This is a genomic window from Kitasatospora sp. NPDC048298 (assembly GCF_043201465.1).
Lineage (GTDB): Bacteria > Actinomycetota > Actinomycetes > Streptomycetales > Streptomycetaceae > Kitasatospora.
In genome coordinates, this window is the sequence record NZ_JBICYZ010000046.1 from 1 (window position 1) to 55,875 (window position 55,875).

Sequence of the window (55,875 nt, forward strand, 5' to 3'; positions counted from 1 at the left end):
GGCGGTGTTGACCGGCCCCGCGCCCCCCCTCCCCCCCGGGGCCCACTCCCCCCCCCGGCCCCCCCCCCCGCCGCGGGGCGGGGGCCGTCCCCGCCCCCCCCCCCCCGCCCCTCCGTCGTGTCCGGAGCGGCGGGCACCCGGCCCGGCCGGGGCCGGTGTCGGCCTCAGCCCCGCCGGTGCCGGCCGTTGCCGACCTGGACCTGGCTCTCGCCGGCGGCCTCGGCACCGCCGGCCCGCTTCTTCTTCCGCTCGCGCATGACCTCGACCAGGATCGGCGAGATCGACAGCAGGATGATCAGCAGCACCGCCGGGATCAGGTACTTGTCGATCACCGGGGCGAGCGCGTCACCGAAGAAGTAGCCGATCAGCAGCATGGACTCGGTCCACAGCACGCCGCCGATCACGTTCCAGACGAAGAAGGTCCGGGCGGGCATCTCCAGGGTGCCGGCGACCGGGTTCAGGAAGGTCCGGATGATCGGCATGAAGCGGGCCAGCACCACGGCCTTGCCGGAGCCGAACTTGTTGAAGTACTCCTCCGCCTTCACCACGTACTCGCGGCGGAAGATCTTCGAATCGGGCTTGTCGAACATCTTCGGCCCGACCTTGGCACCGATCAGGTGCCCGAGCTGGGCGCCGGCGATCGCCGCGATCGGGCAGCCGATCAGCAGCACGGCGATCGGCAGCTTGGCGCCGTCGCCGAGCACCGAGGAGGCGGCGTTCGAGGCGGCGACACCCGCGAGGATGAGCAGCGAGTCGCCCGGGAAGAAGAAGCCGACCAGCAGGCCGGTCTCCGCGAAGATGATCGCGATCAGCCCGATGGCGCCGAGGGACGAGATCAGGGATTTGGCGTCGAGCAGGTTGACGGCCAGCTGGTTGTAGTCCACGGGCGCAGGATAGCGGGCGCACCTTGCCGGCGAAGCGGGCGTACCGCGCCTGCGCTGCCCGGCCGGAAGCGCTCCCGGCCCCCGCCGGGGCCGCCCGGAGCCCGCCGTGCGCCCGTGTCGTGCGCCGTTCCGCATGCCGGGCTCCTGCTGACCTGCGGGCACGAGTCTGGGAAGATGGCACAGGCGTCCGGTCCGCAACGGCACACCACCCTCATGGCCGTACCGCGGAGGTCGCCTCGAACGTGCCGGAGAGCCACACCGCAACGCCGCGCGTCGGCGGGCCGGCACGGAGTCGTCACGAAGGCGTACACAGCGTCGGACAGCACCGTCCGTACGCCGCAACCCGACAGGAGCGGATCGCATGCCCATCGCAACTCCCGAGGTCTACAACGAGATGCTGGACCGGGCCAAGGCGGGCAAGTTCGCCTACCCGGCCATCAACGTCACGTCGTCGCAGACCCTGCACGCCGCGCTGCGTGGTTTCGCCGAGGCCGAGAGCGACGGCATCATCCAGATCTCGACCGGTGGCGCGGAGTTCCTGGGCGGCCAGCACAACAAGGACATGGTGACCGGCGCCGTCGCGCTCGCCGAGTTCGCCCACATCGTCGCCGCCAAGTACGACGTCACCGTCGCGCTGCACACCGACCACTGCCCGAAGGACAAGCTGGACGGCTACGTCCGCCCGCTGCTGGCGGTCTCCGCCGAGCGCGTGGCCAAGGGCCAGAACCCGCTGTTCCAGTCGCACATGTGGGACGGCTCGGCCGAGACCCTCTCCGACAACCTGGCCATCGCCCAGGAGCTGCTGGCCCAGGCCGCCGCCGCCAAGATCATCCTCGAGGTCGAGATCACCCCGACCGGCGGCGAGGAGGACGGCGTCACCCACGAGATCAACGACGAGCTGTACACCACCGTCAACGACGCCGTGCGCACCGCCGAGGCGCTGGGCCTGGGCGAGAAGGGCCGCTACCTGCTGGCCGCCTCCTTCGGCAACGTGCACGGCGTGTACAAGCCGGGCAACGTCGTGCTGAAGCCGGAGCTGCTGCGCGAGCTCCAGGACGCGATCGGCAAGCAGTACGGCAAGACCGACCCGTTCGACTTCGTCTTCCACGGCGGCTCGGGCTCGAGCGCCGAGGAGATCGCCACCGCGCTGGAGAACGGCGTCGTGAAGATGAACCTGGACACCGACACCCAGTACGCCTTCACCCGCCCGGTGGCTGGCCACATGTTCGCCAACTACGACGGCGTGCTGAAGGTCGACGGCGAGGTCGGCAAGAAGAACACCTACGACCCGCGCACCTGGGGCAAGCTGGCCGAGGCCGGCATGGCCGCTCGCGTGGTCGAGGCCGCCGAGCAGCTGCGTTCGGCGGGCAAGCGCCTGAAGTGAGGTCCGCGCCGCGAGCGCGGAAGTGCGCGCCCCGAGCGTGCGGACCCGCGCCCCGAGCGTGAAGACACGGGTGCCCCCGGCGGTTTCTCCGCCGGGGGCACCCGTCACGTCGGGGGGATGGTTACTGCTTGAGCTCCGCGTACGCCTCCGCGCTGCTCTCCTTCAGGAACTGCCAGCAGCGGGCCTCCTCCTCGGTCTCCTTGATCGCGCCGGCCGCCCGGGCGAGCCCCGCCAGGCAGCGCAGGAAGCCGCGGTTGCCGCGGTGCTCCCACGGCACCGGGCCGTGGCCCTTCCAGCCGTTGCGCCGCAGCGCGTCCAGGCCACGGTGGTAGCCGGTACGGGCGTAGGCGTACGACTCGACGTACCGGCCGGCCGCGAAGGCGTCGTCGGCGAGCATCGCCCAGGCCAGGCAGAAGGCCGGGAACTCGGCCGCCACCTGGGTCGGGGAGGCCGACTCCTCCGCCAGCATCCGGTAGGGGCGCTCCTCCTCCGGGAGGAGGGTCGGTTCGGGACCGTCGAGAAGATTCCTGTGAATCGCCATGCCCTGAAGTCTGCCACCCGAGACGCAGGGGTCAACCGCCGTCCCGGACGGAGCACCGTCCCCGGGGTGGCGAACCTCCCCACCAGGCACGTAGACATTCACCCGTTCGCCATGCCAGTGTGAAGATCATGTCCGCAGCCCGATCCGTCGGCAGGCGCACCGCACCGCCCCGGAAGGGCGGTCGCCGACGCCGCCGACCGCGGCGCAGACTCGGTCCTGGCATGCTCATGGCGCTGGTGGTCTCCGCGCTGGTGCTGGGTGCCACGGCGGTCGTGCTGAACCGCCCGGGGGGAACCCCGGCCGCCACCCCGACCACCCAGGCGCGGGTCGCCCCGCCGGCCGAACAGACCGCCACGGCCACGCCGGAGCCGACCCCGCCCCCGGCCGACACCCCGCCGCCCGTGGCACCGCCCGCCCCCGCCGGCCCCGACCCCGGCCCCACCAAGGGCGCGGGCACCTTCACCGTCGCCCCCGCCACCGCCAAACCGGTCGGGCGCGGCAACGTGCGCCGCTACCGGGTGGAGGTCGAGGACGGCATCGGCATCGACGCCCCGACCGCCGCCGCGCAGATCCACGGCATCCTCGGCGACAAGCGCGGCTGGACCAACGACCACAAGAACGGCTTCCAGCTGGTCGCGAGCGGCCCGTACGACTTCACCGTGAAGATCGCCTCCCCGGCCACCGTGGACCGGATCTGCGGCGCCTCCGGCCTGGACACCCACGGCGAGGTCAACTGCAACGTCGGCAACCAGGTGCTCGTCAACTCCAAGCGCTGGAACACCGGTTCACCCCAGTTCAGCGGACCGCTGGAGGAGTACCGGGCGCTGATCGTCAACCACGAGGTGGGCCACCGGATCGGCCACGGCCACGAGAGCTGCCCGGGCGAGGGCAAGCCCGCGCCCGCGATGATGCAGCAGATCTACGGCCTCAAGGGCTGCGCGCCCAACGCCTGGCCGTACTCGGCGGAGGGCGTGTACCTCAGCGGGCCGTCCGTCCCCTGACAGGATCCGGACGGCCCGCCGGCCGAAGTCCTAGCCGAGCACCGGCAGGTAGGCCCGCAGATCGCTGCGCTCCCCCGAGGCGGACACCTTGGCCGACTCCACCGCCGCCGCCCAGTCGAGCCGGCCGGTGGCCAGCCGGATCCAGGTCAGCGGATCGGTCTCCACCACGTTGGGCGGGGTGCCCCGGGTGTGCTTCGGCCCCGGCACCGCCTGGACCACAGCGTACGGCGGGACCCGCAGCTCGACCGCGCCGCCGGGCACCTGCCCGGCGAGGGCGTCGGCCAGCATCCGGGAGACGGCGGCGAGGGCCTGGGGGTCGTGCGGGAAGGCGTCCAGGCCGAGCGCGTCGGCCAGGTCGTCGGCGTGCACCACGGCCTCGACCAGCCGGGACACCAGGTACTCGGTCAGGAGCATCGGATGTCCGGTCAGGAAGGTGACCTTCCGCTCCGGGTCCGCCACGGCCGGCCCGTCGAGCACCGCCCGCACGGCGTCGAGCGACCGGTCGAACTCGGCGGCCACCTCCTTGGCCGAGCCGGCGAAGCCGGTCTCCGCGTGCTCCGTGGTCGCGCTGTCGACGAACTCGGCCATCGTCGCGGCCATCGCCGCGTAGTCGGCCAGCGGGAGCGCCGGCCCGTCCGGCTCCGGCGAGTTCAGCACGCCCAGCAACTGGCTCAGCGCCAGGCTCACGTGGGTCACCAGCTCGCGCACCTTCCAGGCGCCGAGCCGGGTCGTCCGGTCGAGGTCGGAATCCGTCAGCCGGTGCACGACATCGCGCACCGCCTCGCTCTGCGCCACCAACGCGGCGCTCACCTTCTGCGGCTGATACGTACGGGACTTGGCAGGCATGGGCGTCAACATACGCCGAGGGGCGGGTGGTTCACCAGAGAACCGCCCGCCCCTCAGGAACCGTGCGTCAGGCCAGCAGGGCCTCGATGACGCCGGTGTGAGCCTCCGTCAGTTCCGCCAGCGAGACGCTGAACTGGCCCTGGACGTCCAGGCTGTCGCCGTCCACGACACCGATCCGGGTGGCCGGCAGGCCGCGCGCGGTGCACATGTCGTTGAACCGGAGCTCCTCGCTGCGCGGCACCGCCACGACGGCGCGGCCGGCCGACTCCGAGAACAGCAGGACGAACGGGTCCTGGCCCTCGGGCACGACGATGCGCGCACCGTGACCGCCCTTGAGGCAGCTCTCCACCAGCGCCTGGCCGAGACCGCCGTCGGACAGGTCGTGCGCGGCGTCGATCATGCCGTCGCGCGAGGCGGCGATCAGGATCTCGCCGAGCAGCCGCTCGCGCTCCAGGTCCACCTTGGGCGGCAGGCCGCCGAGGTGGTCGTGGACCGCCTGCGACCAGGCCGAGCCGCCGAGCTCGTCCGCCGTGTCGCCGAGCAGGTAGAGCAGCTGCCCCTCCTCGGCGAAGGCCAGCGGGGTACGCCGGGTGACGTCGTCGATGACGCCGAGCACCGCGACCACCGGGGTCGGGTGGATGGCGACCTCGCCGGTCTGGTTGTACAGCGAGACGTTGCCGCCGGTGACCGGGGTGCCGAGCACCAGGCAGGCGTCGGCCAGGCCGCGGGTGGCCTCGGCGAACTGCCACATCACGTCCGGGTCCTCGGGGGAGCCGAAGTTGAGGCAGTCGGAGACGGCGAGCGGCTTGGCACCGCCGGCCGCGACGTTGCGGTACGCCTCGGCCAGGGCCAGCTGGGCGCCGGTGTACGGGTCCAGCTTGGCGAAGCGGCCGTTGCCGTCGGTGGCGACCGAGACGCCGAGGTTGGTCTCCTCGTCGATCCGGATCATGCCCGAGTCCTCGCCGGAGGCGAGCACCGTGTTGCCCAGCACGTAGCGGTCGTACTGGTTGGTGATCCAGGACTTGGAGGCCTGGTTCGGGTGGCTGGTGACCTTCAGCAGGTCGGCCTTGAGGCCCTCGCCGGTGGTCGGGCGGGCCAGCCGCTCGGCGGTCGGGGCGTCGGCCTGCAGCGCGTCCTGCCAGCTCGGGCGGGCGTACGGACGCTGGTAGGTCGGGCCCTCGTGGGCGACGGTGCGCGGCGGGACGTCCACCACGAGCTCGCCGTGCCAGTAGATCTCCAGGCGCTCGCCGTCGGTCACCTCACCGATGACGTTGGCGATGACGTCCCACTTCTCGCAGATCTCCAGGAAGCGGTCGACCTTGTCGGGCTCCACGATCGCGCACATGCGCTCCTGCGACTCGCTCATGAGGATCTCCTCCGGCGAGAGCGTGTGGTCGCGCAGGTGCACGGTGTCGAGCTCGATCCGCATGCCGCCGGAACCGGCCGAGGCCAGCTCGCTGGTGGCGCAGGACAGGCCGGCCCCGCCGAGGTCCTGGATGCCCTTGACGAGCTTCTCCCGGAAGATCTCCAGGGTGCACTCGATCAGGAGCTTCTCCTGGAACGGGTCGCCGACCTGGACGGCCGGGCGCTTGGCCGGCTTGGTGTCGTCGAAGGTCTCGGAGGCGAGCACCGAGACGCCGCCGATGCCGTCGCCACCGGTGCGGGCGCCGTACAGGATGACCTTGTTGCCGGCGCCGGAGGCCTGCGCGAGGTGGATGTCCTCGTGCTTCATGACGCCCACGCACAGCGCGTTGACCAGCGGGTTTCCCTGGTAGCAGGAGTCGAAGACGACCTCGCCGCCGATGTTCGGCAGGCCCAGGCAGTTGCCGTAGCCGCCGATGCCCGCGACGATCCCGGGCAGCACGCGCCGGGTGTCCGGGTGGTCGGCCGCACCGAAGCGCAGCGGGTCCATCACGGCGACCGGGCGGGCGCCCATCGCGAGGATGTCGCGCACGATGCCGCCGATGCCGGTGGCCGCGCCCTGGTAGGGCTCGATGTACGACGGGTGGTTGTGCGACTCGACCTTGAAGGTGACCGCGTAGCCCTGGCCGACGTCGACGACACCGGCGTTCTCGCCGATGCCGACGAGCATCGCGTCCGAATCCGGCTTCTTCTCGCCGAACTGCTTCAGGTGGACCTTGCTGCTCTTGTACGAACAGTGCTCCGACCACATGACCGAGTACATGGCGAGTTCGGCGCCGGTCGGGCGGCGGCCGAGGATCTCCCGGATGCGGGCGTACTCGTCCTGCTTGAGGCCGAGTTCGGCCCAGGGCTGGGCGGTGTCCGGGGTCTGCTCGGCGTTCTTGACGGTGTCGAGGCTCATCAGGCGTTCACCAGCTGCTTCAGGACGGAAGTGAAGAAGCCCAGGCCCTCGGTGGTCGGACCGGTGAGCGGCTCCACGGCGTGCTCCGGGTGCGGCATCAGGCCGACGACATTGCCGGCGGCGTTGGTGATGCCGGCGATGTCGCGGTACGAACCGTTCGGGTTGACGTCGAGGTAACGGGCGACGACCCGGCCCTCCGCCTCCAGCTCGTCCAGCACCCGCTCGTCGGCGACGAAGCGGCCCTCGCCGTTCTTCAGCGGGACGACGATTTCCTGGCCCGCCGAGTAATCCCGGGTCCAGGCGGTGCCGGCGTTCTCGATGCGCAGCTTCTGGTCGCGGCAGATGAAGTGCAGCGAGTCGTTCCGGTGGAGCGCACCGGGCAGCAGGTGCGATTCGCACAGCACCTGGAAGCCGTTGCAGATACCGAGCACCGGCATTCCGAGCTTCGCCTGCTCGATGACGGTCTCCATCACCGGCGAGAAGCGGGAGATCGCACCGCAGCGCAGATAGTCGCCGTAACTGAATCCGCCCGGCAGGACGACGGCGTCGACCTGGTGGAGATCCTTGTCACGGTGCCAGAGGGCGACCGGCTCGGCGCCGGCGAGACGGACCGCCCGCTGGGCGTCGCGGTCGTCGAGGGAGCCGGGGAAAGTGACGACGCCGACGCGGGTGGTCACTTGCCCTCCTCCTCGACCCGGACGGTGAAGTCCTCGATCACGGTGTTGGCGAGAAAGGTCTCGGCGGCTTCACGGATACGGGCGAGCGCCGCGTCGTCGACCGGGCCCTCCACATCCAGCTCGAAACGCTTGCCCTGGCGGACGTCGGCGATCCCGGTGAATCCGAGACGGGGCAGTGCGCGCTGCACCGCCTGTCCCTGGGGGTCGAGGATCTCCGGCTTGAGCATGACGTCGACTACGACGCGTGCCACTGGCACTCCCGGTGGTGTCTTCGGTGAGGCGGGGGAACCCCAGACTACCCGTGGTTTCGGGCAGGATTGCTGGCCGGGGATAGCGACGCGCGTAGACTCCAGACCCTTACGCCGCAAGGGATCCAGGCCCCTCGCCACCCACCCGGGCCGACCGGTTTCCCCGGATTCGGCCCCCGGAACGACGCAGCCGGGAGAACACCCGAATACGGCACTTGGGGACAGATCCGCCCGTCCCGCACATCGGTATCCCACAGCCCCGCGAAGAGACGTGAATATCCGGAAAAGAATGCCGGACTCTTCGATTTCGGCCCCCTTCGGGTGCAGAATAGGGGCCACCTGTCGCGGCAAGTGCTGCGTATCAGGCGGGCCATCCGGCCTGCCCGTACGCGCTTGCGCGAGTTGGTGCACATCAGGCCTCGGTACCCCCTCGGACCGGCGGCCGAATTGCCCGAGAGGATTGACACCCATGGCTCAGCGTGTAGTTGTCACGCTCTCCGACGACCTGGACGGCGGCGCCGCCGCGGAAACCGTCCACTTCGGCGTCGACGGGAAGTCGTACGAGATCGACCTGTCCGTGGACAACGCGGAAAAGCTGCGGGAGGCCCTCGCTCCGTTCGTCGCCGCCGGCCGCCGGCAGAGCCGCACCGGAAAGTCCTTCCGCCGCACGGCCCTCACCCCGGACCCGGCCGCCGTCCGCGCCTGGGCGCTGTCCCGCGGGATGGAGCTGCCGGCCCGCGGCCGCATCCCCAAGCACGTGTACGAGGCGTTCGCCGAGGCGAACTGAGCCCCGCGGGGACACCGCTCCCCGGTCGCCCCGCCCGCCCGGACCGAAAGGGTGGGGCGACCACCCCGAAAGATGCTGTAGAGTATTCCTCGTCGCCGCAACGGAGAGATCCGAAGAGGCGGCGGGTGCCCCACCAGGCACCATGCGGACGTGGCTCAGTTGGTAGAGCATCACCTTGCCAAGGTGAGGGTCGCGAGTTCGAATCTCGTCGTCCGCTCGCAGTGCGCGAGCACAGCACAACTCAATAGTTTGACCTGCGGACGTGGCTCAGTTGGTAGAGCATCACCTTGCCAAGGTGAGGGTCGCGAGTTCGAATCTCGTCGTCCGCTCCGATACGAAGGGCCCCCTCACTCGAGGGGGCCCTTCGGCATTCCCCGGCAAATCGGCCCATGACATTTGTCATCGCCGACCCGTGCATCCGCACCGCGATGTCATGACGGTGCGCACTGCCCGCGCGGCCCGGTCGGCGGAAGGCTTGAGGCATGGAAACGAGCCGGCCCTCCCGCCCCAGCGACGACGTGATCGAGGTCACCGACCTGCACCGCCACTACGGCGGCGGCACCTCCGGGTACCACGCCGTGCGCGGCGTGGACCTGACCGTCCGCCGCGGCGAGCTGTTCGCCCTGCTCGGCACCAACGGGGCCGGCAAGACCTCCACCATGGAGGTCATCGAGGGCCTGGCCGCCCCCACCGGCGGCACCGTCCGGGTGCTCGGCCGGGACCCCTTCAGGGAGCGCGCCGCCGTCCGCCCGCGGATCGGCATCATGCTCCAGGAGGGCGGCTTCCCCGGCGAGCTCACCGCCGCCGAGACCGGCCGCGCCTGGGCCGGGATGACCAGCGGCGCCCGCCCGGTGGCGGAGGCGCTGGAGCTGGTCGGCCTCGGCCACCGCGCGAACGTCCGGGTCAAGCAGCTGTCCGGCGGCGAGAAGCGCCGGCTGGACCTTGCGATGGCCCTGCTCGGCCGCCCCGAGGTGCTCTTCCTGGACGAGCCGAGCACCGGTCTCGACCCGGAGGCGCGCGCCGCCGTCTGGCAGCTGGTCCGCGAGCTGCGCGCCCAGGGCACCACGGTGCTGCTCACCACGCACTACCTGGAGGAGGCCGAGGAGCTGGCCGACCGGCTGGCCATCATGCACGGCGGCCGGGTCGTCACCTCCGGCACCGTCGCCGAGGTGATCGCCGGCCGGCCCGCCCGGATCAGCTTCGAGCTCCCCGACTTCACCGGGACGGCGCTGCCCGTCCTGGCCGGGGCCGAGATCGGCGTCGAGGGCCGCAGGGTCACCGTGCAGACCCTCGGGCTCCAGGACACCCTCACCGACCTGCTCGGCTGGGCCCGGCAGCACGGGATCGCGCTCGGCGCCCTGGACGCCCGCAGCGCCTCGCTGGAGGAGGCCTTCCTCGCGATCGCCTCCGAGGCCGCCCACCAGAACCCCCCGCAGGCGCCCACCGCCACCCGCCCCGCCCGCCGCCGCCTGATCGGATCCGCCCGATGACCACCGCCGCCCCCACCGCCGCCACCGCCACCGCCGGTCCGCAGAGCACCACCGTCCGCCGACTGCTCGCCCTCGGCCGGGCCGAGGCCACCCTGCTGGTGCGCAACCGCACGGCCCTGTTCACCGCCCTGGTGCTGCCGCTGGTGCTGGTCTTCACCCTGCAGGGCGCGCTGTCGAAGCAGGCCGAGTCCAACCCCGGGCTGGACGTCGACTCGCTGCTGGTCTACGGCTCGGTCGGGATGATCCTGGCCTTCGTCGTGTACTACAACCTGACCGCCGCGTACGTCGGACGGCGCGGTGAGCTGGTCCTCAAGCGGCTGCGCACCGGCGAGGCCCGGGACATCGAGATCCTGCTCGGCACCGCCGTCCCCTCGCTCGCGCTCGGCCTGATGATGGCCGCCCTGATCGGGATCGGCGGCAGCCTCGGCCTGCACCTGGCCGTGCCGGTCAACCCGGTGCTGATGCTGGTCGGCCTGCTGCTGGCCCTGGCCACCATGATCGCCCTGGCCGCGCTGTCCAGCGCCTTCACCAAGACCGTGGAGAGCGCGGGCATCACCACCCTGCCGATCATGCTGGTGATGCAGCTCGGCTCCGGCCTGTTCGTCCCGCTGGAGGTCATGCCCAAGCAGCTGGCCGACATCTGCCGCCTGCTGCCGACCACTCCCGCCTTCCAGCTGATCCGGGTCGGCTGGTTCGGCACCGACGGCTCGGCCGCCGCGACCGGCTTCGCCGGCTCCTGGGGCGCCGCCGGCTCGCACCTGGTCACCGGGACCATCTGGCTGGGCCTGGCCGTCTGGGGCGCGGTGCGCTACTTCCGCTGGGAGCCGCGCCGCTGACCCGAAGGGCACCGCGCACGGAAGGCGTTCATCCGACGGATGAACGCCTTCCGTGCCTCTGATATGAAGACACCGGCAAGATCGTGATCGAACTGGGGCGGAAGAATTGAGAATGCGGTCACCGCTTCGCAGCTGGACGAGCCTGAGCAAGCCCCGGCGCACCGAGCTGTACTTCCGCTGGTCGCTCTACACGCTGCCGCTGCTGCTGCTCCCGATCACCCTGCTCTCCGCCGGGGCCCGGGCCGACCTGCCGGACTCCGTCGGGACGGTCCGGATCGCCCTGCTGGTCTCGCTCGCCTCGACGCTGCTGGGCCTGCGGGCCTGCCGCACCTCGCTCGACCACTACCTGAAGCGCCCCACCGACCGCCTGCGCTGGCTGGCCGTCAACGGCGCGTTCGCGGTGGCCGGCTCCTGGGCCCTCCTGCTGCTCGGACCGCACGCCGACGGGGCGGACGGCCGGTCCGGGATGGCGTTCACCGCCACGATGGCGGCCCTCCTGCTCGCCGTCGCCTTCGGCCCGGCGTCCATCGGGCTGTCGATCGCCCAGGCCTCGCTGGCCGCCCTCGGCGGGTTCCTGCTGACCGCGCCGGCGATGGTGCTGGCCGGGTACGGCCTCGCCGGTACCGCCGGACTGCTGATCGGCTCCCTGGTCATGCTGCCCGTCCTCGGCGGGACCTGCCGCAGCTTCGCCTGGCTGACCTCGGTGGTCTGGGAGCTGGACGCCGCCCGCGAGGCCCAGTCCCGGCTGGCCGTCGCCGAGGAGCGGCTGCGCTTCTCCCGCGACCTGCACGACGTGATGGGCCGCAACCTCACCACCATCGCACTGAAGAGCGAACTCGCCGTCCAGCTCGCCCGCCGGGGGCGCGAGGAGGCCGCCGACCAGATGGCCGAGGTGCAGAAGATCGCCCAGGAGTCGCAGCGTGAGGTCCGGGACGTCATCCGCGGCTACCGCACCGCCGACCTGCACGCCGAGGCGATCGGCGCCCGGGCGGTGCTGCGCTCGGCCGACGTCGCCTGCGAGATCGACCTCGGCGAGCACGCCGACGAGCTGCCGCCCCCGGTCCAGTCGGTGTTCGGCTGGGTGATCCGCGAGGCCACCACCAACGTGCTGCGGCACAGCGAGGCCGGCCGCTGCCTGATCCGGCTGCGGACCGAGGACGGACGGGCCGTGCTGGAACTGGAGAATGACGGGGTGCCCGACGTCCCGTTCCCCTCCCAGGGCAGCGGCACCGGGCTGCGCGGGCTGCGCGAGCGGCTCGCCGCCCACGACGGCGAGCTGACCGTACCGACCGCCGAGGCGGGCGTCTTCCGGATGCTCGCCACCGTCCCGCTCCCCCGCTGAGGAAGGCCCGCCCGATGACCGACGACGCCGCGCCCGTCCGCGTCCTGCTCGCCGACGACGAGCACCTGATCCGGGGCGCGCTGGCCGCGCTGCTCTCGCTGGAGGACGACATCGAGGTGGTCGCCCAGGCCGGCTCCGGTCCGGAGGCGCTGGCGATGGCGCTGGCGCACCGCCCGGACGTCGCGGTGCTGGACCTCCAGATGCCGGGCAAGGACGGCATCGAGGTGGCCGCCCAGCTGCGCGTGGTGCTGCCGGACTGCCGCTGCATGATCGTCACCGGCCACGGCCGCCCGGGCTACCTGAAGCGGGCGCTGGAGGTCGGGATCCGCGGCTTCCTGCCGAAGACCGTCTCGGCGGCGGACCTGGCCGGCATCATCCGCACCGTGCGCTCCGGCGGCCGGTACGTGGACCCGGAGCTGGCGGCGGACGCGATCAGCGCCGGCGAGAGCCCGCTGACCCCGCGCGAGACGGACGTCCTGGAGCTGGCCGCCGACGGCACCACGATCGCCGGGATCGCCGAGCGGGCCTCGCTCTCCCAGGGCACCGTGCGCAACTACCTGTCCTCGGCGGCCACCAAGCTGGGCGCGGAGAACCGGCACGCTGCGGTGCGGATCGCCCGCGAGCACGGCTGGATCTAGGGGCTGGTGCTCGCGGGCGGTCCGGACGGGCTCAGGCCCAGGTGGTCCCGGTGAGCCGCTCGTACACCTCGATGTACTTGGCGCGGGTCCGCTCGACGATCTCGGCCGGCAGCGCGGGCGGCGGCTGCTCGCTGTGGCGGTCCCAGCCGGAGGCCGGGGAGACCAGCCAGTCGCGGATCAGCTGCTTGTCGAAGGACGACTGCGAGCGGCCCGGCTGGTAGTCGTCGGCCGGCCAGTAGCGGGAGGAGTCCGGGGTGAGCACCTCGTCGCCGATCACCAGCTCGCCGTCCAGCAGGCCGAACTCGAACTTGGTGTCGGCCAGGATGATGCCGCGCTCGCGGGCGATGTCCCGGGCCCGGGCGTAGACGTCCAGGGTGGTGCGGCGCAGCTGGGCGGCCAGCTCGGCGCCGATCCGGCGGGCGGTCTCCTCGTAGGAGACGTTCTCGTCGTGCTCGCCGACCTCGGCCTTGAGCGCCGGGGTGTAGATCGGGCCGGGCAGCTCGGAGCTGTTCTCCAGGCCCTCCGGCAGCGCGATGCCGCAGACCGTGCGGGTCTCGTCGTACTCGGCCAGGCCGGAGCCGGCCAGGTAGCCGCGGGCGACCGCCTCGACCGGGACCATCTCCAGGCTGCGGCAGACCAACGTGCGGCCCTTCCAGTCGGCCGGGGCGCCGGCCGGGACCTCGGTGGAGATCACGTGGTTGGGGACGATGTCGGCGATCCGCTCGAACCACCACAGCGACAGCTGGGTGAGGATGCGGCCCTTGTCCGGGATCTCGTTCGGCAGCACCCAGTCGTGGGCGGACGTCCGGTCGCTGGCCACCATGACCAGTTCACCCGACTCGGTGCGGTAGAGGTCGCGCACCTTGCCGGTGTGCAGGTGGACCAGGCCAGGTACCTGGACCGGCTCGGGCTTGGTGACAAATCCGCTCAAGGTGTCTCAGTCCTCAGGGGTCGTTCGCGGGCGGGGCACCGCGAAAGGGGAGGTCACTGCCCCCGCAGTCTTTCACGACCGCCGAACACCGGTTCCCCGGCCACCGTCCGCCGGTTCCCCCGGCCGCCGCGCGCAGCTTCCCGGGCCGCCACGCTAGTTCTTGCAGAGCCGGTCCAGCAGGTTGGCGGTGGCCCGCTGGATCCGTTCGTCGGTCAGGCCGGGGCGCCCCAGCGCGGGCGACCAGGCGAAGGTGCCGGCCGCGAAGACGTACGCGCCGCTGGGCGCCCGGTACAGCGAGGTCTCCTGGAAGCGGGTGCGGCCGGACAGGTCCTGGTAGGGCGAGTGCGCCAGCAGCACCCGCTCGATGTGGTCGGGCAGCGCCACCTTGGGGTAGTAGCGGTCGGCCTCACCGGCCACCAGCCCGGGCAGTTCGTCGCCCTCCTGGAGGCCGGTGCCGTCCCAGAGCCAGTGCGCGGTGTGCCGGGCGACCAGCGGGACGGGCGCGGCGACCCGCCCCGAGTACTGCACCCCGAGCAGCTGCTGCTCGGGGTCGCCTGCGTCCCGCCACAGCGCGCTGGCCGCGCCGGGCGCCCCGGCGGCCGGGCTGCCGGGACGGACCTTCTGCCGCTTGCGGCAGTTGAGCAGCCGGTTGGGCTCGCCGGAGGCGGCGGCGGACAGTTCGACCCGCCAGTACATGGTGTTGGCGGAGAGGAACACCAGCGAGGTGCCGCCGTCCCTGGCCCGCTCGGCGGCCCGGCGCATCGGCTCGGACCAGTACTCGTCGTGGCCGGGGAAGACCAGCGCCCGGTGCCGGGACGGGTCCACCAGGCCGGCGTGCAGGTCGGTGGCGGTCGCGTACGAGAGGTCGTAGCCGTAGCGCTCGGCCCAGCGGATGAAGTCGTACGCGTGGCCGACGTGCAGCGGCAGTCCGGCGGTGGCGTGCGGGCGGTCGAAGGAGACGGTGACGGCCGCCTCCGGCTCCCCGACCAGGCCGCCCCGGCCGTCCCAGGCGTGGTAGAGGCTGGCGCCGGTGCGGCCGTCCTCGGGGAACAGGTTGTACGCCTGCCAGGTCACGTCCGGGAGCACCAGGAGCAGTTCGGCGGTGTGCGCCTGGTCCTCGAAGTCCCGGACGGTGAACGGGATGTGGCTGCGGTGCAGCATGTCGGCGGTGGTCAGCACGGCGACGTACGAGCCGGGCTTCCAGTGCACCGGGATCTGGAGCCGCCAGGAGTGCCACCAGTGGTGGCAGGAGACCGTCCGGTCGACCACCAGCGGGGCGGGCTGGACGAGGCCGGAGATCAGCGGACTGGACGTCATGTGGCGGGCGTTGTCGCCGCCGTAGTGGCCGATCCGGAAGACGTCCACGGTGAACTCGCGGGGCGGGTTCACCGTGACCCGGAAGTCCACCGAGCCGCCGGGGCGGACCACCCCGGCCGAGGCGAAGCCCTTGATCTGCTGGTCCACGTCGTTGGCGCCCTGGGGGCTGCCGACCGTGGGCTTGGGCCGGGCCCCCGCGGCCAGCGGCTGTTGGCCCGGCGCGTCCACCGAGACGTACCAGGGGACGGCGCCCTCCGCCCCGGCCAGGTACTGGTCCGGGCTGCGCAGCCAGGGCAGCGGGCCCTGGCCGAAGGGGTCGGAGACGCTGTAGGCGTGCGTCCCCGACTCCCAGCGGCCGTTGAGTTCGGTCCCCACGCGCCCCTCCCAGGTGCACTTCCGCCCGGTTGGCACGTGCCCCCCGGATGTGCGTGCGGTCTAATACACCACAGACTGCTGGCGCAACGTCACCCTCCGGTAGCGATTGGTGCAGGGAATCTCGCGCGCCTCCCGGGCAGGGCCTCCGGCCTGCGAAGACTCCCGGCGGCCGGCCCATTTGGGGGCGCGTATGGGGGTGCCGAGCGCCCTCCCGGGACGCCTGGGACGTCAGAGGCGGACGGGTTTCTCGAGACGGACGTCGGCGGCGTCCAGCCAGGCGCGCAGCGGACCGTCCTGGCCCTGTTCGACGGCCTGGGCGACCGGGCCGGCCAGGTCGGTGCGGCGCACCCCGCCGAGCAGCAGCACCGGGCCGTCCAGCCAGTCCAGGCCGGGGGCGCCGCCCGCGGTGTCCACGGCGGCGCAACAGACCATCGCGGTGACGTGCTCGACCAGCAGGTCGCGGCCGCTGCGCTCGGGTTCGAGCAGCGGGGCCGGGGCGGTGGTGCGGGCCAGCTGGGCGGCGAGCGCGGCGGCCAGCAGCTCGCCGTCGCCCTCCGCGAGCCGGCCCAGCAGCCGGGTGAGGGTCGGGGCGCCGGGGCGGGCCTGCGGGGCGAGCCGGTCCAGGGCGGTCTGCAGGGCGGCGGCGCCCGCCCGCCAGCCGGCGTCCACCACCTCGGCCGGGTAGTCGGTCCACTCCAGTTCGTGCCAGGCGCCGGCCGCCGGACGGCCGAAGAACAGTTCGGCGGCGAGCCGGGAGACCGCCCGGTCGACGGTGCCGGGCTCCTCCAGCAGGTCGCAGGCGGGGCGGTCGCCGAGCCTGCTGCCGTAGCCGTCGGCCAGCCGGTCGCGCCGGGACAGCTCGGTGAGCGCGGAGACCACGCCGGCGTTGAGGTGCGCCGGATGGCGGCCGAGCCGCCAGGCGGGCAGCGCCACCCTGGTGAGCAGCCGGTCCCAGCCCGCGTAGGCCAGGCCGACCTGTTCCTGGGCGGCGATCCGCAGGCCGTAGTCGACCGTCCTGGCGTGCTCGGAGGCCCAGCTCGCGACCGAGCGCTCCAGCTCGGCGGAGTGGCCCCGGCAGGCACCGAGCAGGCGGCGGACGATCCGGCGGACGACCCGGTCCGCGAGCGCGGCCGGACCGCGCCGGGGCGGCCGGGGCGGGGCGGCCAGGGTGCCGCCGCCGAGGCCGGGGGCCGCGCCGCCGCCGGAGTCCAGGCAGGCGTCCAGGCTGCGCAGGAAGCGCCGGGCTGCGGCGATCTCCGGGTCGGCGGAGGCGGCGGTGCCGGCCACCACGGGGGCGAGCAGGGCGCGCAGTTCGCCGGCCCGCATCCACCACAGGAAGGGCGAGCCGATCACCAGGACGGGAGCGGGCGCCCCGGGGGCGCCCTTCGGCGGACGCGATGCGGCCTGCGGGAGGTCCTCCAGCCAGCTGTCGCAGTCCGGGGTGAGGGCGACGGCCGAGGGCGCCGGCACGGCCAGCCGGTCCGCCAGCTCGTCGATCAGCCGGTACAGCTCGGGGGCCTCGGCCCGGTCCAGCGGGACGGCCGGGGTGCGCGGCGGGACGGCCCGGCGCAGGGCGCGGGCGGTGAGCCCGGCCACCAGGAGGGTCAGCGCGGCGATCGCGCAGACCGCCCAGCGTGCGGCGTCCCAGCCCGCCGCGTCGGCGGCCCCCGGCGCACCGATCCGGCCGGTGAACCGGCCCGCGAGCAGGACCACCGCGACGGCGGCGGGCAGGGCGGCGGCGGCCCGGGCGAGGCCTCGGACCCGCAGGACCGCCTGGGCGTGAGCGCGCGCGGTGTCGACTGCGGCCATACGGTGCGGCACCCCCTTCGGAGCCCTCGGGCGCCCGGCTTCGGGCCCTGAGCCGACTCGAAACGATCAGTTCCGACCGGGAAGCGGAGGTGTCCGATCCCCGGTAGTGCATGCTGCGTGGCGCTACTGACATTTTCGACGCCCCGGTCCGGGTGGATGTTCCGGATCACCCCGGTTTCCACTCGTCCCGGTGACACCGCCCGGTTGCTCCGGTGACGCCGCCCGGCTGCCGGCGACCGGTCCGGTGCGAAGCACCCGGACGACCGCCCGGCCGGACGCCGTCCAGCATCCCCCCGTGGGAGCACCGCTACCCGGCGGCGACCCCGGCGCGCGGGCCCCGCGCACCACGATCCAGCGCACCATACGGCCGGGCGGCCGGTTGCGTCAGCCGGATGCGGGTGCTGTCACCCGATGGGCTGGAATCCGTCGGCCGAACAGTACGTCCGCCCCCGCGGCCGCTCCGGCCGCGAAACGCCCGGGACGCTGCGCCCTTGGGGTTGACCGGCGGACCCGCTCGTCCGGAGCCGGCCCGCCCCCGCCGGGCCGCCCCGCGCACCGCCGGCTCCCACGCACCGCGGCCCCCGTGCGAGCGGTTCGCACGGGGGCCGCGGAGGGCGTGGACGGGCCCGCCTCAGGCGGTGGCCGCCTTCAGCGCGATGTCGGTACGGTGCTGGCCGCCCTTGAGGGAGATCCGGTCCACCGCGGCGTACGCGCGCTCGCGCGCCTCGGCCAGGTCGGCGCCGGTCGCGGTGACCGACAGGACGCGGCCGCCGGCGCTGAGCACCCGGCCGTCCTCGTCCGCCTTCGTCCCGGCGTGCAGCACGAACGCGGTGCCGTCCGCCTCGGCCTCGGCCAGTCCCTCGATCGGGTCTCCGGTGCGCGGGGCGGCCGGGTAGCCCTCGGAGGCGACGACCACGGTGACGGCCGCGCCCTCGTCCCAGCGCAGCGGCTCCAGCTGGTCCAGGGTCCCGTCGGCGGAGGCCAGCAGCACGCCCGCCAGCGGGGTGCGCAGCCGGGCCAGCACGACCTGGGTCTCCGGGTCGCCGAAGCGGGCGTTGAACTCGATCACCCGGGTGCCGCGCGAGGTGAGCGCCAGGCCCGCGTACAGCAGGCCGGAGAACTCGGTGCCGCGGCGGCGCAGCTCGTCCACGGTCGGCTGGAGGACGGTCTCCAGGACCTCCTCGACCAGCCCGGCCGGCGCCCACGGCAGCGGCGAGTAGGCGCCCATGCCGCCGGTGTTGGGGCCCTCGTCGCCGTCCAGCGCGCGCTTGAAGTCCTGGGCGGGCTGGAGCGGGACGACGGTGGTGCCGTCGGTGATCGCGAACAGCGAGACCTCGGGGCCGTCCAGGTACTCCTCGATGACCACGCGCTCGCAGGCGGCGGCGTGCGCCAGCGCGGCCTCGCGGTCGGAGGTGACCACGACGCCCTTGCCGGCGGCCAGGCCGTCGTCCTTCACCACGTACGGGGCGCCGAAGGCGTCCAGCGCCTCGGCGGCCTCGGCGGCGGTGGTGCAGACGTAGGAGCGCGCGGTGGGGACGCCGGCCGCGGCCATCACGTCCTTGGCGAAGGCCTTCGAGCCCTCCAGTTGCGCGGCCGCGGCGGACGGGCCGAACACCGGGATGCCGGCGGCGCGCACGGCGTCCGCGACGCCGGCCACCAGCGGGGCCTCCGGACCGACCACGACCAGGGCGGCGCCGAGCCGGCCGGCCAGCGCGGCGACCTGCGCGCCGTCCAACTGGTCGACCGGGTGGACCGTCGCGATCTGCGCGATCCCGGCGTTGCCCGGGGCACAGTGCAGTTCGGTCACTGCGGGATCTTGGGACAGGGAGCGGCACAGGGCGTGTTCGCGGGCGCCGCCGCCGATGACGAGGACCTTCACGCCTGGCAGCGTAGTCGGTGGCCTGTTCCGGCCGCTCTCCGGTCCCGTCGGATCGTCCAGGCGGAGGGCTCCGTACGCCGGGCGCGTCGGAGGATCCTCCAAGTCCGGCGGAGGTGGTTCGGCGGTGGGTGGCCGGGTCACGACGGCGGGTCACCGGACCCTCGCTCGGACGGGTGAAATCTCGCCGCCTCCCGCAACCGGCCCACCTCGGGTTCCGTTGGCCGAAACCGGTAACGATCACCGGAGAAGCGCCCCCACGGTCAGCCATTTGGCGGTAAGAAGTGCTGTTGGAGAACCACCGGCGGACACCACGTCAGCCGTTGCGCCGACAGAACCAGCAGTCCGCCCGCCACAGGGAGCCCCACAGGTGAGCCAGCCGGAAATGCAGCCCGAGGAGAGTGCCTGGGGCAAGGAGATCGGTGAGGAGGACCAGCCCGTCGCCGCCGTCGTCCGACCCGCCTCCACCCGCCACCGAGCCGATCTGAGCACCCGCCAGTTCCCGCTCGGGGACTGGGGCGAGCCCGCCGAACGGCTGGAGGAGCTCTACCGGTGGTCCGAGGAGCGGGCGGTCGAGGCGATCGAGTGGTACCGCCGGGACCGGGTCTGGAAGCGCCGCTGGGCGCGCCTGCTGCGGTTCGCCGCGGCCGGCTTCGCGGTGGGCGGGGTGACCGCCCCGCTGCTCGACCTGGCCGGGGCCTTCCCGCACGGCACCGGCTGGGGCTACGTCGGCTTCGCGCTCTCCGCAGCGAGCCTGGCCGCCGACCGGGTCTTCGGGCTCACCTCCGGCTGGATGCGGGACGTCTCCACCGGGCAGGCGCTGCAACGCCGTCTGGAGGCCTTCCAGTTCGACTGGGCGTCGGAGTGCGTGCGCGAGGTGCTCGGCCCGACCGAGGGCACCGCGGGCGAGGCCGCCGAGCGCTGCCTGGGCGTGCTGCGCCGGTTCTGCGAGGACGTCTCGGACATGGTCCGCTCCGAGACCTCGGAGTGGATGCTGGAGTTCCGCGCCTCGATGACCCAGCTGCCCACTCAGTCCGGCGGGGCCTGGGGCGGGCGCAGCGAGCCCGGGGTGGGTGCCCAGGTGCGGGTGCTGCCGCCGCCGGGCACCCGGCCCACCATGCCGCGCCAGCGGCCGCCGGAGGGGCCGCTGCGGTAGTGATCGGGGATACGGAGGGTCAAGTGCCCGGACGGGGGCCGGATCGGCGTCAGGGGCGGGGTCGGGGTCAGGCGAAGACGATCATCGAGCCCTGGGAGACGCTCCTGGTCGCCGCCGCGTACAGGCCCGACCAGGCGTGCCGCTCCCTGGCGAAGGGGTGGACGTCGTCGATCGGCGGCCCGAACGGCTGCTCCAGGCCGGTCGGGCCGAGCGGCCGGGTCGGGCCCGGCGGGTTGAACGGGTCGATGCCCAGCGCCGGTGCGACGGCCTGGAGTTCGCGCAGCAGCCCGTGGCTGGAGCCGAGCGGTCCGCCGGAGGCGAGCAGCGTGTCGTCCACCAGCGGCGCCGCGAACTCGACCGGCACGTACGCCCCGGCGTGGTCGAAGTGCCAGACCAGGTGCGACTGTTCGGCGCTGCTCTCGAACATCTCCAGCAGCTGCTCGTAGTCGCCGCCGAGCGCGTCGACCGGGGTGATGTCCAGGCCGGTGAGGCCCAACAGGTAGGCGCGGCGCAGGAAGTGCAGCGAGTCGTAGTCGAAGGCGGCTATCGGCTCGACCGCACCGCTGATGCCCGGGACGAAACGGTAGACCGGCACCTCGGGCAGCCCGCGCGAGGCCAGCACCGAGTTGTAGAGCGCGAGGTCGTCCCGGAAGGGATTGTCGGGGCTGTGGCTCAGCACGTCCACCAGCGGGACGAGCCAGAGGTCGCAGGCCATGGCCGGCAGTTCCTCTCCGGAGGCGTGGATCGCCCGCGGAGACGGGGCGACGACGGGGTTGGGTCGGTACCCGGACGGCCCTTTCACCAGGCGCCCGAACCGATGACCGCCCACCCTACCGGCCCGGCGCCGCGTGCGACTCGGGCCCTCCTCGCGTGCCGATCTAGGGCCGACCTACGGAAGTCGTCGGCCGAACCGGCCGTAGGGGACCGTGCGCGGCTGCGGCACCAGTCCGAGGCCTAGGCCCAGCTCACGGCCGAGTTCCCGGCCCACCTCGTCGCCGCGGCGGCTCCGCTCGGCACCGGGGTCGGCGCCGGGCCCGGTGGCCGGCTCCGGCGGCGCGTCCGGTTCCGGCGGCGCGGGCGGCGGCTCGACCGGCACCGGCGGCGGGTCCTCCCCGGTGAACTCGGTGAGCAGCTCCAGGACGGTCACCGACTCCAGCGGCTGCCCGGCCAGCCCGGCGAGCAGCCGGACGGTGTACAGGTTGTACTCGCAGATGATGCGGTGCGCGCCGAGCGAGTCTCGGGCCTCGATCGCCTCGACCAGGTCGGAGTGGCGCTCCCAGCAGATCCCGCCCAGCGCGGGCAGCTCCCGCAGGTAGCGCGCGGCGAACATCCAGGACTGCACCCGCAGCCAGTCCAGGTAGTCGGCGATCCGGCGGTTGCCGAGCAGCCCGCCGACCTCCTGCCAGAACCTGCGGTCGCAGCCCACCATCACGTCCAGGTTCCCGGCCCGGGCGGCCCGCACCGCGGCGTCGGCCCGGCGGTGCAGCGAGGGCAGCCGGCTGAGGTCGGGCAGCGCCCGGCGGGTGGCGTACTGGCGGTGGAAGCTGTCGGTGATCAGCACCCGGGACTCGAAGATCTCCAGGAAGTCGTCCCACCCCAGCTCGGGCACGGTGAAGCCGCGGTGGTGCTCGGCCCGCAGCAGTCCCTGCGCCCCGAGGTCGACCAGGGCCTCGCGGGCCGGGGTCGCGGAGACGCCGTACAGCTCGGCGATCTCCTTGACGGTGAAGTTGCGGCCGGCCGCGAGTCGGCCGGCCATCATCTCCTCGCGCAGCGCGCCGGCGATCTGCTCGCGCAGGCTGTTGCGGTGGATGACGGGGCGGGGGGTGTCGCCTGCGCCGTTGTCAGGCATGGGCGCGATCTCCTCGGGCGGCCTACCGTGCCGGCCCTCGTGCGGGCCGGCGGGGAACACGACGAGTGCTCATCTTCTCAAACCCGACCGACCCAGGTACGAACCAACCCTCCCGGAACGCCCTCCACCGCGCCCCGGCCCCGCCACCGCTCAGCGCTGGACCGGTGCCGGGATCCCCAGCAGGCGGTCCCGCAGCACCGGGAACTCCTCGCGCGCCTTCGCCACCTCGGCCGGGTCGAACTCGACCGTCAGGACCTCCTCGTCCGCCCCCGCCTCGGCCAGCACCCGGCCCCACGGGTCCACCACGATGCTGTGCCCGGCCTGCTCGACCCCGGCGTGCGTCCCCGCGGTGTTGCAGGCCAGCACGAAGGCCTGCTCCTCCACCGCCCGGGCCCGGGCCAGCAGCGTCCAGTGCTCGCGCCGCCGCGCCGGCCAGGCCGCCGGGACCACCAGCAGCTGCGCGCCGGCGTCCAGCAGCGCCCGGAACAGCTCGGGGAAGCGCAGGTCGTAGCAGGTGGCCAGGCCCAGCGTGGCGAAGTCGGTGGGCGCGGTGACGATCTCCTGCCCGGCGCCCATCACCACCGCCTCGCCGCTGTCGAAGCCGAAGCGGTGGATCTTGCGGTACGTGTGCACCAGCTCGCCGTCCGGGGAGAACAGCAGCGAGGTGTTGTAGATCGGCCCGTCCGGATCGCGTTCGACGATCGAACCGGCGTGCAGCCAGACCCCGGCGGCCCGGGCGGCGGCCGACATCGCGTCCGAGGTGGGCCCGTCCAGGGTCTCCGCGCCGTCCGACCAGAGGTCGTGGGCGAAGCCGCCGAGCGGCCACAGCTCGGGCAGCACCACCAGATCGGCGCCCTGCTGCGCCCGCACCAGGGCCGCCGCCCGAGCCCTCCGCTCGGCGGGCGGCTCCGCGTCGGAGACCGCGATTTGGATCAATGAAGCGCGCACAGTACCACCGTCCACGGCAAGAGACCTACGATCGTCACCCGAAAGCGCTGCCCAGCTGTCATCCGGCAGCGTAACGTGCGGTTAGCGTGTGCGCCCGGAAAGCCGGACCATCCCGGTCGGCCGTGACGGCGGGGCACAGGCGGCAAGGAAGCTGACGGAGGGCCGGAGATTCCCGTGACGGACAACCAGACCGTGCAGGCTTACACCGAAGCGTGGACCCAGAGCATCGAGTCCATATCGGAGCTGGTCGCCCCCCTTCCCGAGGGCTCCTGGAACCGGGCCACCGAGTGCCCCGGCTGGTCCGTCCGGGACATCGTCTCGCACGTGATCGCGGTCGAGTCCGACCTGCTCGGCGACCCCCGCCCGATCCATTCGCTGCCGCGTGACCTCCGTCACGTGACCACCGAGTTCGCCCGTTACATCGAACTGCCGGTCGACAAGCGCCGCTGCCACACCGCGCTGGAGATGACCAGCGAGCTGGAGTACACGATCATCCGCCGCTCCCGGGCGCTGCGGAACGCCAAGCAGACGCCCGAGGAGCCGGTGCGCTGGCCGGCCGGGCCGCTGGCCAGGGACTTCCCGTACCACGAGCTGCTGCGGATGCGGGTCTTCGACGTCTGGGTGCACGAGCAGGACCTGCGCCGGGCCCTGGAGGCCCCGGGCAACCTGGACGCCCCGGCCGCCCTGATCACCCGGGACCTGCTGCTGGAGCTGCTGCCCAAGGCCGTCACCGACAAGGCCGGGGCCCCGGCCGGGACGGTGCTGGTGCTGGACGTCACCGGTCCGGTGGAGTTCCTGCGCACCGTCCGGGTGGACGCCACCGGCCGCTGCACCGTGGACGAGTCGATCAGCCTGGCCCCGGACGTCCAGCTCACCATGGGCTGGGAGACCTACCTGCGGCTCGCCTGCGGCCGCGGCCGCCCCGGCCCGGTCACCGTCGACGGCGACCGGGAGCTGGCCGAGCGGGTGCTGGCCAACTTCTCGGTCACCATCTGAGGCCCGAAGCCCGAAGCCTGCGATCCGGGCTGAGCCCGGGGCCCGGGCTCAGCCCGGCTGCGCCGCGACCCTGCGGCGCAGCCGCAGGATCATCGCCGTGCCCACCGCCAGCGGGACGAACTGCCAGCAGAACGCCCAGCGGAAGGCGGCGGCCGAGTACGCGCCGGCGCCGGCCGGGGAGAGCGCGTCCAGCAGCACGCCGATCCCGAACAGGGTGATCATCGTCCCGATGAAGCCGCCCATGTTCACGATCCCGGAGGCGGTGCCGAGCCGCTCGACGGGGTTGCGGGCGCGCGCGTAGTCGAGGCCGACCAGCGAGGCCGGGCCGTTGCTGCCCATCACCAGGATGATCCCGACCAGCAGCCAGGTCGGCGGGTGGCCGCCGGGCCAGGCCAGCACCAGCGCCCAGCCGAGCGCGGTGCTCCCGACGACGGTCAGCACGATCGGCATCCGGGCCCGCGCCGAGGCGGAGAGCAGCCGGCCGAAGACGAAGCCGAAGGTCATGTTGCTGAGCACCAGCAGGGTCAGCAGCCCGCCGGCCCCGGCCCGGGACATCCCCTGCGCCTGCACCAGGTAGGGCAGGCCCCAGAGCAGGCCGAAGGCGTTGCCGGGGAACTGGGTGGTGAAGTGGATCCAGAGCCCGAGCCGGGTGCCCGGCTCCCGCCAGCAGGCGAGCACCTGCCGGCCGACCTTCGGCCGCGCCCCGGGCGCCCCGGGCCGGACGGCGGCCTGCGGCGGCGCGTCCCGGAGGAGGAGCGCGACCAGCGCGAACACCGCCACGCCCAGCAGCGCGATCGCGGTGAAGGTCGGCGTCCAGCCCTCGCTGTGCAGCGCCCGGGCGAGCACCACGGTGGTGACCAGGTTGCCGCCCATCCCGGCCAGGCCGGTCAGCTGGGCCACGAACGGGTTCCGGGCCGCCGGGAACCACCGGGCGGCGATCCGCAGCACGCTGATGAAGGTCATCGCGTCGCCGCAGCCGAGCACCGCGCGGGAGGCCAGCGCGGGGCCGAACGCCGAGCTGAAGGCGAAGGCCAGCTGGCCGGCGCTCAGCAGCACGACGCCGAGCATCAGCACCCGGCGCGGCCCGAACCGGTCGACCAGCAGGCCGACCGGGATCTGCATGGCCGCGTAGACCAGCACCTGGAGGATCGAGAAGGTGGAGAGCGCCGAGGCGCCGATGCCGAAGCGGTCGGCGGCGTCCAGTCCGGCCACGCCGAGGCTGGTGCGGTGGATGACGGCCAGGATGTAGACGCTGACGCCGACGGACCAGGCCAGCCAGGCCGCCCGGCCGCCGGGCGGTACGAGCGCGGGCGCGGAGCCGAACGCGGATGCGGACGCGGCCGGGGGCTCGGCGATGGGCCGGGGAGCGGGGACGGTCGGGGACGGGGCTGAACGAACGGGCTCCACGGTCATAGTCCGACCAGACTAGTCATCCCATGATCGGATGCTCGGACCAGGGGCCCGTGCGCCCCGGCCTCAGCCTCGGCCCCGCCTCAGCCGGTCAGCGTCCAGGACACCGAGCGGGTCATGTAGCGCTCCCGGAAGGCCTCGTCCCGCACCCAGTCGGTGGCGTCCCGGACGGTCGCCGTCACGGTGACCGTCCGGCCCGGGGCCAGCTCCAGCCGGGCGGTGTCCAGCCGGGCGCCGTCGGCGGACTGCGGCGCCACCGGGACGCCGTCCACCTTCCACTCCACCTTCAGCTGCCGCGGGCCGTTCAGCGGCAGCGGCCGGACGTCGAGCCGGGGCCGCCCGGACACCTCGCCGGGGGGCGGCACCGGGGTGTCGGTCGGCCGGACCCTGCGGTACAGCTCCTCGATGATCGCCTCGCGCGAGGGGAGGTTGTACGCGCTGCCCAGGGTGCGCATCACCGAGTCCTGGGTCGGCCGGTAGAGGCCGTTGGCGCTGCGGTACGCCCCGATCACGCCGGCCCCGTCCGGGGACTCGGCGCCCAGCCAGCGCCACCACTTGGTCTGCTTCCTGCGCATGTCGTCGGCGTTGAGGGTGGCGAGGTTCGGGTAGTCGGCGTCGTCCGGGGCGGTGTCGTACTCGTCGCCGAGGTCGCCCACGGTGTGCCCGATCTCGTGCTGGATGATCCGCCCGGCGTCCGGGCTGCCGCCCGCCAGGGTGGTCACCCCGGTGCCGCCGGCGCCGCCGTACTCGGTGGAGTTGGCCAGCGCTATCAGGTACTGCGGCCCGGCGCCGTCCCCCGCGTACCGGGCGGTGGCGGCCTCGTCGGCGCAGAGCAGCCGGGCGGTGCCCTCGCACCAGAAGTGCATGCCGAGCGGGGTGGCGGTCTTGCGGCCGCGGCTCTCGGACTCGGCGATCCCGGAGACCGGGGAGACCACCTCGACCCGCCGGATGTTGAAGAAGCCCTGGTAGGTACGGAAGGGCTCGATGTCCATCAGCGCGTGCCAGGCCTTGTCGGCCTGCTGCCGGAAGAGGTCCTGCTCGCCGGCCGTGTAGCCGTCGCCGAGCAGCACCAGGGTGATCCGGTTGGCCGGGTCGCCGGTGCGGCGTATCTCGACGGTCGGGGCGGCCGCGAATATCCGCCGGTCGGCCTGGAGGGCCGTGTGCGGGGGCACCGCGCGGTCGGCCGGGGCCCCCGGGCCGATCACGCCGAACGGCGAGGGGCCGGCCAGCTCCAGGGCGCTCGGGAGGGCGGCGGCGGACAGCAGCACGAGGGCGGCCAGACTCCGGACGAGACGGCCAGGGTTGCCAGGCGCCATACGGGTGCGTCCTCCCGGATCCGGTCACCCGGCGTCGCCCGGGTGGTGGAGCGGAGACGTACCCGGGCGGCCGGGACTCCCCTATCCGGCCGCGAGAAAGTCACCGACCTGGCCGAACGATCCGCACTTTCCGGACCATTCTGGTCATACCAACCTTCACGCGAGAGGCTTAGAAGGCCCGCCGGACAGAACCCGAGATTTCTCGGAACCCGTCTGCAACCCCCCGTGGGGATGCGCGTCCATACAGGTGAAGGCACGGAGAGCGAGACCGGCAGAGCCGGGGGGCGCTTCCGCTCGGGAGGAGCGGGGCCGGTCGTCTTCACCCACTCACACCGTCAGCACCATGACCCTGGGGAGTCACGTCATGCGCCTGTCCGCTATCACCCGTTTCGCGAAGAACGAGCGCGCGCTCTCCGGCCGCCGCCGCATCGCCGTCCTCGCCGCCGGCACGGTCCTCGCCGGCGGCGTCCAGTTCCTCGCCACCGACACCGCCTGGGCCTGCGACGGCCCGTACTCCGCGAACAACTCGGTCACCTCCGAGGCGGCCATGGCCCGACACCACAGCGGGACCCCGGTCAGCGCCTTCATCGCCCCGGTCGCGACCTCGCTGACCGCCGGCGAGAAGACCGAGTTCGGCGTGGAGTTCGCCAACTTCACCGGGGCCGCGTTCGACGAGGTGGCCCCGGGCCTCACCCTGAAGGCGACCGGCGGCAAGAACCACCTCCTCCCCGAGGACGTGACGGTCGAGGTCATGCGCGGCGGCTCCTGGACGAAGCTCGGCACCGACAACGGCTGCGCCGGCGAGGCCGTCCGCGTCGACACCTCCCCGCTGCTCCAGCCGCTGGCGGACGGCCATGCCGGCCGCGCGCTGTTCCGGATCACCCTGGCGGCCGGGGCCCCGAAGGACCTCGCCTCGCTGACGCTCACCACCGACGCGTGGAGCGGGGAGGCCGCCACCGGCAAGTCGGCGAGCACCACCGTCAAGGTCGTCCACCCGGGCGCCCAGCCCGCCCGGACCGCCAAGCCGACCACCCCGGCCAAGCCCGCGCCCACCACGGCCGTCGAACCGGCCGCGGACCGGACCAAGGACGCCGCCCCGGCCGCCACCGCGCCGGCCGGCACCGCCGAGCTGGCCCGGACCGGCTCCTCCGCCACCGACACCTTCCTCGCCCTCAGCTCCGCCCTCTTCCTCACCCTCGGCGCCGGCGTCCTGATCGCCGTCCGCCGGCTCCACCACCAGCGCTGACCGGCCGCCCGGTGGGGCCGAGCGGCCCTCGGCCCCACCGGCGAAAATTTCTCGAAACCCACCTGCAACCCCCGACGGGGATGCGCGTCCATACAAGTGAAGGCACGGAGAGCGAGACCGGCAGAGCCGGGGGGCGCTTCCGCCCAGGAGGAGCGGAGCCGGTCGTCTTCACCCACTCACACCGTCAGCACCACGACCCTGGGGATCCACGCCATGCGCATGTCCGTTATCACCCGTTCCGCGAAGAACGACCGCACGCTCTCCGGCCGCCGCCGCATCGCCGTCCTCGCCGCCACCACCGTCCTCGCCGGCGGCGTCCAGTTCCTCGCCACCGACACCGCCTGGGCCTGCGGGGACAGCGCCGACGACGCCCCCGCCGTCACCGCCCCCGCGAAGGCCGCGCCGAAGACCACCGCGAGCGTCACCGAGGCGCCCGCCGCCGACCACCAGGGCTCCTACGAGGCCGGGTTCCACATGACCCCGGCCAACCAGACCATCACCGCGGGCGGCCCCAAGGTCGAGGTCGGCATCAGCGTCACCAACTTCACCGGCGCCCCGTACCAGAACATCTCCGGGCTGCTCGGGATGTACAACCCGGCCTCCGGCGGCCTGGACACCAAGGACGTCACCGTCGAGGTCGCCTCCGCGGGCGGCTGGAAGCCGGTCAAGCTGGTCCACGGCGGCTGCGACCCGTCGGTGTACGCCGTCCCGTCCGCGGCGAACACCGCCCCGCGCCTGGAGAACGGCCGGGCCGTGAACTTCCTGTACCGGGTGGGGCTCTCCGCGAACGCGTCCAAGGACACGACCAGCCTCGTGTTCGTCGCCTCCGCGAAGGCCGCCGGGTTCCCCGAGAAGGGCGGCGAGTCGCTCACCTTCCACGTGGCGCACACCGCCGCCCCCGCCCCCACCGCGAAGCCGACCACCCCCGCCAAGCCCAAGCCCACCGCCACCAAGAGCGCCAAGCCGGTCCCCGCCGAGCCCGCCGCCGACCGGACCGAGGGCACCGCCCCGGCCACGCCCCAGGCCCCGGCCACCACCCCGGCCGCCCCCACCCCGGCAACCTCCGCCCCGGCCACCACGGCCCCGGCCGGCACCCCCGAGCTGGCGCACACCGGCTCCTCCGCCAGCAACACCTTCCTCGCCGTCGGCTCCGCCGCGTTCCTCGCCCTCGGAGCGGGCGTCCTGATCGCCGTCCGTCGACTCCGTCCCCAGCGGTAGTCGAACCGGCGGTACGACGAAGGGGCCCTCCTGCGCACGGCGGTGCGGAGGAGGGCCCCTTCTGCGGTCCTACGGGGGCGTCAGCCCCAGGTGATCAGGCGCTTCGGGCGCTCCAGCAGGCCGGCCACGTCGGCCAGCACCTTGGAGCCCAGCTCCCCGTCCACCAGGCGGTGGTCGAAGGAGAGCGCGAGCGTGGTCACCTGACGCGGGACCACCTTGCCCTTGTGCACCCACGGCAGCTCCCGGACCGCCCCGAAGGCCAGGATGGCGGCCTCACCGGGGTTGAGGATCGGGGTACCGGTGTCGACGCCGAAGACGCCGACGTTGGTGATGGTGACCGTCCCGCCCTGCATGTCGGCCGGCGAGGTCTTGCCCTGACGGGCCGTCTCGACCAGCTCGCCGAGCGAAGTGGCCAGGCCCGCGAGGGTCTTGGACCCGGCGTCCTTGATGTTCGGGACGATCAGGCCGCGCGGGGTGGCCGCGGCGATGCCGAGGTTCACCTGTCCCTTGAGGACGATCTCCTGGGCGGCCTCGTCCCACTGCGCGTTGATCTCGGGGTGCCGCTTGATCGCGGTGAGCAGCGCCTTGGCGACGATCAGCAGCGGGCTGACCCGGACGTCCCGGCCCAGCTCGCCGCTCTCCTTGAGCCGACGGACGAACTTCATCGTGCGGGTCACGTCGACCTGCACGAACTCGGTGACGTGCGGGGCGGTGAAGGCCGAGGCCACCATCGCCTGCGCGGTCGCCTTGCGGACGCCCTTGATCGGCACCCGGACGTCGCCCGTGGTGGACACGGGCACCTGCGGCGCGGCCGGCTCGGCCACGACGGCCTCGGCCACCGGGGCCGCGGCGGCCGCCGGGACGGCCGGAGCGGCCTGGGCCGCGGCGAAGGCGTGCACGTCCTCGCGGGTGATCACGCCGTCCCGGCCGGTCGGGGTGACCGCGCGCAGGTCGACGCCGAGGTCCTTGGCCAGCTTGCGCACCGGCGGCTTGGCCAACGGCCGCTCTCCGCCCGGCACTTCGGCGACCGGGGCCACGGGCGCCGGAGCGGCCGCGGGCACCGGAGCCGCGGGCACGGCCGGCACGGTCGCGGAGACCTTTGTGGTGGTCGTCCGCCGCGCCCGGCGCTGGGCGGCGCCGGTGCGCGGGCCGTACCCGACCAGCACCTCGCGCCGCTCGGGCTCGGTCTCCTCGGCGGGAGCCGGAGCCGGGGCCTGAGCCGGCGTCGCGGTGGGGGCGACCGGAGCCGCGGCCCCCGCCTCCCCGGCGACGGCGACCGAGATGATCACGGTGCCGACGTCGACCGTCGCGCCCTCGGGGAAGTGCAGCTGCTCGACCACCCCGTTGAACGGGATGGGCAGCTCCACGGCCGCCTTGGCGGTCTCCACCTCGCAGACGACCTGCCCGTCGGTGACGGTGTCACCGGGCTTGACGTACCAGCTGAGGATCTCGGCCTCGGTGAGGCCCTCGCCCACGTCGGGCATCTTGAACTCGCGGAGCGAGCGAACTTCGGTGGTCATCTTCGCTCCCCGGAATCAGTACGCGAGCGCGCGGTCGACGGCGTCGAGCACGCGGTCCAGGTCGGGCAGGAACGCCTCCTCGACCCGGGACGGCGGGTACGGCGCGTGGTAGCCGCCGACCCGCAGGACCGGCGCCTCCAGGTGGTAGAAGCACTTCTCGGTGAGCCGGGCGGCCAGCTCGGCGCCCATGCCCATGAAGACCGGCGCCTCGTGCACCACCACGGCCCGACCGGTGCGCTTGACCGAGGCCTCCAGGGTGGCGAAGTCCACCGGGGAGAGCGAGCGCAGGTCGACGACCTCCAGCCGGCGGCCGTCCTCCTCGGCGGCCGCGGCGGCCTCCAGGCAGACCTTGACCATCGGGCCGTACGCGATCAGCGTCGCGTCGGTGCCGGAGCGGACGATCCGGGCGTCGTGCAGGCCCAGGTCGGCGGCGTCGCCGACCTCGCCCTTGTCCCAGTAACGGCGCTTGGGCTCCAGGAAGATGACCGGGTCGTCGGACTCGATCGACTGCCGCAGCATCCAGTGCGCGTCGTGGGCGCTGGCCGGGGTGACCACCCGCAGACCGGCGGTGTGCGCGAAGTACGCCTCGTGCGACTCGCTGTGGTGCTCGACCGCGCCGATGCCACCCGCGTAGGGGATGCGCACGGTGACCGGCAGCTTGACGTGGCCCAGCGCACGGGCGTGCATCTTGGCCAGCTGGGAGACGATCTGGTCGAACGCCGGGTAGACGAAGCCGTCGAACTGGATCTCCACGACGGGGCGGTAGCCGCGCAGGGCCAGGCCGATCGCGGTGCCCATGATGCCGGACTCGGCGAGCGGGGTGTCGATCACCCGGTCCTCGCCGAAGTCCTTCTGGAGGCCGTCGGTGATCCGGAAGACGCCGCCGAGCTTGCCGATGTCCTCGCCCATCAGGACGGTCTTCGGGTCGTTCTCCAGCGACTTGCGCAGCGCTCCGTTCAGCGCCTTGGCGATGCTCAGCTGACCGGCCATCAGTGGGTCTCCCCCGCCTCGAAGGAGGCCGCGTACTCGACGTACTCGGCCCGTTCCTCATCGACCAGCGCGTGCGGCTCGCTGTACACGTGGTCGAAGATCAGGGTCGGGTCCGGGTCCGGCATGCCGCGCACGCCCTCGCGCACCCGCAGCCCCAGCTGCTCGCTCTCGGCGTCGACGGCGGCGAAGAACTCCTCGTCGGCCAGGCCCTCCTTGTCCAGGTGGGCGCGGAGCCGGGTGATCGGGTCCTTGGCCTTCCAGGCCTCGGTCTCCTCGGCGTGCCGGTAGCGGGTGGGGTCGTCGGAGGTGGTGTGGGCGCCCATCCGGTAGGTGAACGCCTCGATCAGCACCGGTCCGTTGCCGCTGCGGGCGTGGTCGAGCGCCCAGCGGGTGACCGCCAGGCAGGCCAGCACGTCGTTGCCGTCGACCCGGACGCCCGGGAAGCCGAAGCCGGAGGCGCGGCGGTACAGCGGGATCCTGGTCTGGGTGGTGGTGGGCTCGGAGATCGCCCACTGGTTGTTCTGGCAGAAGAAGACCACCGGCGCGTTGTAGACCGAGGCGAAGGTGAAGGCCTCGTTGACGTCGCCCTGGCTGGAGGCGCCGTCGCCGAAGTACGCGATCACCGCGTCGTCGGCGCCGTCCTTGGTGATGCCCATCGCGTAACCGGTGGCGTGCAGGGCCTGCGCGCCGATCACGATGGTGTACAGGTGGAAGTTCTTCTCGTTCGGGTCCCAGCCACCGTGGTTCACACCGCGGAACATGCCGAGCAGGTTCAGCGGGTCGACGTCGCGGCACCAGGCCACGCCGTGCTCGCGGTACGTGGGGAAGGCGTAGTCGCCGGGGCGCATCGCGCGGCCGGAGCCGACCTGGGCGGCCTCCTGGCCGAGCAGCGAGGCCCACAGGCCCAGCTCGCCCTGGCGCTGGAGCGCGGTGGCCTCCGCGTCGAACCGGCGCACCAGCACCAGGTCGCGGTAGAGGGCGCGCAGCTCCTCGGGAGTGGTGGTGAGGGGATAGTCCGGGTTCTCGACCCGCTCGCCTTCCGGCGTGAGCAGCTGGACGAGCTCCGGCTGGGCGTCCTTGCCCTTGCCACGGAGGGTGTCAGGGACGCCGGGGGCCGCCTTCTTGCGAGCCCTCGCCGTGCTTTTGACGGTCACGTTCACTCCTCGGTCTGTCCAGCCGCCCGGGGTCGCCGGTGACCGGTCCGGTCACCGCCTCGCGGGGCGCGCGTGGGTGTGCGCTCCCACTGCGGGGCAGGTGGTGATCCTGTTCCGACGGCGTCCCGCACGAGAACGTTACCCAGCGTCCGCCCTCGGCGCGCTTGCGCTAGGACGTCCTACTTGTTCAGGGTCTACAACCCCGAGGGTGCCGCGGTCGGCTCGCCGTCGGAAGGGTGGGGGTGACGGTCGGCGTGACGCAGCTCTCAATTCGAGCGCCTTCAGGACACCAGCGCACGTTATCCGGGCAGACGCCCGTGCGTAAGGGGGTTCTCGGTATCGGTTTTGGACGGCCCTGGCCGGATCGCGTCGGTACGGGGATCCGGACGATAGGTCTTTCGTACGGTGATATGGGAGGCTTTGGACGTGACTGATAACGGACAAATCAGGGTATTCCTGCTCGACGATCACGAGGTCGTCCGGCGGGGCGTGCACGATCTACTCTCGGTCGAGGACGACATCGAGGTGGTCGGCGAGGCCGGCACGGCCGCCGAGGCGCTCACCCGGATCCCGGCGGTCCACCCGGACGTGGCGGTGCTCGACGTCCGGCTGCCGGACGGCAACGGGGTCGAGGTCTGCCGCGAGATCCGGTCCAAGTTGCCGGAGATCAAGTGCCTGATGCTGACCTCGTTCTCGGACGACGAGGCGCTGTTCGACTCGATCATGGCCGGCGCCTCCGGCTACGTGCTGAAGGCGATCCGCGGCACCGACCTGATCACCGCCGTCCGGGACGTCGCGGCCGGCCGCTCGCTGCTCGACCCGGTCGCCACCAGCAGGGTGCTCGCCCGGCTGCGCGACGGCGGGGAGAAGGAGGACGAGCGGCTCTCCCAACTCACCAAGCAGGAACGGCGGATCCTCGATCTGATCGGCGAAGGTATGACAAATCGTCAGATCGGCAACGAGTTGCACCTGGCCGAGAAGACGGTGAAGAACTACGTCTCGAGTCTGCTCGCCAAGATGGGCATGGAGCGGCGCACCCAGGCGGCCGCCTTCGTGGCGCGGCACCAGGCCGACCACCAGTACTGACCGGACGGCTGCACAGAGTTGACGGTTTGTCAAGGGCCCCCGCAAGGGGGCCATAACCTCTGCACGTGACTTTCAGCCAGACCCTCGCCTGCGCACCGGCCCGCCCCGACATCTCCGCACCGCCGATGGGAACCCTCAGTCCACCCGTCCCGCCGGACGCGCTCGCCGAGGTCCTGGCCCGCTACCGGGTGGGCCGGCTGCTGACCGCCGAACCCGTCGCCGAGGGCCTGCTGAACCGGGGGTACCTGGTCACCACCGAGGCCGGTCCGTACTTCCTGAAGTGCTACGTCGACTCCGCCACCGCCGGCCGTCCGAAGATCCTCGCCCACCACCGCGCGATGGCCGCGCTGAACACCCTCGGACTGCCCGTCGCACCCCCGCTGGCCTGCGCCGGACGGTCCGGCACGGTGGCCTCCTGCGGCGGCCGGCTGTTCGCGCTGTTCCCCTGGGTCGACGGCCGGCACCGGCACGGCGACGAGCTCGACCCGTCGCAGTGCGACGCGCTCGGCGCGCTGCTCGGCCGGCTGCACGGCGCGCTCGACGACGTCTGCGCCCCCATCGAACAACCCGCCGGCTACCGCAGCGCCGACCCCGTCGACAGCGCCGAGCTCGCCCGCGACCTGCGCTCCCGCGCCCGGGAGCACCACCCGGCCGGGGAGTTGGACGCCCTGGTGGTGGAACGGCTCACGGAACGGCTGGATCTGCTCGCCGAGCACGCCCACCGCCGCCCCGCCCCGGAGGCCGCACCGCCCACCGGCTGGACCCACGGCGACTTCCACGGCCTCAACCTGCTCTACGACGACGGCCCGCGGGGCGGCCGGGTGGCGGCCGTCCTGGACTGGGACAAGCTCGGCCCGCAGCCACGCGCCGAGGAGGCCGTCCGGGCCGCCACGCTGCTCTTCAACGACCGCTCGTCCGGCGTCCTCGACCTGGTCCGGGTCCGCCGCTACTCACAGGCCTACCGGGGCTCCGGCGCCGCCACCGCCGAGCAGCTGGCCGCCGCCGTCCACCGGGTCTGGTGGGAGCGGCTGAACGACTTCTGGATGCTGCAGTGGCGCTACCAGCGGGCCGACCACCGGGCCGACCCGCTCTACCCCGCCTCCGCGGGACAGCTGGCGTGGTGGTGCCAGGAGTACGAACAGGTCCTGGACGCCTTCGCCAACTGACCGCGTCAGGGGGTCGTCGGCTTCGGGTCCACCGGCGGCTTCGGGTCCACGGGCGGCTTCGCCGTCCCCGTGCCGGCGCCCGAGGTCGCCGGCGGCGTCGTCGCCGGCGGCGCCGTCGTGGCCGGCGCGCTCCCGGTCGCGCTGTGGCTGGGGGGCGTGGTCTGCGTCGGGGTCGGCGTGCCGTGCTTGCCGGTGCTCGGCGACGGCGACATGTTGTTGCCGTTGTTGCCGGTGTTGTTCCCGTTGTTGTTGCCGGGGTCGGTCGGGGCCTGCGGCTTCTTGCTGCCGGAGACCGAGGCCGGCGGGGTGGTCAGGCCGCTCTGGGCGGGCGCGCTCGGCTCCGTGCTGGTGACCGCCGGGGGCTGCGTCGGGGACACCTCGTGGTCGGTCTTGTCGCCGCTGATCGCGAACGCGATGCCCGCACCGGCCGCGACCAGCACGGCGATCGCGCCGGCCACCCAGGCCCACGGCCCGCGCCGCCGGACAGGTCCGTCCCCGGCCTCGTCCGCGCCGCCACGGTACGGGGCGCCGCCGTACGGGGCGCCGGCCGCCGGGTAGGGCGAGGAGGGGGTGTGCGGGCCGCCCGTGGAGTACGGCAGCACGGAGGTCTGGTCGCCCGGGCGCACCGCGCCGAAGGCCGCGGTGGCCGCGGTCTGGTCCGGCCGCAGCACCTGGGTCGCGCCGGTGTCGCCCGAGGTGGCGCCGACCCAGCCGTCCCCGGCCGCGCCGTGCATCTCGCGCAGGGCGTGCTGCAGGTGGGCGCGGAACTCGTCGGCGTCCTGGAAGCGGTCGTCCGGGTTCTTGGCGAGCGAGCGCAGCACCAGCGGGTCGAGCCCGGTCGGCACCCGGCCGTTGGCCTGCGAGGGCGGCATCGGCGGGTCCTGGACGTGCTGGTAGACCACCGACAGCGGCGTGTCGCCGGTGAACGGCGGGCGCAGCGTGAGCAGCTCGTACAGCATGCAGCCGGCCGCGTACAGGTCCGAGCGGTGGTCGACCGGCTTGCCGAGCGCCTGCTCGGGCGAGAGGTACTGCGGGGTGCCCATGACCATGCCGGTCTGGGTCATCGTGGTGGCCCCACCGGTCAGCGCCCGGGCGATGCCGAAGTCCATCACCTTGACCGCGCCGGTGTTGGTGATGATCACGTTGGCGGGCTTGATGTCCCGGTGGACGATGCCGTTGCGGTGGCTGTAGGCGAGCGCCTCCAGCACCCCGGCGATGATGATCAGCGCCTGGTCGACCGGCGGCGCCTCCTCGTCCGCCAGCAGCTCGCGGACGGTGCGGCCCTCGACCAGCTCCATCACGATGTACGGCGTGGACTCGTCCCCGACGTACTCCTCGCCGGTGTCGTAGACCGAGACGATCGAGTGGTGGTTGAGCGCCGCGACGGCGTGTGCCTCACGGGTGAAGCGCAGCCGGGCGACGTCGTCCTGGGCCAGTTCGCCACGCAGCAACTTGACCGCGACGGTGCGGCCGAGCCGCACGTCCTCGGCGGCGAACACCTCGGCCATGCCGCCGCGTCCGAGCCGGTGGGTCAGCCGGTAGCGGCCGTCGCCGACGGTGCTCAGCGGCACGGCTGTGCCGCGGCCCGGGGTCTGCGGGCCGCCCGCGGTGACCGGCGGCAGCGCCGAGGTCGGCGCCTCGGCGCCGGGCTCGGGAATCCTCGGGGTTCCGCCGGTCCGGCCGACCGCTCGGACACCCGCGTCGTCGTCCGGCTGCTGCGTCTGTGCCATCGCTCCTCGCCCCGGGCGTTCGCTCGGATCGCGGTGCCCTGTCGCTTTCGTATCCCCGAACGCTACCGCCTCCGGCGGGCGGACGCGGCACCCCCCAACCGGCCGTAAACCGTCAGAGCAGGCCAATCCGGTCGGCGGGGAGGTCGAGGACCAGCACGTTGGCGGGGCGGTCCGCGTGGCCGAGCTTGCCGCCGGACCTCTCGTTCGCCTTGTTGACCACGATCGCGATGATGATGCCCGCGAGCACCAGCACGCCGACGATGATCCCGATCACGACCACGGCCGTCGAGCAGCCACCGCCGCCGCTGGGCGCCTTCGGCTGCTGGTACGGCGGCATCGGCTGCGGCGGCGGGGTGTGCGCCTGCGGCGGCTGCTGGAGGAACTGCGGGTGCGGCGTCTGCGGAGCCTGCGGGTGCGGCGTCTGGTACGCCGGCGGCGGGGTCTGGTACTGCGGCTGCGGCGGCTGCTGGAGGAACTGCGGGTGCGGCGTCTGCGGGGCCTGCGGAGCCTGCGGGTGCGGCGTCTGCGGGGCCTGCGGAGCCTGCGGGTGCGGCGTCCGGTAGGCCGGCGGCGGGGTCTGGTACTGCGGCTGCGGCGGCTGCTGGAGGAACTGCGGGTGCGGCGTCTGCGGCGTCTGCGGAGCCTGCGGGGCGGCGTGCACCGAGCGCGGGCCCTCGTTGATCACCAGCGGGGTGCTGGCCTGCAGCCTGTGCCCGTTGTCGCCGCCCTTGGCGGACGCGATCAGCCGCTCCGCCTCGTCCCGCATCGCCGCCGCGCTCTGGAACCGGTGCGCCGGGTCCTTGCGCAGCGCCTGGGCGACGAACGCGTCCACCTCGGGGGTGACCGAGCGGTTGAGGGTGGAGGGGGCCGGCGGCTCCTCCTGGACGTGCTTGTAGGCGATCGAGAACGCCGAGTCGCCGTCGAAGACCAGCTGCCCGGTGATCATCTCGAAGAGCATCACGCCGACCGAGTACAGGTCGGAGCGGGCGTCCACCGGCTTGCCGAGCGCCTGCTCGGGCGAGAGGTACTGCGGGGTGCCGACCACCATGCCGGTCTGGGTCATCGACGTGACGCCGGATTCCAGCGCGCGGGCGATGCCGAAGTCCATGACCTTGACGTTGCCCTTGCGGTCGAACATGACGTTGCCGGGCTTGATGTCGCGGTGCACCAGGCCCATGTCGTGCGAGGCCTCCAGCGCGTTCAGCACGCCGACGGTGACCTTCAGGGCCTGCTCGGCCGGCATCGCGCCGTACTGGCCGATCGCCTCGTTGATCGCGTCGCGCAGGCCCATGCCGTCGATCAGCTGCATGACGATGTACGGCGTGCTGGAACCGTCCGGGGCGACGTCCTCGCCGCTGTCGTACACCGTGACGATGTTCGGGTGCTCCAGCCGCGCCACGGCCTGGGCCTCGCGGCGGAACCGCTCCTTGAACGAGTCGTCCCGGCCCAGCTCGCTGTGCATGCTCTTCAGCGCGACCTGCCGGTCCAGCACGCGGTCGTGGGCGAGGTGCACGGAGGCCATGCCGCCCTCGCCCAGCAGCCGCTGCAGCACATAGCGGCCGTTGCCCAGGGAGAAGCCCTCGACCGCCGCGTTGCCGTGCTCGCTCATGGTCCTCTGCTCCCCCTCGGCGCGGCCGTGCTCGCCGCAGCCTGACGTTCGGTCTCGTCCGTGCGTGGTGGCCCTGCCCGCTGACCTGGCGGGCCCCTGCCGCGGCGGTTCCACCGGCCGGCGACAGGGGCCAGGGTATCGGCTCGCGCCGACGGTGATCGGTCCAGGGCCGGGCCCGCTCCCCGGCCGCCGGCCCCCGGTCCCGACGGCCGGGACCGGGGGCGGACCGTCGCGGTACGTCCGGTCCGGACGCGGACCGGAGGCACCTGTCGCCGGGGTGGGGCCGGATGCGACTACAGGTAGGGACCGGAGCGGATGCCGCGGCCCTGGCCCGGCTCGTCCTCGTCCGGCTCGCCGCTGTGCAGGCCGGGCGGCAGCGCCCGCCGCATCTGCTCCAGCTGGGCCCGCGCCGCCATCTGCTGCGCGAACAGCGCGGTCTGGATGCCGTGGAACAGGCCCTCCAGCCAGCCGACCAGCTGGGCCTGGGCGATCCGCAGCTCGGCCTCGGTCGGGATGGAGTCCTCGGTGAAGGGCAGCGACAGCCGCTCCAGCTCGGCGACCAGCTCCGGGGCCAGACCGAGTTCGAGTTCCTTGATCGAACTCGCGTGGATGTCCTTCAGCCGGGCCCGGCTCGCCTCGTCCAGAGGCGCCGCCCGGACCTCCTCCAGCAGCTGCTTGATCATGCTGCCGATGCGCATGACCTTGGCGGGCTGCTCGACCATCTCGGTCACCGGGAGCTCGCGTGGCATGTCGCCCTCGTGCTCCCCCTCCCCCACCGGGCCGCCGAACCCCTGGCCCACGGGCATCCCGTCCGGTCCGACGATCAGCACCTTCTGGCCGTCCTGCGACTGCCCGCCGGCGGCCCGCAAGGGCTCCTGCGACGGGCGCTCGTTCATCGGATTCGTCATGAACAACATTCTCTCTCACTGGGGTTGGCCGGGCGGAAGCCCCCGGTCGTCCCGGCGTCCTGCGCCACCCCTGACGACGGTACGCCGCCGGGCGCCGCGCGGGTATCCGTACGGATACTCAGTTCCCGCACCGCGTCCGCCGACCGTCCACCCGCCGACCGCCGACGGCGCCCGGCCCGGCCGGCCCCCGCCCGCCGAACCGCAGCCGCCGACAACCCGGCCCCGCGCCGGGCGTGCCGCACCCGGCGCGGGGCCGTCCCGGGCCTCAGCCCTTGCGCAGCCGCAGGCCGACCAGTCCCAGGCCGCAGCCGATCAGGCCCAGGCCGACGCCCAGCGGGAGCTGGGTGGTGGAGGCGTCCTGCCAGTGGGCCGGGAAGATCGCGGGCACGGCGGCGACGGCGGCGACCGGCTGCCCCGTGGCCGCCGCGCCGGCGTCCGGAGCGGCCGGGACCGGGACGGCGGCGGTGTCGCCGGGTGTCCCGGTCTCCGCGGCGCCCCCGTCGGCCTCCGGCTGCTCCGCCTCGGCGACCAGCTCCGGGGCCTGCTCCGGGGCCTGCTCGGGGACCTGCTCGGGAGCCTGTTCGACGCCCTGCTCGACGCTCTGCTCCGGCCCCAGCTCGACGGCTTGGTCCGGCGCCTGCTCCGGCACCCGCTCGGGGGCCTGCTCCCTGGCCTGTCCCCTGGCCCGTTCCACGGCGGCGTCGGAGCGCTCGGGCAGCGAGGCCGGGTGGTGCCGGCGGACCCACCCGCGGGCGCCGTGCGGGTGCGGATGCGGCACCGGCCGCCGCGGCGGCGCGGCCGCCGGCCCGGGGGCGCCCGGCTCGGCGTCCGTCCCCGCCTCCGGCGAGGGCAGGACCGTCGGCAGCGTCAGGGCCGCCGGCGAAGGCAGCGCGACGGCCGCGGAGGCGGCGGCCAGCGGGAGGGTGAGCCCCAGCACGGCCGCCGCGAACAGCCGCTGGGCGCGGCCGGGGGAGCGGCGGGAAGTACGACGGTGGTGCGGCGCCACGGGCAGTGGCCCGAGCGGTGCGTGCGGTGATGCGGCCACGGTCGGAGTCCTTCCGACGGCCGACGGCGCCCGGGGGCGGGATCGGCGGCGGGACTGCTCCGGACCAGACTCGCACGCCCCGATCGTTACGGCATTTCGGGCAATTCACGCCCTTTCCGCCGCCGTCCGCGCCGCCCCCGGACCTCCCCCGAACCTCCCCTGGACCTCCCCCGGACCTCCCCCGCTCAGGCCCGCAGCACGACCTTCCCGACCTGCTCCCCGCGCTCCAGCACCCGGTGCGCCTCGGCCACCTCCGCCAGCGGGAGCACCCGGTCCAGGACCGGCCGCACCACCCCGGACTCGACCAGCGGCCACACGTGCTCCCGCACGGCCGCCACGATCGCCGCCTTCTCCGCCAGCGGGCGCCCGCGCAGGTTGGTGGCGATCACCGCCCCGCGCTTGCGCAGCAGCGCGTTGAGGTCGAGTTCGCCCTTCACCCCGCCCTGGAGGCCGATGACCACCAGCCGCCCGTTGACCGCCAGCGCCTCCACGTTCCGCTGGAGGTACCTGGCGCCCATGATGTCCAGGATCACGTCCGCCCCGGCGCCGCCGGTGGCCTCCCGGAGCGCCTCGACGAAGTCCTGCTCGCGGTAGTCGATCAGGATGTCCGCGCCCAGCTCGGCGCACCGCGCCAGCTTCTCCCGGCTGCCCGCGGTGACCGCGACCCGCGCGCCGACCGCCTTGGCCAGCTGGATCGCCATGGTCCCGATCCCGCTCGCGCCACCGTGCAGCAGCACCGTCTCGCCGGGCCGCAGGTGCGCGGTGAGGAAGACGTTGGACCACACCGTGCAGGCCACCTCGGGCAGCGCCGCGGCCTCCTCGACGGACAGCCCCGCGGGCAGCGGCAGCAGCTGCCCGGTCGGCACCGCGACCCGCTGCGCGTAGCCGCCGCCGGCCAGCAGCGCGCACACCTCGTCGCCGACCGCCCAGCCGGACACCCCGGGCCCGAGCGCGACGATCCGCCCGGCGCACTCCAGCCCCGGGTAGGGCGAGGCACCGGGCGGCGGGTTGTAGAAGCCCTGCCGCTGGAGGAGGTCGGCACGGTTGACGGCGGTGGCCGCCACCTCGACCAGGACCTCGCCCTCGGCGGGCACCGGGTCGGGCACCTCGGCCCAGACCAGTGCCTCGGGACCACCGGGTACGGGAATCGTCATCGCATGCATGCCCCGAACCTACTGCGGTCCGGGGCGGTTGCACGGCGCGGCTCAGCCGGTCGGCGCGACTCCGCTGGACTTGATGACGATGACCCGGTCGGTGAGCTGGAGCACGGCGGCCTCCGGCTCGGTGTAGTTGAGCACCCGTCGGCCCCGGACCACCGCGACCACCAGGTCGTCGCACGCGCGCGGGCTGTGCCCGGCCTCGGCCCGGGTGACCGGACGCTCCACCACGTCCAGCCCGTTGCCGTACGTCAGCAGGTCCTCCATCACCGCCCCGGCGTGCGGGCTGAGCATCGACAGCCCGAGCAGGCGGCCGGCCGAACTGGAGCTGGTCACCACGACGTCGGCGCCGCTCTGCCGCAGCAGCGGCGCGTTCTCGTCCTCCCGGACGGCGGCGACCACGGTGGCGGCCTTGTTCAACTGCCGGGCCGTCAGCGTGATCAGTACGGCGGTGTCGTCCCGCTCCGGTGCGACCACCACCCGCGCGGCGGTGGGCAGCGCGGCCCGCACCAGGGTGTCGGTGCGGGTGGCGTCGCCGACCACCCCGACCAGGCCGTGCTGGGCGGCCTGGTCGATCACCTTGCGCTGCGGGTCGACGACGACGATGTCCTCCTTCTTCACCCCCTGTCCGAGCAGGGTGTCGACGGCGCTGCGACCCTTCGTCCCGTAGCCGATGACGACGGTGTGCTCGCGCACGGTGGACCTCCAGCGGTTCAACCGCCATTGCAGGCGGGTCCGTTCGGTGAGCACCTCCAGGGTGGTGCCGACCAGGATGATCAGGAACACCACGCGCAGCGGGGTGATCACGAAGATGTTGGTGAGCCGGGCGCTGTCGCTGAACGGGGTGATGTCGCCGTACCCGGTGGTGGAGAGCGTCACCGTGGCGTAGTAGGCCGCGTCCAGGAAGCTGAGTTCGCCACCGGCGTTGTCGTTGTAGCCGTCCCGGTCGAGGTAGACGATGAACGAGGTGGCGACCAGGACGGCGAGCGCCAGCAGCAGCCGGGAGCCGACCTGCCGGACGGCGGGCGCGGCCCGTCGGACGGGCAGCACGATCCCGGCGTCCGCCCACGGCTCGGTGCCGGGCGCCATCGTGCGTCGAAGTCGGCTCATGCGCCCACCTCGCGCTGCCCGGCCGCCGCTTCTCCCGACGCGTACCTCGTGATGGTCCCCTCTCCCCCGGCCTCCGGCCGGGGGTACCCCCACCGCTCGCTCACGGCACCTCCAGCAGTTCGACCGTCTGCCCCGCGCCCGCCCCGCCGGGCGGCACCACGGCCAGCGCCTCCGCCCGGGCGAGCCCGCGCAGCATCGCCGGCCCGTCGAAGTCCAGCGGCAGGACGCCCTCGGCGGTCCGCCGGACCGGCTGGAGCCGGGTGTCCGTACGGTGCCCGTGCAGGTCGGCCGCGACCGGTGCGAGGACGGGGGCGCCGGCCGGCCGCCCGCCGCGGGCGTGCAGCAGCGGCAGGACGAGGGTCACCATCCCTGCGACGGCGGCCAGCGGGTTGCCCGGCAGGCCCACCAGGTGACGGCCGCCGGGGAGTTCGGCCAGCAGCATCGGGTGCCCCGGCCGGACGGCGACGCCGTCCACCAGCAGTCGGCCACCGGCCTCGGCGAGCGCCCGGTGCAGGAAGTCGACCGGCCCGGCGGCCGTCCCGCCGGTGGTGACCACGAGGTCGGCGGTGGAGTGCCGCAGCGCGTCCCGGAGCAGCCCGAAGTCGTCCCGGACGTAGCCGACTTCGGCCGGCTCGGCGCCGGCGGCCCGCAGCCAGGGCGGCAGCAGCGGCCCGAGGGCGTCCCGGACCAGCCCGGGAGCGGGCACCCCGGCGGTGAGCAACTCGTCGCCCAGGACGAGCAGTTGGACCTCGGGACGGCGGTGCACGGACAGTCCGTCGTGGCCGCAGGCGGCGGCCAGGCCGAGCACGACCGGCCCGACCGTGGTGCCGGACGGCAGCAACTCCTCGCCCCGGCGGCACTCCTGGCCGCGCGGGCGGACGTCCTGGCCGGTGCCCAGCGGCCGCGGGCCGCTGTCATGCAGCAGCGCGCCGCCCGTCCGCCCGTGCTCACGGCGCAGTACGGCGGTGGCGCCGGGCGGCAGTTGGGCACCGGTGGCGATCTCCACGGCGGTGCCGTCGGCCAACGGCGCCGGATCGGACCGTCCGGCCAGCACCCGGCCGGCGACCCGCCACGGGCCGGGACCGGCGACCGCCCAGCCGTCCATCGCGGAGGTGTCGAAGGCGGGCAGGTCGGTCAGCGCGCCGAGCGGCTCGGCGAGGGTGCGGCCGAGCGCCTCGGCCAGCGGGACCGCGACCCCGGGCAGCGGGTGCAGCCCGGCCCGGCGCGCGGTCTCGCGGGCCCGGGACCAGCTCAGCACGCCGGGGCCGGTGGACGGTGCGGTCACGGTGGCCTGGCCGACCGCGCTCACGACTCACCCGGCCGGCCGGCGGTGCCCCAGCCCTCGACGAGGGCCTCGGCCCGCCGGGCCGCCTCGGCGACGGCCTGCGCCCCGCCGCCCCGATGGGCGGCCGCGTAGCCGATCAGGAAGGCGGTCAGCGGCGCGGCCGGCCGGTCCACCCCGTGCGCGACCACCCGGGCCGTGTCGAGCAGACCACGGACGTCGACGTCCAGGTCGATGCCCAGGTCGGCCTTGACCTCGGCGATCCAGTCATCCAGCGTGCGCTCCATGCGCCCATGCTGCCCGATCGGCGGTTTCACCGAGGTGTTCGCCCCGTGTGCGGCGCGCGTCGTTTCGCTCACACCCCGGCGGCACGACCGGTGAGCGGCGACCGGTGAGGTTCAGCTCCGGTCGCGCTCGCGGGCCCGTTCCAGGTCCTCCCAGGTGTCGCAGTCGTGGGCGACGCCGTCGGTGTCGGCCACCCGCGGCCCGCGCAGCCCGCCGACCAGCCGGCGCAGCGGCCTACCGGCCGGGTCGCCGAGATCGGCCAGCGCGGCGCGCAGTGCCGCGGTCCGGTAGGCGGCGGCGAGCGGCTGGTCCCGGCCGCCCGCGTCGACCAGCACCGCGCGGTCCGCGGGCGCACCGGCCTCGTCGAGCGCGGTGACCAGCCGTTCCGCCGTCCGCCGGTCCAGGAACGGCAGGTCGGCGGCGAGCAGCAGCACGACGTCCGCGGTGACCAGGTCGAGCCCGGCCGCGACGGCGGCCACCGGCCCGCCGCCGGGCGGCTGCTCCCTGGTCCAGCGGACGCCGGCCCGCCCGCTCGGCCGGGCCGGGCCCACCACCACGGTGGTGCGGGCGCCCGCGCAGGCGGCGAGCACCCGGTCGAGCAGGGTGGTCCCGCCCACCGTCAGCCCCGGCTTGTCGGCCCCGCCGAGGCGCCGGGCGGCCCCGCCCGCCGGGACGATCACGTCGTACGGCGTCATGCGGCCAGTATCCGCCCCTGGCCCTACCGCCCCGCGGCGTCCCGGCCCTCCTCGCCCTCCGGGCCCTCCTCGGGCTCGGCGACGAGTTCGGCCTCGACGGTGTCCTCGGCCGTGCGCGCGGTGTTGGCCCGCGCGCCCAGCTCCAGGAAGGACGGCAGGGTCAGCTCCCCGTAGCGCTCGTTCATCGCCGTGACCAGCGCCTCCGGGTCGTCCGGGTGCGCGGCCAGCAGCCGGTCGAAGTCCTGGAGGTACTCGCCGGTGAAGGCGAGCACCCGGGCGGCGTCGTCGCCCTGGTCCGGGGCCCGGTGGCCGGCGATCACCCGCTCCGCGCCGAGGTCGGCGATCCGGCCGAGGTTGTGCCCCCAGGTGGTGCGCTGGGCCGGGGTGGTGTCGGCGGTCCAGACGTGGGTGCCGTTGTGGACGAAGTCCCCGGCGATCACGGTGCGGATGCTCGGCACGTGGACGACCGTGGAGTCCCCGCAGTCGGCCTGGCCGAGCAGCAGCACCGGGATCACCTGGCGGTCCAGCATCAGCGGCTGCGGCAGCAGCGGGGCGGGGATCAGCGGGTGGTCCGGGACGTCGTCGCCGTACACCGGCTTCCACTGCGCGACCTTCGCGGCGACGGTCCGCCGGATGCCCTCGACCACGGCCGGGGCGGCCAGCAGCTGCGCCTCGGGGAAGAGCCGCAGCACCTCCTCGGCGCCGAAGTAGTGGTCCGGGTGCTGGTGGGTGACCACGACGGCGAGCAGCCGTCTGCCCTTGCCGGCGACCCACTCCGCCAGCTCGCGACCGGCGCTGCGGGTGAGCTGGGCGTCCACCAGGATCGCCGTCCGCTCGCCGAGGATCAGCGTGGAGGTGGCGAAGAAGGCCGACTCGGGACCGGTGAAGACGGCGACCTCCAGCGGCCGGACCGGCTGCCCGGACTCCGGCGGCTCGGCACCCGCGCCGGCGCTCTCCTCGGGCGGGGACGTCGTCACGGGCTGCTCCCTCTGGTCGGCGGTCGGATTTCCTGCGCCCTACAGCATGGGAGCACGGGCGGCCGAATGCGCGGAAGGCGCGCCCGGCGGGGCGCGCCTTCCGGTGCACGTCACACCGTGCGTGGGAGTTCGGTCGTCAGCGCGTGGCGGCGGCGCCGCGCAGTCGCGCCAGCCGGTCGGTGACGCCCCAGGTGGTCACCCGCCACAGCGCCTCGACCACGATGCTGCGGCTCATCTTGGACGCCCCGAGTTCGCGCTCGACGAAGGTGATCGGCACCTCGGCGACCTTGAAGCCGGCCTTCACCGTGCGCCAGGCCAGGTCGACCTGGAAGCAGTACCCGGCCGAGGCGACCTCGTCCATGCCCAGGCCCAGCAGGGTCTCCTTGCGGAACGCCCGGTAGCCGCCGGTGACGTCCCGGATCGGCACGCCCAGCATCAGCCGCGAGTAGGTCGAGCCGCCGCGCGAGAGCAGCAGCCGCGACTTCGGCCAGTTGACCACCCGGCCGCCCGGCACCCAGCGCGAGCCCAGCACCAGGTCGGCGCCGCGCAGCGCGGCCAGCAGCCGGTCCAGTTCCTCGGGCTGGTGCGAGCCGTCCGCGTCCATCTCGACCAGGACGTCGTAGCCGTTGTCGATGCCCCAGCGGAAGCCCGCGAGGTAGGCGGCGCCCAGGCCCTCCTTGCCCTTGCGGTGCATGACGTGGACGTGCTCGTCCTCGACCGCCAGCTTGTCCGCCAGCTCGCCGGTGCCGTCGGGGCTGTTGTCGTCGGCGACCAGCACGTGCGCCTCGGGCACGGCGGCACGGACCCGGCCGACGATCCGCTCGACGTTCTCCGCCTCGTTGTAGGTCGGGATGATCACCAGGACCTTGCCGAGATCAGCAAAACTCTGCTGGTTCACGGTCACGTACAAACCTCTCGGCCGATGGCGGGGGTGTCCGGGACACCGGCGCCCGCACTCTGGAACGCGGCTCCGCCGGCACCACCCGGCCGGGGTGGACCTCGGTGGCGAATCGCACGCAGGGCGGAGGCTACTGCGTCCTGGCATCCTACTACCGCGCCGGGAACCGCCGGTCCGACCGCGGCACTCCCACCGGACGCCCGCCGTTTCCCTGTGGGTGACACCGGTCGGCTAGGGTCGTTTCCCTTGCCCGTGCCCGGACAGCCCGCTCCACCGGGCCCGCCCCGGCGATCCGGACTCGGGACGTCCGGGGCCGCCCAGACAGCGAAGGAGTAGGACCGCGCGCATGGACAGGCTCGTCAACACCGTCCGCCCGTACGCCTGGGGGTCGCTCACCGCCCTGCCCGAGCTGCTCGGGCAGCGGCCGACCGGTGAGCCGCAGGCCGAGCTGTGGATGGGCGCCCACCCCGGTGCCCCGTCGCACGCCGACCGCGGCGAGGGTCCGCGCCGACTGGACGAGCTGATCGCGGCCGACCCCGAGGGCGAGCTGGGCGCGGCGAGCGTGGCCAGGTTCGGCCCGGCCCTGCCGTTCCTCTTCAAGGTGCTGGCCGCGGGCATCCCGCTGTCCATCCAGGCCCACCCCACGCTCGACCAGGCCCGGGCCGGCTTCGCCGCCGAGAACGCCCTCGGCATCCCCCAGGACGCCCCCGAGCGCAACTACCGGGACGCCAACCACAAGCCCGAAATGGTCTGCGCCCTGGGCGAGTTCGAGGGCCTGTGCGGCTTCCGCCGGCCCGCCGACGCGGCCCGGCTGCTGGCCGGACTCGCGGTGCCCGGGCTCGCCCCGGTGATCGATCGGCTGGCCGCCGGTGGGGGCACCTCCCAGCCGAAGGCCGGGGGAGAGTCCGAGGCGCTGCGCGGCGCCCTGACCGCCGCCCTCGCGCTGGACGGGGAGACCGTCCGGCAAACCGTCGAGGTGCTGGCGGCGACCGACCCCGACGGGGAGTACGCCCCGTACGCCCGGATCGCCGAGGACTTCCCGGACGACCGCGGCGTGATCGCCGGCATGCTGCTCAACCACGTCCGGCTGCGGGCCGGCCAGGCGCTCTACCTGGGCGCCGGGGTGCCGCACGCCTACCTGTCCGGCGTCTGCGTCGAGCTCCAGGCCAACTCCGACAACGTGCTGCGGGCCGGCCTCACCCCGAAGCACATCGACGTGCCGGAGCTGCTGGAGGTCATGGTCTTCGCGGCCGGCGCCCCCGAGCTGCTGGAACCGGCCCCGGTCGAGGGCACCCCGGGCGAGGAGCTCTACCCCGTCCCGATCGACGAGTTCCGGCTGTCCCGCTTCGTGCTGGACGGCGCCGCGCGCGAGATCGACGGCCGCACCCCGCAGATCCTGCTCTGCACCGAGGGCGGCGCCCGTCTGACCGCCGCCGACGGCACCGTGCTGGACCTGGCCCGCGGCCAGTCCGCCTTCCTCCCCGCCACCGGCGCCCCGACCCGGCTCTCCGGCTCCGGCAGCACGCTCTTCCGCGCCACCGTCACCGTCTGACTCCCCCGGCCCCGCTCCCGACGCCGGGGCCGGGGCCGGGCTCAGTCCCGGGTCATGTCGACGAAGCGCGAGTAGTGGCCCTGGAAGGCCACCGTGATGGTCGCGGTCGGACCGTTACGGTGCTTGGCGACGATCAGGTCGGCCTCGCCCGCGCGCGGCGACTCCTTCTCGTAGGCGTCCTCGCGGTGCAGCAGGATGACCATGTCGGCGTCCTGCTCGATCGAGCCGGACTCGCGGAGGTCCGAGACCATCGGCCGCTTGTCGGTGCGCTGCTCGGGGCCACGGTTCAGCTGGGAGAGCGCGATGACCGGGACTTCCAGCTCCTTGGCCAGCAGCTTGAGGTTTCGGGACATGTCCGAGACCTCCTGCTGACGGTTCTCGGCCCGCCGGGAGCCGCCGGACTGCATCAGCTGGAGGTAGTCGATGACGATCAGCTTGATGTCGTTGCGCTGCTTCAGCCGGCGGCACTTGGCGCGGATCTCCATCATCGACAGGTTCGGCGAGTCGTCGATGAACAGCGGCGCCTCGCTGACGTCCGGCATCCGGCGGGCGACCCGGGTCCAGTCGTCGTCCGTCATGTTCCCGGAGCGCATGTGGTGCAGCGCCACCCGGGCCTCGGCGGAGAGCAGGCGCATGGCGATCTCGTTGCGGCCCATTTCGAGCGAGAAGATCACGCTCGGCAGCTTGTGGTGGATCGAACAGGCCCGCGCGAAGTCCAGCGCGAGCGTGGACTTGCCCATCGCGGGGCGGGCCGCGATGACGATCATCTGGCCCGGGTGCAGCCCGTTGGTGAGCTGGTCGAAGTCGGCGAAGCCGGTCGGCACGCCGGACATCTGGCCCTGCCGGGAGCCGATCGCCTCGATCTCGTCGAGGGCGCCCTCCATGATGTCGGCGAGCGGCGCGTAGTCCTCGTTGGTGCGCTGCTCGGTGACGGCGTAGATCTCCGCCTGCGCGGCGTTGACGATCTCGTCCACGTCACCCTCGGCCGCGTAGCCCATGCCGGCGATCCGGGTGCCCGCCTCGACCAGTCGGCGCAGCACCGCGCGCTCGTGCACGATCTGGGCGTAGTACTCGGCGTTGGCCGCCGTCGGGACGGAGTTGACCAGGGTGTGCAGGTACGCGGCGCCGCCGACCCGCTGGAGCTCGCCGCGCTTGGTCAGCTCGCCGGCCACGGTGATCGGGTCGGCCGGCTCGCCGCGGGCGTAGAGGTCGAGGATCGCGCCGTGGACCATCTCGTGCGCGGGCCGGTAGTAGTCGGCCGGCTTGAGCACCTCGACCACGTCGGCGATGGCGTCCTTGGAGAGCAGCATGCCGCCGAGGACGGACTTCTCGGCGTCCAGGTCCTGCGGCGGGACGCGCTCGAAGCCGTCCACCCCGCCCGCGCCGTCGCCCTCGTCCCGGCGCTGCCAGCCGCCCTCGGGGCGGCCGCCCTTGCCACCCTTCTGGAAGCCGCCCTTGCCGCCCTTCTGGAAGCCGTCGCGGCCACCGCCCTGACGGCCCTCGCCGCGGTTGTGGGAGACCGGCAGCCGGTCGCCGGGGCCGTCCGGGAAGGGGGCGTCGTCGTAGGCGCCGACCGGGAAGGGATCCTCGGCGGTCTGCCAGTCGTCCTCCGGCGGCGGGGCGTCGTGGTCGTCGTACTGGGGTCCGGTCACGCGTGTTCCCCGATCAGCGAGTGGTGCGAAGTTGGAGCGGGCTTGCCGGTGGCTGGGTGGAGCGGATCCGACCCTCTTTGTACGCCACGGCTCCGACAAATCGGACGCCGGGGGGCGGCGGGAGTGTCGGGCGGAGGGCCCACGCTAAGGCGCCGGACGCCCTTGCGCCAAGGCGGTTATCCACAGGGGGTGTGGATGAACGGCCCCGTCCTGTGGAGAACTGCCGCAAAGCTGTGGACACCCCTGTGGACGTCCCTGTGGATAACCGGACGATCGATCCACCGTCAACCTGTTGACCTGGGATTACCTCATCCCGGGCCTGTGTATGAGAAATTCTTCACACACCTCCGAACGGCTGTGGGCACAGAGCGTGCGAACCGCGTCGCTCAGGATTTCGAGTAATAGGCATCTGGCACTTACATCCATTACCTGTGGATGAGTAGCCTGGTGCCCATGACCGCCTCGCCCCCGACCCCGGCCCCCTCGCGCCGCCGGCACGACCGGGAGATCCTCGCCCTGGCCGTCCCGGCCTTCGGCGCGCTCGTCGCCGAACCGCTCTTCCTGATGGCCGACTCGGCGATCGTCGGCCACCTCGGCACCCCCCAGCTGGCCGGGGTGGGCGTCGCCTCCGCCGCGCTCTCCACCGCGACCGGCGTGTTCGTCTTCCTCGCCTACGCCACCACCGCGGCGGTCGCCCGCCGGATCGGCGCCGGGGACCGCCGGGGCGCCGTGCAGCAGGGCGTCGACGGCATCTGGCTGGCGCTGGGCCTGGCCGTCCCGGTGGTCCTCCTCACCCTGCTGCTGGCCTCCTGGGCGGCCGACGCGCTGGGCGCCTCGGCGACCGCCGCGCCGCACGCGGTGACGTACCTGCGGATCAGCTCCCTGGGCATCCCCGCGATGCTCATGGTGCTCGCCGCCACCGGGGTGCTGCGCGGCCTCCAGGACACCCGCACACCGCTGGTGGTGGCGGTCGCGGGCTTCGCCGCCAACATCGGTCTGAACGCCGGCCTGGTGTACGGCGCCGGGCTCGGGGTGGCCGGCTCGGCCTGGGGCACCGTGATCGCCCAGACCGGGATGGCCGCCGCCTACCTGGTCGTGGTGGTCCGCGGCGCCCGCCGGGAGGGGGCCTCGCTGCGGCCGGACCCGGCGGGCATCCGGGCCGGTGCCAGGGCCGGCGGCCCGCTGCTGGTCCGGACGATCAGCCTGCGCGCGGTGCTGATGACCGCCACCGCGGTGGCCGCCCGGCTCGGCGACGACCAGGTGGCCGCCCACCAGATCACCATGGCGCTGTTCAACTTCCTGGCCTTCGCGCTGGACGCCATCGCGATCGCCGGCCAGGCCATCATCGGCCGCTACCTGGGCGCCTCGGACGCCCCCGGCGCCCGGGCCGCCACCCGGCGGATGGTCGAGTGGGGCATCGTCTCCGGGCTGGTCCTCGGCCTGCTGGTGGTGCTCGCCCGCCCGCTGTACGTCCCGCTGTTCACGCCCGACCCGGTCGTCCGGGCCCAGTTGGACACCGCCCTGCTGCTGCTCGCGCTCACCCAACCGGTGGCCGGCCTGGTCTTCGTGCTGGACGGCGTGCTGATGGGGGCCGGCGACGGCCCCTACCTGGCCTGGGCCGGGCTCGCCACCCTGGCGGTGTTCGTCCCGGTGGCCCTGGCGGTGCCGGCCACCGGCACCGGACTGGCCGGGCTCTGGTGGGCGATGAACCTGTTCATGCTGCTGCGGGCCGGCTTCCTGGTCTGGCGCGCCCGCGGCGGCAAGTGGCTGGTCACCGGAGCGGTCCGCGGCTGAGGACGGGGCCCCGCCGGAAAAGACCGAGGGCCGGACTCCCGGAGGAGTCCGGCCCTCAGGCCTTCGCTACGGAACTCAGGCAGCAGCCACGACGGCGACGTCGAGGTTGGCCACGACGTCCGAGTGCAGCTTGACCGAGACCTTGTGGGAGCCCACGGTCTTGATCGGCGAGGCGATCGCGACGGCGCGCTTGTCCACCGCCGGGCCGCCGGCGGCCTTGATGGCCTCGACGACGTCGGCCTGGGTCACCGAGCCGAACAGACGGCCGGCGTCGCCCGAGCGGACGGCCAGCTTGACCTGGACGCCCTCGAGCTGACCCTTGACCTCGTTGGCGGCCTCGAGGGTCTGGATCGCGTGGATCTTCCGGGCGCGACGGATGGCGTCGACGTCCTTCTGACCACCCTTGGTCCAGCGGATGGCGTAGCCACGCGGGACCAGGTAGTTGCGGGCGTAGCCGTCCTTGACCTCGACGACCTCGCCGGCGGAGCCGAGACCCGGCACCTCGTGCGTGAGGATGATCTTCATTACTCGGTCACCCTCTCTTAGCGCGCGGTGCTGGTGTAGGGCAGCAGCGCCATCTCACGGCTGTTCTTCACGGCCGTGGCGACGTCGCGCTGGTGCTGGGTGCAGTTGCCGGTTACCCGACGGGCACGGATCTTGCCGCGGTCGGAGATGTACTTCCGCAGCAGGTTCGTGTCCTTGTAGTCAACGTAGTTGACCTTGTCCTTGCAGAAGACGCAAACCTTCTTCTTCGGCTTGCGAGCAGGCGGCTTCGCCATTGTGTGCTCCATTTGGGGTTCACGGTCCGGCGGGCGTCCGGGGACGCCGGCTGCCGGGCCGCACGAAATCTGTCAGCTCTTAGAACGGGGGCTCTTCCGAGTAGCCGCTGCCACCGGACGGGGCACCCCAGCCGCCGCCCTGGTTTCCACCGGACGGGGCACTGGAGGCCCAGGGGTCGTCGGAGGGGCCGGACTGGCCGCCGCCGGAGTTTCCACCCCAGCTGCCGCCGCCCTGCTGGCCGCCACCGCCGCCGCCCCAGTTGCCACCGCCCTGGCCGCCACCCTGCTGGCCGCCGAAGCCGCCACCGGGGCCGCCGGACCGGTTGGCCCGGGTGACCTTGGCGGTCGCCGAGCGCAGGCTCGGGCCGACCTCGTCGACCTCGACCTCGAAGACCGTCCGCTTCTCGCCTTCCTTGGTCTCGTAAGACCGCTGGCGCAGTCGGCCCTGCACGATGACGCGCATGCCGCGCTGCAGCGACTCGGCCACGTTCTCCGCCGGCTGCCGCCAGACGTTGCACGTGAGGAAGAGGCTCTCGCCGTCCTTCCACTCGTTCGTCTGACGGTCGAAGGTGCGGGGGGTGGACGCGATGCGGAACTTCGCGACCGCCGCACCCGACGGGGTGAAGCGCAGCTCGGGGTCGTCGACGAGATTGCCGACGAGGGTGATGACGGTCTCGCCTGCCATGGTGGTGATGACCTCTCGGGAAGATGTCCGTTCACCGCTGTTTCACGTGAAACAGCGGACGCGAGCTACCCGAGACCCGAAGGCCTCAGAGGTGGCTCAGTGGGTGTCCGGGCGCAGGACCTTGGTCCGCAGAACCGACTCGCTCAGGCCCAGCTGGCGGTCGAGCTCCTTGACGACCTCAGGCGTGGCCTTGAGGTCGATGACCGAGTAGATGCCCTCGGACTGCTTGTTGATCTCGTAAGCCAGACGGCGGCGACCCCAGGTGTCGACCTTCTCCACCTTGCCGCCGGCGTTGCGGACGACAGCGAGGAAGCTCTCGATCAGGGGGGAGACAGCGCGCTCCTCGACCGAGGGGTCGAGGATGACCATCAGCTCGTAGTGACGCATGAGTAACCCACCTCCTTTGGACTCAGCGGCCACGGTCTCTCCGTGGCAGGAGGGTTGTGCGTAGCGTCGGCACCGGAGCAGTGACGACTCCGACCCACCGTAACGGCAGGGTCGGACAGTCGGCCCCGCCCCACCCGGAACGGGTGTCACCCGGAAGAGGGTGCAAAGGGGGCACAACTACACCAGTGCAGACGGCACAGCCTACCCGCACCCGGACGGCCGAACAAAACGCATAGGGGTTGTGAGAGCGACCCAAGCACCGCAATCTGGACGGAACGGGATCCCTGCCCGTTCGTCTCCACGCCAGGAGGTGGGACCCATGGCCCAGTCCGTCCACCGCATGCCCGCCCTCACGCTGAACACCGACGGCCACCCGCACCCCCGCGAGAACGCCCTGGTGGGCATCACCGCCCTGCTGGGCGTGATCGCCTTCACCACCTCGTTCTTCCACAACCTGCACCTGCTGACCTCGTGGACCGGCCTGTTCGGCATCATCACGGGCCTGTGGGGCATGTTCGTCTCGGTCACCACCGCCGAGCGCTTCGTCCTGATGATCACACTCGGCGCCGCCGCCATCGGCTTCTACCTCGGCATCGCCCGCGGCGGCCTCTGGGGCTGACCCGCCCCCGGACCGCCCCCGCGCCGCCGCCCCCGCGCCGCCGCCCCAGCCCGAACCCCGTCCGCCCCGTCGCCCCACTGGGACCGAGCCCACAGGGCCCGCCCGGAACCCTCGCCGCCCCCGTCGCGTATCTGCAAGAGGAGACAGGTACCCGACGGGGGCGGCGCCGTGCCCGCAGCGGCGGGCGCCCGAGCCCCGGACGATAAGGTCAGCCCAGAACCTGGGGCCACCGCAGCCCGACCGACGAGGAGCACCGAGCACATGAGCCTGCGCCTGAGGACGATCACCCGCGAGGAGCACCTCGCCTTCATCAGGAGCCGCGCCTCGGCCAGCCACATGCAGGTGCCGTCGTGGGGCGACGTGAAGGCCGAGTGGCGGTCCGAGTCGATCGGCTGGTTCGACGACGCCGACCAGCTCGTCGGCGCCGGCCTGGTCCTCTACCGCCAGCTGCCCAAGCTCAAGCGCTACCTCGCCTACCTGCCCGAGGGCCCGGTCATCGACTGGTTCGACCGCGACCTCGACCGCTGGCTCTCCCCGATGCTGGCGCACCTCAAGTCGCAGGGCGCGTTCTCGGTGAAGATGGGCCCGCCGGTGGTCATCCGCCGCTGGAACGCCCCCACCATCAAGGAGGCCATCGCCGCCAAGCAGGCCAAGCGGCTGCGCGACGTCGAGGCCGACTGGTACGAGGCCCGCGCCTTCGAGGTGGCCGACCGGCTGCGCAAGGCCGGCTGGCTCCAGGGCGAGGACGGCGGCGCCGGCTTCGGTGACGTCCAGCCCCGCTACGTCTTCCAGGTGCCGCTGGCCAACCGCTCGCTGGACGACATCCACAAGAACTTCAACCAGCTCTGGCGCCGCAACATCAAGAAGGCCGAGAAGAGCGGCGTCGAGGTGATCCAGGGCGGCTACGACGACCTGCCGATCTTCCACCAGCTCTACCTGGTCACCGCCGAGCGCGACAAGTTCACCCCCCGCCCGCTGGCCTACTTCCAGCGGATGTGGAAGGCCCTCGTGGCCGAGGACCCGAACCGCATGCGGCTCTACATCGCCTACCACGAGGGCGAGCCGCTGGCCGCCACCACGATGCTGGTGGTCGGCGAGCACGTCTGGTACTCCTACGGCGCCTCGGCCAACCACAAGCGCGAGGTCAAGCCGTCCAACGCCATCCAGTGGCGGATGATGCGCGACTCCTACGCCCTGGGCGGCGGGGTGTACGACCTGCGCGGCATCAGTGACACCCTGGACGAGAACGACCACCTGTTCGGCCTGATCCAGTTCAAGGTCGGCACCGGCGGCCAGGCTGCCGAGTACCTCGGCGAATGGGACTTCCCGCTCAACAAGCTGCTGCACAAGG

At 73.4% G+C, this 55,875-nt stretch carries 50 protein-coding genes, 2 tRNA genes and 1 pseudogene (1 of these 53 only partly in view); 19 read left to right on the plus strand and 34 right to left on the minus strand.

The genetic code is table 11. The features are described 5' to 3' along the window. Window positions 1-164: 164 nt before the first annotated feature. On the minus strand, window positions 165-884 hold the full coding sequence (locus ACGF0D_RS28935) for a DedA family protein (RefSeq protein ID WP_392868564.1): 720 nt from the start codon (window positions 882-884) through the stop codon (window positions 165-167). Between the two features lie 361 nt (window positions 885-1,245). Between ACGF0D_RS28935 and fbaA the strand changes: the two genes are divergently transcribed. Then, window positions 1,246-2,268, plus strand: coding sequence for a class II fructose-bisphosphate aldolase (fbaA, locus tag ACGF0D_RS28940; RefSeq protein WP_030056593.1), 1,023 nt, complete (start codon window positions 1,246-1,248; stop codon window positions 2,266-2,268). Window positions 2,269-2,389: 121 nt separating this feature from the next. Here the strand turns inward: fbaA and ACGF0D_RS28945 are convergent, their stop codons facing one another. Then, entirely contained in the window at window positions 2,390-2,809 is a 420-nt protein-coding gene (locus tag ACGF0D_RS28945; protein ID WP_392868568.1) for a DUF3151 domain-containing protein, read from the minus strand. Window positions 2,810-3,030: 221 nt separating this feature from the next. Here ACGF0D_RS28945 and ACGF0D_RS28950 point away from each other — a divergent pair, with 221 nt between their 5' ends. Further along, the gene (locus ACGF0D_RS28950) at window positions 3,031-3,810 is read left to right on the plus strand and encodes a DUF3152 domain-containing protein (protein WP_392921192.1); all 780 of its coding nucleotides are present in this window, start codon (window positions 3,031-3,033) and stop codon (window positions 3,808-3,810) included. A 30-nt stretch (window positions 3,811-3,840) separates the two neighbouring features. Here ACGF0D_RS28950 and ACGF0D_RS28955 read toward each other — a convergent pair whose 3' ends face one another. The 4 genes from ACGF0D_RS28955 to purS all read right to left on the minus strand — a co-directional run bounded on the left by ACGF0D_RS28955 (window position 3,841) and on the right by purS (window position 7,907). Further along, window positions 3,841-4,656: a sterol carrier family protein gene (locus ACGF0D_RS28955; RefSeq protein WP_392921195.1), complete on the minus strand. Its 816-nt coding sequence runs from the start codon at window positions 4,654-4,656 to the stop codon at window positions 3,841-3,843. A gap of 67 nt (window positions 4,657-4,723) precedes the next feature. Beyond that, entirely contained in the window at window positions 4,724-6,979 is a 2,256-nt protein-coding gene (gene purL / locus ACGF0D_RS28960) for a phosphoribosylformylglycinamidine synthase subunit PurL (protein ID WP_392868573.1), read from the minus strand. Further along, entirely contained in the window at window positions 6,979-7,656 is a 678-nt protein-coding gene (gene purQ / locus ACGF0D_RS28965; RefSeq protein ID WP_392868575.1) for a phosphoribosylformylglycinamidine synthase subunit PurQ, read from the minus strand. The genes purL and purQ overlap by 1 nt, the downstream gene beginning before the upstream one ends. Then, window positions 7,653-7,907, minus strand: a complete 255-nt coding sequence (gene purS / locus ACGF0D_RS28970) for a phosphoribosylformylglycinamidine synthase subunit PurS (RefSeq protein ID WP_049654013.1) — start codon at window positions 7,905-7,907, stop codon at window positions 7,653-7,655. The genes purQ and purS overlap by 4 nt, the downstream gene beginning before the upstream one ends. A gap of 466 nt (window positions 7,908-8,373) precedes the next feature. Here purS and ACGF0D_RS28975 point away from each other — a divergent pair, with 466 nt between their 5' ends. The 7 genes from ACGF0D_RS28975 to ACGF0D_RS29005 all read left to right on the plus strand — a co-directional run bounded on the left by ACGF0D_RS28975 (window position 8,374) and on the right by ACGF0D_RS29005 (window position 12,997). Then, on the plus strand, window positions 8,374-8,691 hold the full coding sequence (locus tag ACGF0D_RS28975; RefSeq protein WP_030056585.1) for an Lsr2 family protein: 318 nt from the start codon (window positions 8,374-8,376) through the stop codon (window positions 8,689-8,691). A 144-nt stretch (window positions 8,692-8,835) separates the two neighbouring features. Further along, window positions 8,836-8,908, plus strand: a tRNA-Gly gene (locus tag ACGF0D_RS28980). 39 nt (window positions 8,909-8,947) lie between these two features. Beyond that, window positions 8,948-9,020 (plus strand) — tRNA-Gly (locus ACGF0D_RS28985). Between the two features lie 153 nt (window positions 9,021-9,173). Further along, a complete protein-coding gene (locus ACGF0D_RS28990) occupies window positions 9,174-10,181 on the plus strand; it encodes an ABC transporter ATP-binding protein (RefSeq protein WP_392921198.1) in 1,008 nt (335 codons plus the stop codon). After that, entirely contained in the window at window positions 10,178-11,017 is an 840-nt protein-coding gene (locus ACGF0D_RS28995; RefSeq protein ID WP_392921201.1) for an ABC transporter permease, read from the plus strand. Before ACGF0D_RS28990 ends, ACGF0D_RS28995 begins: the two co-directional genes overlap by 4 nt. 112 nt (window positions 11,018-11,129) lie before the next feature. Then, window positions 11,130-12,359: a sensor histidine kinase gene (locus ACGF0D_RS29000; protein ID WP_392921204.1), complete on the plus strand. Its 1,230-nt coding sequence runs from the start codon at window positions 11,130-11,132 to the stop codon at window positions 12,357-12,359. 14 nt (window positions 12,360-12,373) lie between these two features. Further along, a complete protein-coding gene (locus tag ACGF0D_RS29005) occupies window positions 12,374-12,997 on the plus strand; it encodes a response regulator (protein ID WP_392868583.1) in 624 nt (207 codons plus the stop codon). Between the two features lie 31 nt (window positions 12,998-13,028). Here ACGF0D_RS29005 and ACGF0D_RS29010 read toward each other — a convergent pair whose 3' ends face one another. From ACGF0D_RS29010 to purD, 4 genes are all read right to left on the minus strand, one after another. After that, entirely contained in the window at window positions 13,029-13,928 is a 900-nt protein-coding gene (locus ACGF0D_RS29010) for a phosphoribosylaminoimidazolesuccinocarboxamide synthase (RefSeq protein WP_392868585.1), read from the minus strand. A gap of 153 nt (window positions 13,929-14,081) precedes the next feature. Then, a complete protein-coding gene (locus ACGF0D_RS29015; RefSeq protein ID WP_392921206.1) occupies window positions 14,082-15,620 on the minus strand; it encodes a N,N-dimethylformamidase beta subunit family domain-containing protein in 1,539 nt (512 codons plus the stop codon). 228 nt (window positions 15,621-15,848) lie between these two features. Then, on the minus strand, window positions 15,849-17,429 hold the full coding sequence (locus ACGF0D_RS29020; protein WP_392868589.1) for a hypothetical protein: 1,581 nt from the start codon (window positions 17,427-17,429) through the stop codon (window positions 15,849-15,851). A 631-nt stretch (window positions 17,430-18,060) separates the two neighbouring features. Further along, on the minus strand, window positions 18,061-19,308 hold the full coding sequence (gene purD / locus ACGF0D_RS29025) for a phosphoribosylamine--glycine ligase (protein ID WP_392868590.1): 1,248 nt from the start codon (window positions 19,306-19,308) through the stop codon (window positions 18,061-18,063). 367 nt (window positions 19,309-19,675) lie between these two features. On the opposite strand from purD, the gene ACGF0D_RS29030 reads away from it, so the two are divergent. Next, entirely contained in the window at window positions 19,676-20,461 is a 786-nt protein-coding gene (locus ACGF0D_RS29030) for an SLATT domain-containing protein (protein WP_392868592.1), read from the plus strand. A 67-nt stretch (window positions 20,462-20,528) separates the two neighbouring features. Here the strand turns inward: ACGF0D_RS29030 and ACGF0D_RS29035 are convergent, their stop codons facing one another. The 3 genes from ACGF0D_RS29035 to ACGF0D_RS29045 form a co-directional block, all read right to left on the minus strand. Then, a complete protein-coding gene (locus ACGF0D_RS29035) occupies window positions 20,529-21,176 on the minus strand; it encodes a hypothetical protein (RefSeq protein ID WP_392868594.1) in 648 nt (215 codons plus the stop codon). Between the two features lie 174 nt (window positions 21,177-21,350). Continuing rightward, complete coding sequence (locus tag ACGF0D_RS29040; RefSeq protein ID WP_392921209.1) at window positions 21,351-22,310, minus strand: GntR family transcriptional regulator; 960 nt, start codon at window positions 22,308-22,310, stop codon at window positions 21,351-21,353. A gap of 150 nt (window positions 22,311-22,460) precedes the next feature. Further along, window positions 22,461-23,258 (minus strand): carbon-nitrogen family hydrolase, encoded by a 798-nt coding sequence (locus ACGF0D_RS29045; RefSeq protein ID WP_392868598.1) that lies wholly within the window; start codon window positions 23,256-23,258, stop codon window positions 22,461-22,463. Between the two features lie 174 nt (window positions 23,259-23,432). Here ACGF0D_RS29045 and ACGF0D_RS29050 point away from each other — a divergent pair, with 174 nt between their 5' ends. Further along, the gene (locus tag ACGF0D_RS29050; RefSeq protein WP_392868600.1) at window positions 23,433-24,254 is read left to right on the plus strand and encodes a maleylpyruvate isomerase family mycothiol-dependent enzyme; all 822 of its coding nucleotides are present in this window, start codon (window positions 23,433-23,435) and stop codon (window positions 24,252-24,254) included. A gap of 48 nt (window positions 24,255-24,302) precedes the next feature. Here the strand turns inward: ACGF0D_RS29050 and ACGF0D_RS29055 are convergent, their stop codons facing one another. After that, entirely contained in the window at window positions 24,303-25,667 is a 1,365-nt protein-coding gene (locus ACGF0D_RS29055; protein ID WP_392868602.1) for a nitrate/nitrite transporter, read from the minus strand. Window positions 25,668-25,747: 80 nt separating this feature from the next. Continuing rightward, complete coding sequence (locus tag ACGF0D_RS29060) at window positions 25,748-26,980, minus strand: M64 family metallopeptidase (RefSeq protein WP_392868604.1); 1,233 nt, start codon at window positions 26,978-26,980, stop codon at window positions 25,748-25,750. A gap of 364 nt (window positions 26,981-27,344) precedes the next feature. Here ACGF0D_RS29060 and ACGF0D_RS29065 point away from each other — a divergent pair, with 364 nt between their 5' ends. Together ACGF0D_RS29065 and ACGF0D_RS29070 are read left to right on the plus strand one after the other, a co-directional pair. Further along, window positions 27,345-28,226 (plus strand): hypothetical protein, encoded by an 882-nt coding sequence (locus ACGF0D_RS29065; protein WP_392921212.1) that lies wholly within the window; start codon window positions 27,345-27,347, stop codon window positions 28,224-28,226. 213 nt (window positions 28,227-28,439) lie between these two features. Next, a complete protein-coding gene (locus ACGF0D_RS29070; protein ID WP_392921215.1) occupies window positions 28,440-29,444 on the plus strand; it encodes an LPXTG cell wall anchor domain-containing protein in 1,005 nt (334 codons plus the stop codon). 80 nt (window positions 29,445-29,524) lie between these two features. Here ACGF0D_RS29070 and ACGF0D_RS29075 read toward each other — a convergent pair whose 3' ends face one another. From ACGF0D_RS29075 to pdhA, 3 genes are read right to left on the minus strand one after another with little or no spacing between them, the layout of a single operon-like run. Continuing rightward, complete coding sequence (locus ACGF0D_RS29075) at window positions 29,525-30,964, minus strand: dihydrolipoamide acetyltransferase family protein (RefSeq protein WP_392921218.1); 1,440 nt, start codon at window positions 30,962-30,964, stop codon at window positions 29,525-29,527. A gap of 15 nt (window positions 30,965-30,979) precedes the next feature. Next, complete coding sequence (locus ACGF0D_RS29080) at window positions 30,980-31,954, minus strand: alpha-ketoacid dehydrogenase subunit beta (protein WP_392868612.1); 975 nt, start codon at window positions 31,952-31,954, stop codon at window positions 30,980-30,982. Further along, entirely contained in the window at window positions 31,954-33,108 is a 1,155-nt protein-coding gene (gene pdhA, locus ACGF0D_RS29085; RefSeq protein ID WP_392921220.1) for a pyruvate dehydrogenase (acetyl-transferring) E1 component subunit alpha, read from the minus strand. The genes ACGF0D_RS29080 and pdhA overlap by 1 nt, the downstream gene beginning before the upstream one ends. Before the next feature lie 426 nt (window positions 33,109-33,534). Between pdhA and ACGF0D_RS29090 the strand changes: the two genes are divergently transcribed. Together ACGF0D_RS29090 and ACGF0D_RS29095 are read left to right on the plus strand one after the other, a co-directional pair. Continuing rightward, a complete protein-coding gene (locus ACGF0D_RS29090) occupies window positions 33,535-34,194 on the plus strand; it encodes a response regulator (protein ID WP_392868616.1) in 660 nt (219 codons plus the stop codon). Window positions 34,195-34,259: 65 nt separating this feature from the next. Then, the gene (locus ACGF0D_RS29095) at window positions 34,260-35,360 is read left to right on the plus strand and encodes a phosphotransferase (RefSeq protein ID WP_392921223.1); all 1,101 of its coding nucleotides are present in this window, start codon (window positions 34,260-34,262) and stop codon (window positions 35,358-35,360) included. Between the two features lie 5 nt (window positions 35,361-35,365). Here ACGF0D_RS29095 and ACGF0D_RS29100 read toward each other — a convergent pair whose 3' ends face one another. From ACGF0D_RS29100 to ACGF0D_RS29150, 11 genes and pseudogenes are all read right to left on the minus strand, one after another. After that, a complete protein-coding gene (locus tag ACGF0D_RS29100; protein WP_392921226.1) occupies window positions 35,366-37,090 on the minus strand; it encodes a protein kinase in 1,725 nt (574 codons plus the stop codon). 112 nt (window positions 37,091-37,202) lie between these two features. Then, entirely contained in the window at window positions 37,203-38,699 is a 1,497-nt protein-coding gene (locus ACGF0D_RS29105) for a protein kinase (RefSeq protein ID WP_392921229.1), read from the minus strand. Between the two features lie 293 nt (window positions 38,700-38,992). After that, window positions 38,993-39,607 carry a bacterial proteasome activator family protein gene (locus ACGF0D_RS29110; RefSeq protein ID WP_392868623.1) on the minus strand — a complete coding sequence of 205 codons (615 nt, stop codon included), beginning with the start codon at window positions 39,605-39,607 and terminating at the stop codon, window positions 38,993-38,995. A 265-nt stretch (window positions 39,608-39,872) separates the two neighbouring features. Then, entirely contained in the window at window positions 39,873-40,652 is a 780-nt protein-coding gene (locus ACGF0D_RS29115; RefSeq protein ID WP_392921232.1) for a hypothetical protein, read from the minus strand. A 185-nt stretch (window positions 40,653-40,837) separates the two neighbouring features. Next, window positions 40,838-41,815 carry an NAD(P)H-quinone oxidoreductase gene (locus ACGF0D_RS29120; protein WP_392868626.1) on the minus strand — a complete coding sequence of 326 codons (978 nt, stop codon included), beginning with the start codon at window positions 41,813-41,815 and terminating at the stop codon, window positions 40,838-40,840. 42 nt (window positions 41,816-41,857) lie between these two features. After that, entirely contained in the window at window positions 41,858-42,919 is a 1,062-nt protein-coding gene (locus ACGF0D_RS29125; RefSeq protein ID WP_392868628.1) for a potassium channel family protein, read from the minus strand. Between the two features lie 100 nt (window positions 42,920-43,019). Next, window positions 43,020-44,228: a molybdopterin molybdotransferase MoeA gene (locus ACGF0D_RS29130; protein WP_392921234.1), complete on the minus strand. Its 1,209-nt coding sequence runs from the start codon at window positions 44,226-44,228 to the stop codon at window positions 43,020-43,022. Beyond that, a pseudogene (locus tag ACGF0D_RS29135) lies at window positions 44,225-44,506 on the minus strand (DUF6457 domain-containing protein); the annotation flags it as partial. The pseudogene ACGF0D_RS29135 and the gene ACGF0D_RS29130, both read right to left, overlap by 4 nt. A gap of 93 nt (window positions 44,507-44,599) precedes the next feature. Then, a complete protein-coding gene (locus tag ACGF0D_RS29140; RefSeq protein WP_392921237.1) occupies window positions 44,600-45,181 on the minus strand; it encodes a molybdenum cofactor guanylyltransferase in 582 nt (193 codons plus the stop codon). Window positions 45,182-45,204: 23 nt separating this feature from the next. Then, window positions 45,205-46,158, minus strand: coding sequence for an MBL fold metallo-hydrolase (locus ACGF0D_RS29145; RefSeq protein ID WP_392868632.1), 954 nt, complete (start codon window positions 46,156-46,158; stop codon window positions 45,205-45,207). 136 nt (window positions 46,159-46,294) lie between these two features. Beyond that, the gene (locus ACGF0D_RS29150; protein WP_392921240.1) at window positions 46,295-47,062 is read right to left on the minus strand and encodes a polyprenol monophosphomannose synthase; all 768 of its coding nucleotides are present in this window, start codon (window positions 47,060-47,062) and stop codon (window positions 46,295-46,297) included. 340 nt (window positions 47,063-47,402) lie between these two features. Here ACGF0D_RS29150 and manA point away from each other — a divergent pair, with 340 nt between their 5' ends. Beyond that, window positions 47,403-48,608 carry a mannose-6-phosphate isomerase, class I gene (gene manA, locus ACGF0D_RS29155; RefSeq protein ID WP_392921242.1) on the plus strand — a complete coding sequence of 402 codons (1,206 nt, stop codon included), beginning with the start codon at window positions 47,403-47,405 and terminating at the stop codon, window positions 48,606-48,608. Between the two features lie 41 nt (window positions 48,609-48,649). Here manA and dnaB read toward each other — a convergent pair whose 3' ends face one another. Further along, the gene (dnaB, locus tag ACGF0D_RS29160) at window positions 48,650-50,134 is read right to left on the minus strand and encodes a replicative DNA helicase (RefSeq protein ID WP_392868783.1); all 1,485 of its coding nucleotides are present in this window, start codon (window positions 50,132-50,134) and stop codon (window positions 48,650-48,652) included. A 579-nt stretch (window positions 50,135-50,713) separates the two neighbouring features. Here dnaB and ACGF0D_RS29165 point away from each other — a divergent pair. Continuing rightward, entirely contained in the window at window positions 50,714-52,054 is a 1,341-nt protein-coding gene (locus ACGF0D_RS29165; RefSeq protein WP_392921245.1) for an MATE family efflux transporter, read from the plus strand. Window positions 52,055-52,129: 75 nt separating this feature from the next. Here the strand turns inward: ACGF0D_RS29165 and rplI are convergent, their stop codons facing one another. From rplI to rpsF, 4 genes are all read right to left on the minus strand, one after another. Next, window positions 52,130-52,579, minus strand: coding sequence for a 50S ribosomal protein L9 (gene rplI / locus ACGF0D_RS29170; RefSeq protein ID WP_392868639.1), 450 nt, complete (start codon window positions 52,577-52,579; stop codon window positions 52,130-52,132). Window positions 52,580-52,596: 17 nt separating this feature from the next. Next, window positions 52,597-52,833, minus strand: a complete 237-nt coding sequence (rpsR, locus tag ACGF0D_RS29175; protein WP_030059640.1) for a 30S ribosomal protein S18 — start codon at window positions 52,831-52,833, stop codon at window positions 52,597-52,599. Window positions 52,834-52,912: 79 nt separating this feature from the next. After that, entirely contained in the window at window positions 52,913-53,518 is a 606-nt protein-coding gene (locus ACGF0D_RS29180) for a single-stranded DNA-binding protein (RefSeq protein WP_392868641.1), read from the minus strand. Between the two features lie 96 nt (window positions 53,519-53,614). Continuing rightward, on the minus strand, window positions 53,615-53,905 hold the full coding sequence (rpsF, locus tag ACGF0D_RS29185; protein WP_188298654.1) for a 30S ribosomal protein S6: 291 nt from the start codon (window positions 53,903-53,905) through the stop codon (window positions 53,615-53,617). A 319-nt stretch (window positions 53,906-54,224) separates the two neighbouring features. On the opposite strand from rpsF, the gene ACGF0D_RS29190 reads away from it, so the two are divergent. Continuing rightward, on the plus strand, window positions 54,225-54,524 hold the full coding sequence (locus ACGF0D_RS29190; protein WP_392868643.1) for a hypothetical protein: 300 nt from the start codon (window positions 54,225-54,227) through the stop codon (window positions 54,522-54,524). Window positions 54,525-54,785: 261 nt separating this feature from the next. Beyond that, on the plus strand, window positions 54,786-55,875 hold the 5' portion of the coding sequence (locus ACGF0D_RS29195) for a lipid II:glycine glycyltransferase FemX (protein ID WP_392868645.1). Its footprint extends 29 nt past the window's final position; the window shows 1,090 of its 1,119 coding nt (coding positions 1-1,090); the start codon lies at window positions 54,786-54,788; the stop codon falls past the right edge of the window.

Excerpts from the sequence above, each read along its gene's own strand:
- fbaA (WP_030056593.1), top strand. The coding sequence starts at position 1,246 with ATGCCCATCGCAACTCCCGAGGTCTACAACGAGATGCTGGACCGGGCC.
- ACGF0D_RS28945 (WP_392868568.1), bottom strand. The coding sequence starts at position 2,809 with ATGGCGATTCACAGGAATCTTCTCGACGGTCCCGAACCGACCCTCCTC.
- ACGF0D_RS28950 (WP_392921192.1), top strand. The coding sequence starts at position 3,031 with ATGCTCATGGCGCTGGTGGTCTCCGCGCTGGTGCTGGGTGCCACGGCG.
- ACGF0D_RS28955 (WP_392921195.1), bottom strand. The coding sequence starts at position 4,656 with ATGCCTGCCAAGTCCCGTACGTATCAGCCGCAGAAGGTGAGCGCCGCG.
- purL (WP_392868573.1), bottom strand. The coding sequence starts at position 6,979 with ATGAGCCTCGACACCGTCAAGAACGCCGAGCAGACCCCGGACACCGCC.
- ACGF0D_RS28975 (WP_030056585.1), top strand. The coding sequence starts at position 8,374 with ATGGCTCAGCGTGTAGTTGTCACGCTCTCCGACGACCTGGACGGCGGC.
- ACGF0D_RS28990 (WP_392921198.1), top strand. The coding sequence starts at position 9,174 with ATGGAAACGAGCCGGCCCTCCCGCCCCAGCGACGACGTGATCGAGGTC.
- ACGF0D_RS28995 (WP_392921201.1), top strand. The coding sequence starts at position 10,178 with ATGACCACCGCCGCCCCCACCGCCGCCACCGCCACCGCCGGTCCGCAG.
- ACGF0D_RS29000 (WP_392921204.1), top strand. The coding sequence starts at position 11,130 with ATGCGGTCACCGCTTCGCAGCTGGACGAGCCTGAGCAAGCCCCGGCGC.
- ACGF0D_RS29005 (WP_392868583.1), top strand. The coding sequence starts at position 12,374 with ATGACCGACGACGCCGCGCCCGTCCGCGTCCTGCTCGCCGACGACGAG.
- ACGF0D_RS29020 (WP_392868589.1), bottom strand. The coding sequence starts at position 17,429 with ATGGCCGCAGTCGACACCGCGCGCGCTCACGCCCAGGCGGTCCTGCGG.
- ACGF0D_RS29035 (WP_392868594.1), bottom strand. The coding sequence starts at position 21,176 with ATGGCCTGCGACCTCTGGCTCGTCCCGCTGGTGGACGTGCTGAGCCAC.
- ACGF0D_RS29040 (WP_392921209.1), bottom strand. The coding sequence starts at position 22,310 with ATGCCTGACAACGGCGCAGGCGACACCCCCCGCCCCGTCATCCACCGC.
- ACGF0D_RS29055 (WP_392868602.1), bottom strand. The coding sequence starts at position 25,667 with ATGACCGTGGAGCCCGTTCGTTCAGCCCCGTCCCCGACCGTCCCCGCT.
- ACGF0D_RS29060 (WP_392868604.1), bottom strand. The coding sequence starts at position 26,980 with ATGGCGCCTGGCAACCCTGGCCGTCTCGTCCGGAGTCTGGCCGCCCTC.
- ACGF0D_RS29065 (WP_392921212.1), top strand. The coding sequence starts at position 27,345 with ATGCGCCTGTCCGCTATCACCCGTTTCGCGAAGAACGAGCGCGCGCTC.
- ACGF0D_RS29070 (WP_392921215.1), top strand. The coding sequence starts at position 28,440 with ATGCGCATGTCCGTTATCACCCGTTCCGCGAAGAACGACCGCACGCTC.
- ACGF0D_RS29075 (WP_392921218.1), bottom strand. The coding sequence starts at position 30,964 with ATGACCACCGAAGTTCGCTCGCTCCGCGAGTTCAAGATGCCCGACGTG.
- ACGF0D_RS29080 (WP_392868612.1), bottom strand. The coding sequence starts at position 31,954 with ATGGCCGGTCAGCTGAGCATCGCCAAGGCGCTGAACGGAGCGCTGCGC.
- ACGF0D_RS29100 (WP_392921226.1), bottom strand. The coding sequence starts at position 37,090 with ATGGCACAGACGCAGCAGCCGGACGACGACGCGGGTGTCCGAGCGGTC.
- ACGF0D_RS29105 (WP_392921229.1), bottom strand. The coding sequence starts at position 38,699 with ATGAGCGAGCACGGCAACGCGGCGGTCGAGGGCTTCTCCCTGGGCAAC.
- ACGF0D_RS29110 (WP_392868623.1), bottom strand. The coding sequence starts at position 39,607 with ATGACGAATCCGATGAACGAGCGCCCGTCGCAGGAGCCCTTGCGGGCC.
- ACGF0D_RS29120 (WP_392868626.1), bottom strand. The coding sequence starts at position 41,815 with ATGCATGCGATGACGATTCCCGTACCCGGTGGTCCCGAGGCACTGGTC.
- ACGF0D_RS29125 (WP_392868628.1), bottom strand. The coding sequence starts at position 42,919 with ATGAGCCGACTTCGACGCACGATGGCGCCCGGCACCGAGCCGTGGGCG.
- ACGF0D_RS29140 (WP_392921237.1), bottom strand. The coding sequence starts at position 45,181 with ATGACGCCGTACGACGTGATCGTCCCGGCGGGCGGGGCCGCCCGGCGC.
- manA (WP_392921242.1), top strand. The coding sequence starts at position 47,403 with ATGGACAGGCTCGTCAACACCGTCCGCCCGTACGCCTGGGGGTCGCTC.
- ACGF0D_RS29165 (WP_392921245.1), top strand. The coding sequence starts at position 50,714 with ATGACCGCCTCGCCCCCGACCCCGGCCCCCTCGCGCCGCCGGCACGAC.
- rplI (WP_392868639.1), bottom strand. The coding sequence starts at position 52,579 with ATGAAGATCATCCTCACGCACGAGGTGCCGGGTCTCGGCTCCGCCGGC.
- rpsR (WP_030059640.1), bottom strand. The coding sequence starts at position 52,833 with ATGGCGAAGCCGCCTGCTCGCAAGCCGAAGAAGAAGGTTTGCGTCTTC.
- ACGF0D_RS29180 (WP_392868641.1), bottom strand. The coding sequence starts at position 53,518 with ATGGCAGGCGAGACCGTCATCACCCTCGTCGGCAATCTCGTCGACGAC.
- rpsF (WP_188298654.1), bottom strand. The coding sequence starts at position 53,905 with ATGCGTCACTACGAGCTGATGGTCATCCTCGACCCCTCGGTCGAGGAG.
- ACGF0D_RS29190 (WP_392868643.1), top strand. The coding sequence starts at position 54,225 with ATGGCCCAGTCCGTCCACCGCATGCCCGCCCTCACGCTGAACACCGAC.